Genomic DNA, 56,772 nt, shown 5'->3' on the forward strand with positions numbered 1-56,772 from the left:
GGTGAACATGCTGAGCTGCGGGCGGCGGGCGGGGGAGAGCGCGGGGGTGGGGGAGGGGCGGCGTCCGGCGGCGGCGAGGCTGAGAGCGCCGGTTGCGGCGGCGGCCGCGACGGCGAGGGTGCCCTGGGTGGCGTACAGGGTGAAGCCGCCGCCCAGGGTGGTCGACAGTGACCACCAGGTCGCGGTGCGGCGGGCCTTGCGCAGCGCGGCGAGCTGTTCGAGGTCCTTACTGGTGACGCTCTTGCCGGTGCGCAGCAGCGCGTGGTGCTCCTCGGTGGCGGTGACCCATCGCCACCACGCGGCCAGGGAGCGGCCGGTGCCGCGGGCGACGGCGCCGGGGAAGCGGATGGGCACGCGGGCCAGGGCGCGGCCGACGTGGCGGGCGGCCTGGCCGGGGTCGTCGACGAAGACGGGCAGCGCCAGGGGCGCGGTCCAGGGGGTGGGGGCGGGCCGGAAGTTGCGGCGGTAGTCCTCGTCGGTGATGAGTTCGCCGGTGACGATCTCCTCGACGGGGGCCGGGTGGCGGGTCGCGTCGCCCGTGTTGGTGATGCTCACCAGGGGGCTCCTTCCAGGTCCAAGGTGGTGCGGGTGGTACGAGAGGGGCCGGGTTAGCGGTGGTTCCACCGCAGGTCGGTCCGGCGGCGCTGGTCGGGCGGCATGGAGGCCCGGTATCGGGTCTCGGTGCGGCGGATGTGCGAGGCGAGGACGGTCAGGAGGGCGGCGCCGCAGAGCAGCAGTGCGGCGGTGCCGATCAGGGACGCGGTGAAGCTCAGGGCGGGGTGGACGGCGATGACGCCGGCGGCCAGGGTGGCGGCGGTCGCGGTGGAGAGCACGAGGACGCGCATGCGGGGGGTCTCCGTTCCGGGGTCAGGTGAGGGCGGGTAGGCGGGTTCCGGCGATGAGGGCGAGGCGGGAGGCGATCCCGGCGAGCACGGCGGCGGCGATGACAGCGGCGGCCGCGGCGGCGTAGGCGAGGATGCGGGCGTTCTCCCGGACCAGGTAGGCGAGGCCACCGGCGAGGGCGTAGAGGATCAGGCCAGCCGCGACGAGGCGGCCGTAGGGGGTGAGGGCCTTGGCGGTGGCGTAGACCTGGGCGGGGGTCGCCTCGTCGCCGGTGGCGACGCTGGCCGACAGGGGCAGGCCGACGAACACGACCAGCCAGATCATGAACGAAACGCTCATCAGTGCCTCCCTCTTGGCTTCCTACACCCGTCAAGTTAACTTGTTGGGTGTAGATGTTGCAAGGGGAGAAGTTGACCGTGAATGCGCTGATCGATATCCCAGTGGTCCGCTGTGCTGGCACTCTTAGTCCGCACGACGCGCGACGATGGCAGAAAGTGGTGGGCGGCATGAGTGCCGGGCACGAATGGGAGAAGATCGCCCGTGATCTCCTCGGCCGGATCGAGGACGGCACCTACGGGGCCGGCGATCAGCTCCCCTCTGAGAACGAGCTCCAGGCTCGCCACGGGGTCGCGCGCAACACTGCACAGCGGGCCCTGGCCTGGCTGGTCAACCGGGGGTACGCCGAACCGCGGCCCAAGAAGGGCGTGTTCGTCCGCGGCTACGACCGGCAGCTCGTCGACGCGGGTCTGGGCGGTGAGAGTCGGGAGGCCGGCGCGCGGGTCGAGGTCGGCATCGTTGAGCCGCCCGGTTTCGTCGTGGTGCTGATGCCGGACGCCATCGAGGTGGTGCGCCGCCGCGCGATCCGGCCGGGCCGGATCGCTGACGTCTACCTTGCCGCCGAACTGGTCGAGCGGGCCCCGGAGCTGCGTGGGCCGAAGCCGCTGCAGGAGCCGGACGCGGCGTGGCTGGGAAGGGCCGGGCTCGGTGTCGCTCACGAGGCGACGTTCATCGCGCGGATGCCCAGTGAGGAGGAGGAGCGCCTGCTGGGGCTGCTGCCGGCTACGCCGGTGCTGGAGCAGTTCTCCACCTTGGCCGATGAGCAGGAGGGACGGGTCCTGGCGGTGATAGTCGAGCTGTACGCCGGCGATCGGACCGCGCTCCGCGCGACCCTGGCCCGCTGAAACCATGGCGGCCGCCGCGAGCGCTCGGGGATTTACGGCACGCCGCTGCCAGACGAGGCGCAGGGCTGACTCCATCGCCAAGAAGCCCTCGATCTACGGGTTAGGACCATCCCCGCGGGCGCGGGGCCGACACGATGTTGCCGAGCGCGCCCCAGACGAGGAGCGGACCATCCCCGCAGGCGCGGGGCCGACCGGAGAACGATTAGCCGTCGCTTATCCCAACCTGGGCCATCCCCCGCGGGTGCGGGGCCGACACCGGAGCCGTGGCAGCGTGGGGGAGCGGCACGGGACATCCCGCGCCCGCGGGGCCGACATCCTCCGCAGCGCCGGCTACAGCGTGCAGTCCGGACTATCCCCGCGAGCGCGGGGCCAACACCGCGATAGCGGCGTTGGTGGTCGTCTCGCCCGGGCCATCCCCGCAGGCGCGGGGCCGACATCAGGGCGGCCACGTCCACGGGCCCGAACAGCGGACCATCCCCGCAGGCGCGAGGCCGACTGCTGATACTCCTTCGCCGCGAAGCTGCCGTGCGGACCATCCCCGCGGGTGCGGGGTCGACGTCATGGCCTTGTCCGATCCAGCGCCCGACTCCGGACCATCCCCGCGGGCGCGGGGCCAACAACGTAACCGCGGTGAGGGTCACGTCTTCAAGGGGACCATCCCCGCAGGCGCGGGGCCGACGACCGGCCACCCGTCATCCACCACTCGATCGGAGGACCATCCCTGCAGGCGCGGGGCCGACCTACCTGCCACCTGCGACGTGATGTAGTGGTAGGGACCATCCCCGCAGGCGCGGGGCCGACGGCGACCCCGACAACGGGCTCACCCTGGTGGAGGGACCATCCCCGCGGACGCGGGGCCGACAAAGGCCGGGAGCGCCAACTCCCGGACCACAAGGGACCATCCCCGCGGGCGCGGGGCCGACGCGTCCATCTCCTGACGCACCTGCTCCGGAGACGGACTATTCCCGCGGGCGCGGGGCCGACGCTTGGGCGGCGCGAACCCGGGCACGCGCCTCCGGACCATTCCCGCAGGCGCGGGGCCGACCCCTTGATGTCGGCGTACCAGGAGACGATCCGGGGACCATCCCCGCGGGCGCGGGGCCAACACGCCGCCCGACGGCGTGGCCAGCGTGCCGCTGAGACCATCCCCGCGGGCGCGGAGCCGACGGGCTGCCGGAGTCCGTCACGCTCTGGGACTACGGACCATCCCCGCAGGCGCGGGGCCGACGGGCGGGGCTCACAGCGCTACCTCTCATCTGGAGGACCATCCCCGCGAGCGCGGGGCCAATACGGCGCGGGCCTTGAGCATGGCCTCGGGGTAGAGATCATCCCCGCGCCCGCGGGACCGACTTGCGGCGGGCCAGGTGGCGCTCGAAGCGCTCAGGACCATCCCCGCGTCCGCGGGGCCAACCCGGGGCGAGCATCGTCCTGTCCAGGTCGACCGGACCATCCCCGCGAGCGCGGGGCCGACGCCATGATGCGGTCCAACCGGTCGATCTCCAGCGGACCATCCCCGCAGGCGCGGGGCCGACACGGGCTCGTACGTCTCCTCGAAGATGTCCGGCGGACCATCCCCGCAGGCGCGGGGCCGACGCGAGGGCGACGCGGGTCAGGAGCCGCTGGACGGGACCATCCCCGCAGGCGCGGGGCCGACCGGGTCTTGCCGGTTCGGCGGGATCACGACCCCGGACCATCCCCGCAGGCGCGGGGCCGACGAGTGCATGAGGGAGTAAGCACCGAGAAGGGTGGGACCATCCCCGCGGGTGCGGGGCCGACACCGCGTTACCGGTGCGGTTGCGGCCGAAGCGGGGACCATCCCCGCGGGTGCGGGGCCGACGTGGGGATGTACCCCCATCTGTAACGGGAGCATGGACCATCCCCGCGGGTGCGGGGCCGGCCTGATAGGCGGTCAAAGAAGGCGTCATCGCCTGGGACCATCCCCGCAGGCGCGGGGCCGACCCGCCTACTGGAGGGGTGAGGCGGGCCACCCTCAGATCATCCCCGCAGGCGCGGGGCCGACATCGACGGCCAAGCCGGGACGTGACGAACCACGGGACCATCCCCGCGGGCGCGGGGCCGACCACAGTACGCTGCGTCCTTTTTCGTCCGCCCCAGGACCATCCCCGCAGGCGCGGGGCCGACACCCCCGTGTACAGGCGCTTCCACTCGAACTCCGGACCATCCCCGCGGGCGCGGGGCCGACGTGGGGAGCTTCCTCACGATGGTCTCCGTCCAGGGACCAGCTCCGCAGGCGCGGGGCCGACGACGTCCTTACCCAGGCTCAGTGAGACGCGCTGGGACTATCCCCGCAGGCGCGGGGCCGACGCGGGCGGGCCGGCGTCGAGGGTGCCGTTGCCGGGACCATCCCCGCAGGCGCGGGGCCGACAGCCTGCGCGCTCCAGCGTCCATCCTTTGCACCGGACCATCCCCGCAGGCGCGGGGCCGACACGCCGCACGGGGCCGACTCCTCGTCGTCCAGGCGCAGCGCCTTACCCATCGGACCATCCCCGCGGGTGCGGGGCCGATCATGAGTTTCGCTACTCACGACGTTGGTTCCGCGGTCCATCCCCGCGGGCGCGGGGCCGACACGGATAAGCGCGTCAGGCGGTTCGCCGGCGGCGGACCATCCCCGCAGGCGCGGGGCCGACGTGCCATTGGCGGAGGTGGCATCGTGACCGTGGGGACCATCCCCGCGTCCGCGGGGCCGACACGCCGGAGGCCGCGGTCCACATGCTGTGGCAGGGACCATTCCCGCGGGCGCGGGGCCGACCACCCGGGCGACCAGCTCCCGGGCATACACGACGGACCATCCCCGCGGATACGGGGCCGACCGCTCGGCAGCAGCACCCCGCTGGAGTTGCGGGGACCACCATCCTCGCGGGCGCGAGGCCGACGTGCTGAGAACGTCCGTGCCAGACCTGATGACCGGACCATCCCCGCGAGCGCGGGGCCGACCTCGCCACGGGCAGGCTCGGCCACGTCAACGCCGGACCATCCCCGCGGGCGCGGGGCCGACAAGATCGACGTCCACCCGGCCACATCGTTGCCCGGACCATCCCCGCAGGCACGGGGCCGACCTCGACCTGTTCGACGCCGAGTTGGCCGCCCTGGGACCATGGTCACGTCCAGCGAAGTGGTGTATGAGCCGGCCTTCGCGTGATCCTGTTTCTGCAGGTTAAGCGGTGAGTGTCTGCGGGATCAGACTCTGTTCCGGTGTGTCGCCGGCCAGCAGGCGCATACGGCACTTGGCGAGGATGTCCAGGCCCATGTAGCGGCGGGCCTCGGTCCACTCATCGGTCTGCTCGGCCAAAACCGCACCGACGAGACGGACGATCGCGGCGCGGTCAGGGAAGATCCCCACCACGTCGGTGCGGCGCCTGATCTCCTTGTTCAACCGCTCCTGGGGATTGTTGGACCAGATCTGCCGCCAGGTCTCCTTAGGAAACGCCGCGAAGGCCAGGAGTTCCTCGCGGGCGGCGTCCAGATGCTCGGCGGTGGCCGGATACTTCGCCTCCAGGGCGTCGATGACCCAGGCGTGCTGGGCGCGGACCTGTTCGGCGGCGGGCTGGTCGAAGATGGTCCGCACCAGCGTCGCCACCCACGGCTGGGCTGACTTGGGGACCGTGGTCAGCAGGTTGCGCAGGTAGTGGGTGCGGCAGCGCTGCCAGGACGCACCCGGCAAGGTCGCGCCGATCGCCTCGACCAAGCCGCGGTGGGCATCGGAGATCACCAATTGCACCCCGCTCAGACCGCGGGCCACCAGGCCGCGCAGGAAGGCCAGCCAGCCGGCGCCGTCCTCGGCCGCCGACACCTCCAGCCCGAGGATCTCCCGGCGGCCGTCGGCGTTGACGGCGGTGGCGACCAGGACGTGGACGTTGACCGTCCGGCCGCCCTCGCGGACCTTCTGCGTCAGCGCGTCCAGCCACACGAAGGCATACGGGCCGCCGTCCAGCGGCCGGGTGCGGAAGGCGTCCACCTGCCCATCGAGAGTCTTGGTCATCTGGCTGACCTGGCTCTTGGAGATCCCGGTGATGCCGAGCTGCTCGACGAGTTTGTCGATGCGGCGGGTGGAGACCCCGAGCAGGTAGCTGGTGGCCACCACGCTGATCAGGGCTTGCTCGGCCCGCCGACGGCGCTGCAGCAGCCAGTCGGGAAAGTAGCTTCCCGAGCGCAGTTTGGGGATGGCGAGTTCAACGGTGCCCGCGCGGATGTCCCAGTCCCGGGATCGATAACCGTTGCGTCGATTGGTGCGCTCCTCGCTGCGGGTGCCGTAGTCGGCACCGCACAGGCCGTCGGCCTCGGCCGACATCAACGCCTCGGCCATGGTCTTCACCATGGATCGCAACAGATCCGGATCGCCGTGCTCGATCTGCTGAGCCAGCCATGCGGCAGGGTCCACACTGTTGGTCGCGGCCATCGCTTCTCTCCTTCGATCTTGATGTCGCAATCACGAAGGATCACGCGATGGCCGTCCTCATTTCACGACGCCACGCCCGCTAGCTGGGGAAACTCATACACCACCTCCGTGGACGCAACCGGGACCATCCCCGCAGGCGCGGGGCCGACCTCCAGGTGGACATACGCCATGTCCCACGGGGGGGACTATCCCCGCGGGCGCGGGGCCGACGTCATGGCCTTGTCCGATCCAGCGCCCGACTCCGGAGCATCCCCGCAGGTGCGGGGCCGATCCGGGCGCGGGGAGGGACAGGTCGGTGGTGAGCGGACCATCCCCGCAGGCGCGGGACCGATGACGTTGGAGACCTCGCTCTGGCGCGGCTCCGCGGACCATCGCCGCAGGCGCGGGGCCGACGTGGCACAGGTCCCGTGGTTGCTCAGACAGCCGGGACCATCCCCGCGGGCGCAGGGCCGACGCCCCATCGGCGTCCGGGCCGGCCGCGGCGCACGGACCATCCCCGCCGGCGCGGGGCCGACTCCGCAGTCGAAGCAGTGCGCCAGGGGGCGCATGGATCATCCCCGCGGGCGCGGGGCCGACGGGTTGAGCCGCTGGCCCCGGTAGGTGATCTCGGGACCATCCCCGCGCCTGCGGGGCCGACGCCATGATGTGGTCCAACCGGTCGATCTCCAGCGGACCATCCCCGCAGGCGCGGGGCCGACCGCCCCGGATCCAGGCCGGGCTGTCACTAGCCCGGACCATCCCCGCAGGCGCGGGGCCGACTTCCACGGGCCGAAGACCTCGCCCTTCCTTGACGGACCATCCCCGCGGGTGCGGGGCCGACCTCCTGGCCGTCACCGGCAGCGAGCCGGCCAGCGGACCATCCCCGCGGGTGCGGGGCCGACATCTCGGGGGTGCCGAGCACGGCGATGTACAGCGGACCATCCCCGCAGGCGCGGGGCCGACCGTACGGGGTCGGGGCGATCGGCGCCCGTGGCCGGACCATCCGCAGGCGCGAGGCCGACCCGAAACCGTATCCGATGTCTGCCCAGCCGCGGGGACCATCCCCGCGGGTGCGGGGCCGACATCTCGGGGGTGCCGAGCACGGCGATGTACAGCGGACCATCCCCGCAGGCGCGGGGCCGACCGTACGGGGTCGGGGCGATCGGCGCCCGTGGCCGGACCATCCGCAGGCGCGAGGCCGACCCGAAACCGTATCCGATGTCTGCCCAGCCGCGGGGACCATCCCCGCGGGTGCGGGGCCGACTAAGGCGTGTCTGATAATTCGGCGTGGCGGAGCCAGAGCAGCAGGGAAGCGATGGTGACGCCCGCGAGGTAGCGGCCGGCGAGCTTGTCGTAGCGGGTGGCGACGGCTCGCCACTGCTTGAGCTTGGCAAAGCACCGCTCCACCACGTTACGCCCCTTGTAGGCCGCGGCATCGAAGGCGGGCGGGCGGCCTCCGCGGCTGCCCTTGCGCTTGCGGGCGGCGATCTGATCGGACCGCTCAGGGATGACCGCGCCGATGCCGCGCCGCCGCAGATGCAGGCGGATCTTCCGAAAGGAGTAGCCCTTATCCGCCACCAGCCGGTCCGGCCGGGTACGGGGACGGCCGATGCGACGGCGCAGCCGGAAGGTGCCCATCACCGCTTCGAAGGCGGTGCAGTCGTTGATGTTGCCGCCGGTCAGGTGCAGGGCAAGCGGCAGGCCACGGGCTTCGGTGATCAGATGGAGCTTGGTGGTCAGCCCGCCCCGGGATCGGCCGAGGGCTTGTCGTCTTTGGGAGGCTTTCGCGTCGATCGTCCCTCCGCCGTCCCCCTTTTTCGGGCGCCGGCAGCGTGCTGGTGGGCTCGGGCGATGGTGGAGTCGACGCTGACGACCAGCTCCACCGCACCGAGGGAGTCGTCTTTGACCTGCATCTCCTCCAGCAGGCGGGTCCAGGTGCCGTCTTCCTCCCAGCGTTTGAACCGCTCGTAGCAGGTCTGCCAGGGACCGTAGCGCTCCGGTACGTCGCGCCAGGGCGCTCCGGTCCGCAACCTCCACAAGATCCCGTTGATGACCGCGCGGTGATCCCGCCAGGGCCGTCCCCTGCCATCCTTGGCGGGCAGCAGGGGCTCGATCCGCTGCCAGGCCTTGTCGGTCAGCTCACCTCGTCGCACCACGAGGAATCATCTAACCGCACCACCGAGATCATTTATCAGACACGCCTTAGGCAACGGGGGGCGTGGCTACGCGCCGGACGGGACCATCCCCGCGGGTGCGGGGCCGACGACGACCAGCGCAGCAACGTGACCTCGCCCTCCGGACCATCCCCGCGGGTGCGGGGCCGACCCAAATGCGTCCTCCATGAGCTGGCCGAACCCAGGACCATCTCCGCGGGTGCGGGGCCGACAGACCGAGCAACAGCGCCTCGGTGCGGAACAGCGGACCATCCCCGCGGGTGCGGGGCCGACGCGCCCGAGGCCGAGGCCAACCGGACCGAGAAGGGACCATCCCCGCGGGCGCAGGGCCGACCGGTTCCCGTGTCCGGGCCGACCCCGCGCACATGGACCATCCCCGCAGGCGCGGGGCCGACCGGCGCCGGTAACCCCAGTCGTCGTCTCCCCACGGACCATCCCCGCAGGCGCGGGGCCGACCGTGCGACGGCCGCCGCGAGGATCGGGGCCGGGGGACCATCCCCGCAGGCGCGGGGCCGACGGGCTCCCGGCCCACACGGCGCGGTGAATGTCCGGACCATCCCCGCAGGCGCGGGGCCGACCCGGCGCCGCCTACGGAAGGAGCAGAAGAGATGGGACCATCCCCGCAGGCGCGGGGCCGACTCGGTCTGGGCGGTGATGGCGGCGCGGGCGACGGGACCATCCCCGCAGGCGCGGGGCCGACTCCTCAGCGCTCACGGTCAGGTGATCGGCTACCGGACCATCCCCGCAGGCGCGGGGCCGACTCGCCGAGGACCCCGCGGATGATCCAGTCGTCCGGACCATCCCCGCAGGCGCGGGGCCGACGCGCGGTCGGCCGGTGTGGCGATCCGCATCACGGGACCATCCCCGCGAGCGCGGGGCTGACGTCCAGACGTTGGCGGCGTACTCGATCGGTGTGGGAGCATCCCCGCGGGCGCGGGGCCGACCGCCTCAAGATCCGCCGAAGGCGAGTCAGCTCCGGACCATCCCCGCGGGTGCGGGGTCGACGCGAGAAGCCACCAAATAAACCTGCACAATCTGGGACCATCCCCACGGGTGCGGGGCCGACCTGCTGGAGGACCTCGCCAAGGCGGCGGAGGACGGACCATCCCCGCGGGTGCGGGGCCGACCCGAGCATGTGACGTTGGGCTACGCCGGGACGGGGACCATCCCCGCCGGTGCGGGGCCGACGGCCTAGACCGGACACTGGAGGTCCGACCATGGGGACCATCCCCGCGGGTGCGGGGCCGACATCGGTGCCGTGGTGACGACCGCTGCGGTCTGCGGACCATCCCCGCGGGTGCGGGGCCGACGCCGAGGCCAGCATGGCCTTGCCCTCCTCCAGGGGACCATCCCCGCGGGTGCAGGGCCGACGAGGCGGTGTCACCGGTGGCGACGCCGATCCAGGGACCATCCCCGCGGGTGCGGGGCCGACAGGGGCGCCGGGCCGGGCGATCAGACGGCGAGGGGACCATCCCCGCGGGTGCGGGGCCGACGCGGCCGGTACGGCGGGAGCCAGCGCGGCCGGGGGACCATCCCCGCGGGTGCGGGGCCGATCGCCGACGCTGTGCCAGCAGATCGAGGCGCAGCGGACCATCTCCGCAGGCGCGGGGCCGACACGGCGTGGGCCTTGAGCATGGCCTCGGGGTAGAGATCATCCCCGCAGGCGCGGGGCCGATATCACCTGGCCGGTGAGGGGGCCGACGACCGCCTGTACCGGATGGTCCGTGACGGGGTGGAACCATCCCCGCGCCCGCGGGGCCAGCAGGTGGTTATGTGCGATGCGACTTCCCAATCCGGGATCATCCCCGCGTCCGCGGGGCCGACACACCGGAGTACTTCTCAGCGCGTTCGATGGCCGGACCATCCCCGCGGGCGCGGGACCGACCCTGCAGGGCTGGGCGGGGACCAGGTCGAGGAGGGACCATCCCCGCAGGCGCGGAGCCGACGACTCCAGGGACGGGTTGTACGCCTCGCCCCACGGACCATCCCCGCAGGCGCGGGGCCGACACGGTCGTCGGCACCCTGACCGCCAAGTTCAAGGGACCATCCCCGCGGGCGCGGGGCCGACACGGCCAAGGTGGTTCGTCTCACGCGCCTACCTGGACCATCCCCGCGGATGCGGGGCCGACCCGCACACCGCCCAGTCGTTCCACGCTCCCTGGGGACCATCCCCGCGGACGCGGAGCCGTCCAGGCCATCGAGGAGCAGTGCAAGCACATCGGCGGACCATCCCCGCGAGCGCGGGGCCGACCGCTACGCCTGCTACAACCTTGACCTGCACCTGGGACCATCCCCGTGGGCGCGGGGCCGACTAGAAGACATCAGAGCGTGCCGCGATCAAGTCGGGACCATCCCCGCGGGCGCGGGGCCGACAGCATGGCGGCGTTCGGCTGCCTGGCCTACTGGGGACCATCCCCGCAGGCGCGGGGCCGACGGCGGCCACGACCTCCCGCGCGCCGTCGATCCCGGACCATCCCCGCAGGCGCGGGGCCGACACGGTGAACCGGCGGGCGAGCTCTTGGGTGAGCGGACCATCCCCGCAGGCACGGGGCCGACCGGTCCAGGATTTCCCAGACGTAGATGCCCTGGGGACCATCCCCGCGGACGCGGGGCTGACGGTCGTGCGTAAGGAGCGTCATGGGGACCTCACGGACCATCCCCGCGGGTGCGGGGCCGACGGCGGGGCTTCTTGCTGTCTGTGATCAGACACCGGACCATCCCCGCGGGTGCGGGGCCGACATGATCGCCGCGCTGGCGACTCGGCGCGACATGGGACCATCCCCGCAGGGTGAGGCCAACGACCGCTTGACGGACTACGGCGTCGACGTCGCAGGACCATCCCCGCGGGCGCGGGGCCGACCGCCGGTCATGACCAATGAAATGATGTCCATGCGGACCATCTCCCCGGGCGCGGGGCCGACGTCTGGCGCGTCAACGCCACCAGCATCCGCCGCGGACCATCCCCGCAGGCGCGGGGCCGACGCAATCGTGCGCGAGGTCAAGGAAGAAGCGGGAGGACCATCCCTGCGGGCGCGGGGCCGACGCGAGGGAGGCGGGCCGGGCGAGGAGGAATCGGGGCTCATCCCCGCGGGCGCGGGGCCGACTGGACGTACATGCCGACCCGCACCGCCGACTGCGGACCATCCCCGCGGGCGCGGGGCCGACCTGGAGAGCGCATACGCGCTGATCCGGTACATGGGGCCATCCCCCACAGATGCGGGTCCAACTACAGCCAGATCGAGCTGGTGCTGCTGGCCCACGGGCCATCCCCGCAGACGCGGGGCCGACGGGATGAGGCCGGGCACCTGGCGGGACAGGCTGGGACCATCCCCGCGGGCGGGGCCGACAAACTCCAACGCTGCCCAGAGCGGCGGTTCTACGGACCATCCCCGCAGGCGCGGGGTCGGCTCCCATAAGGCGTACAAGGCCGCCAAGAAGCGCGGATCATCCCCGTAGGCGCGGGGCGACCGATGCCAGTCCATGAGGGTGCTGCGCAGGACGGGACCATCCCGCAGGCGCGGGGCCGACACCCCGGCCAGGGTCTTGGCCAGTACACCCCGGGGACCATCCCCGCGGGTGCGAGGCCGATGACCACGACTCCGGCCAGGAACAGGCGCCGCGGGGACCATCCCCGTGGGTGCGGGGCCGACTCCATCACCGCGCCGCCGTAGCGGTCCACCAGGGGACCATCCCCGCGGGCACGGGGCCGACGAGCGGCGCCTGCACCAGGCCACGTCAGGCTAGGACCATCCCCGCGGGTGCGGGGCCAACCCGGAGCCGACGTAGGAAGTCCAGTAGTGGTAGGGGCCATTCCCGCGGGTGCGGGGCCGACCGGCGGCGTGGTCATCCCCGTCCAGCCGGAAGAGGACTATCCCTGCGGGCGCGGGGCCGACACTCACGCCCTCCGGGGTGCATTCCGGGGGCCGGGACCATCCCCGCGTCCGCGGGGCCGACGGGCTGCCGGAGTCCGTCACGCTCTGGGACTACGGACCATCCCCGTGGGCGCGGGGCCGACGAGCGCCGGCCGATCGCCGAGGGAAGGATGTGCGGACCATCCCCGCGGGCGCGGGGCCGACTGCGCGAACCTCGACGGGGTCGACGACACCGTGGGACCATCCCCGCGGGTGCGGGGCCGACACTTGCTGACCTGCGGAATTATAGGCGGGAGGCCGCCAGATCCTTTAGTTGACCGCGGCATCCATACTTCATTGTCAGCCGCGCCTCTCTCAAAATGATCTACGTAACGGATCCGTTCAGAAGATGAACGATATTCAGGATAGCTTGGGCAGTATTTTGTCGGTCGCAACCTATACGGTCCGCCCTGAAGCAGGAGGGGTGGATGTCTGCGGACTGGCACGAAAACTTTGGAATCGAACCGGATCTTGCCCTCAAGATAGGGGCTCTGTGGGGTAAGTCTCGAAAGAAAGCAGGCGGTAGGACAAACCTTCTCTTATCGCACTTATTGGACACCGCAGCCGTAGCTGAGGAGATCTGGGATCACTATCTTCCACCGTCGACCAAGAAGTGGTTGGACGACACCTCCGGAGGCCGGGGACGGTTGTTCTTCGCTTGGCTGTGCGGGATACATGACTGCGGCAAGGCCACACCCGCGTTTCAGAGCGTGGACGACGAGGGCGCCGAGGCGGTCCGTCGGGTGGGGCTGACCTGGAACGCGCATGCGGTGAAGCGCAATCCATGGCGACACGACAAAGCCGGTGCGATGATCCTGCGCACCCTTCTCCGGGAAGCCGGCTGGGACGCACAGCAGGTCGCCTGGCTCTGGCCGCTGGTGGCAGGTCATCACGGGTCATTTCCTTCAGTGGGCGTGTTCTCGGGACGCATCACAGCGCGGGGCGAGCCGCAGGGCAAGGGCCCTGCATGGTCAGAGGTTCAGCGTGCGCTCGTGGAGACGTTCACCCGCCTGCTCGGCTATGAAGGCCTCGCCGAGGTTCAGCCCACAGCGGTCCCCAGCAGGGCAGTGCAGCTGCAGCTCAGTGGCCTTGTGGTCATGGCCGACTGGATTGCCAGCGACGAGCGTCATTTCTGGGGGATCGACAATCTGGCCGACGTGAGCCTGGACAAGGCCAGGTCCCGCGCCGCCGACGCCTGGGAGAGCCTCGGGTTGAGAAGGGGCTGGGGCGTCCTCGGCCTCCCCGCCTCCGACGCCTTCCGTGAACGGTTCGGGCAGCCGGCCCGCCCGTCACAGGATCTCGTCATACGAACCGCCCGACACATGCCGGCGCCTGGGTTGCTGATCGCCGAGGCCCCGATGGGCGACGGGAAGTCGAAGGCGGCTCTGCTGGGGGCCGAGGTGCTGGCGGCGCGGTTCGGAGCCGATGGGGTGTACGTCGGGATGCCGACGCAGGCAACGAGCGATCCGATGTTCAGCCAGGTGCGCGCATGGCTTGCAAAGTTGGGTGACGGCTTGGCTGAGCAGGTGACTCTGCTGCACGGCAAGCGGAGGTTCAACAAGGAATGGTGCGCCCTCCTTAGGGAGTTCGATGGTGACGCGGACGGTCGTTTCGGCAGCGTCGCTGAGGACGAGCGCAGTAGGAGTGAACGGTCGCTCTGTGAGGACGACGAGCCGGAGAGGAAAGGGCCGGCGGCGTGGTTCCTTGGGCCGATGCGTGGCCTGCTGAGCCCGTTCGTCGTTGGCACGATCGATCAGTTGCTCTACGCCGCCACCCGGACCAAGCACGTGATGCTGCGCGCGGCCGGGCTCATGGGCAAGGTCGTCATTCTCGATGAGGTCCATGCGGCTGATGTGTACATGTCGCAGTTCCTCAAGGAGGGGCTGCGCTGGCTCGGCCAGGCCCAGGTGCCGGTGATCATGCTGTCGGCCACGCTGCCTCCTGCGCAACGTCAGGAGCTTGTCGCGGCCTACCTGGCGGGTGCCGCGTCCCAGGAGGAGTTCGACGTGCGGGACCTGCCGGAGCCACAGGGATATCCCAACGTCACCGCTGCGTGCCTGGTCGACGGCCGGGCCGTCTACGACGTCGCCCATGTTGGGCAGTGGCGTGAGGACCTGAAGGTGGCGGTCACGGTTCTGCCGGAAACGCCGTCCTCAGGCACATCAAACAAGTCGGCCGCCGGCGGCTTGGTCGCCGATCTCATCGAGGAGCGGCTGGCGCAGGGCGGGTGCGCGCTGGTGATCCGTAACACGGTGCCGCGCGCACAGGAGACGTACCGGGAGCTGCGCGGACGTTTCGGCGATGAGGTGCGGCTTCTGCACGGGCGGATGACCGCGCATGACCGGGCGGAGAAGACCGAGGCGTGCCTGAAGCTGCTCGGCCCGCCCGCTGAGGACGGGCCAGGGCGTCCCCGCCGCCTCATCCTGGTGGCGACCCAGCTCGCCGAGCAGTCCTTCGATGTGGACGCCGATCTGCTGGTCACCGATCTGACGACCATCGACCTGCTTCTTCAACGTCTGGGGCGTGTGCATCGCCATGACGGCGTCGAGCGGCCGGAGCGGCTTCGCAAGCCGGAGGTTGTGGTCACGGGATTCGCCCCGCAGCGCGGGCAGGTGCCTTGGATCCTGCCGGCGAGCGAGGGAATCTACGGGCGTTACCTGCTGCTGCGCACCGCCGCCGTGGTCTGCCAGGCCGAGGGCGGCCGGTGGCTCGTGCCGAGGGACGTGCCGCACCTGGTGAGGAAGGTCTACGACGGCGAGCCCGGTCTCGTGCCGCCGGATTGGGTTGGCGCTGAGCAGGAGGCGTACGCCGAATGGCAGTCCAAGCAGGGGAAACGCGCCCGGAGCGCGGAGGATTACCTGCTTACCCGGCGCAATGAGCACACCAGTCCGACGCTGGACGGCTTGCACTACGGTGCGGCATACGGCCGCGTGACCGACGAGACGTTGCAGGCGGTCGTCCGGGACGGCGATCCCAGCATGGAGGTCGTCCTGATCCGCGGTGACGACCGTGGTTACCGCACGCTGGGCGGCAGGTGGCTCGGGGTGAACGGTGAGGCGCTTTCGCAGGAGCTGCTGGAGGAAGTGCTGGGGGCGACCGTACGGCTTCCGCCGAAGCTCACCCAGGCCGCGGAACGCGACCTGGCACCCCTCGACGGGTGGCGCGATCACCCCTGGCTCAAGCACACCCGCGTTGTCATCCTGGACGAAACCGGGGCGGCTGCACTCGACGCGTACACGCTGCGGTACGACGAGGAGCTAGGCCTGATCGTGGAGGGCGGCCCGCAGTGGCACGGCAGGCGGCGAAGATGAGATTCTCCTAAAGGCGCCTCTTTCCGGCAATCCTTACGATGTGGCACAAAAGGGAAAAGGCCGACCGGGTTGTGGCATCCCCGCGGATGCGGGGCCGACGGTCGCCCAAGACACGGCTACGGGCCATCTCCGGCAGACTGGGCCTTCCGGACCTGAAGTACGGAGCAGGGTCACTCTAAGCATTTTCCCCTCACGGATGCGTGACTTATGACACGCTTGTTTCAGCAAACTCTCTAGACACGGCTAATTCGAGGACTTCTCATGCCCGTGTACGACTTGGTCGACTCGCAGTGGCTGCCTTTACGCCCAAAAGGCGCAAAACGCCCCGAAGAGTTCTCTCTGCGTGAGGCATTGCTGCGCGCCCACGAATTCGACGGCCTGGTAGTCGACCTTCCCACCCACACCCCGGCCCTGCTTCGACAGGTCCTGCTGCCCGTTGTGCTGCACGCGCTGGGACGACCCCGAGACCGCGCGGAGTGGGCGCGCAGGTTCCATGCCGGCCACTTCACCCGCGAGGAGCAGGACAAGCTCTGCGCCTACCTGGAAAAGCGCCGGGCGCGCTTCGACCTGTTCGATGCGGAGGCCCCTTTCGCCCAGGTGGGCGGCCTACACACGGCCAAGCAGGAAACCAAGGGCTCCGCCCTGCTGGTGGCCACAGCGGCCTCCGGCAACAACGTCCCGCTCTTCGCCAGCCGTACCGAAGGGGATCCGCTGCCGCTGACACCGGCCCAGGCGGCCCGGTGGCTGTTGCACGCCCACTGCTGGGACACAGCGGCGATCAAGTCCGGCGCCGCCGACGACCCGCAGGCCAAGGCGGGCAAGACGACCGGAAACCCGACCGGCCCGCTGGGAGCACTGGGAGTGATCGTCCCGGTCGGCTGCAACCTGTACGAGACGCTGATGCTCAACCTCCCCATCGGCGCCCAACCTGGTGACGATCTTCCCCAATGGGCGCGTGAGCCGCTCAAACCAGCGTGGAAGGTCAGAGCCGCCACCGGCCTGCTCGACCTGTGGACCTGGCAGGCCCGGCGCATCCGGTTGATCCCTGAAGAGACCGACGACGGTACGAGGGTCTCTCGGGTCGTCCTGTGCGCCGGGGATCGTCTGGAGGCCATCCCCGAGTGGGAACCCCATACGGCGTGGGCCTTCGCGAAAGCACCTAAGAGCGCGACTGGAACGCTCCGAAGGCCCCAACGACACGCCCCCGGTAAAGCCGCTTGGCGCGGGCTGCAGGCTCTGCTGGCGTCGGAACGACAGGACCGCGACGGCGCCTTCGAGACCTCGGTGCTGCTGCGCCAACTGGCCGGCCTCCAGGCCGAGGACCTGATCGGCTTCGACTACCCGCTCCAGGTGGAGACGATCGGCATCACCTACGGCAACCAGTCCGCCGTCGTCGAGGACATCCTGTTCGACTCGATCCCCTTGCCGGTGTCGGCCCTGCGCGCCGAGGAGGACGCCTACACCGTCTTGCTGGAGGTCACCGAGCAGGCGGAGGACCTGGCCAAGGCCGTGAACAACCTCTCCGCCGATCTTCGCCGGGCCGCCGGAGCCGACCCCATCCCCTGGGACAAGGGGCAGCGTCCCGGGGAGTTCGTCCTGCACGCTCTCGACCCGCTCGTCCGCCGCTTCCTGATAGGCGTCCGGGCGAGCGCCGATGACGCGGACCTGCTGGAGCGGGGCCGTATCGCCTGGGAGAAAGCCGCCCGGGACCGAACCTGGGAGGTCGCGGAGAGGCTCTTGGCCACCGCCACCCGGGGTGAGTTCGGGGGCCGCACGATCGAGAAGGACGGCCGCCAGCTCACCTACCGGCTGGCCACAGCCGAGCAGAACTTCCGCCGGCGGCTCAAAGCCACCCTGCCCCGCTGCGCGCCCGCCGCCGGCAACTTCGTCGAGGACATGTCCGCGGCCACCGCCCCCGTGGCCTGAACCCCTTGAAGGTGAGGATTCGCATGCCCGTTCCGAACCGCCGGACCGCACGCTACTGGTCCCGGTACATCGCCCCGGACGGCACATGGCGGAGAAAAGACGAGCGGCCTCCGGGTGAGGACCTGGCCGCGCTGCGCGCGGGGCTCGGCCGCGAAGCCGGGACCGTGCCGGCCCTGTGGCCGCACTACCGCTCCCTGACCGATGACCGGCTCGCTCGCAGGGGCGAGATCTCCGAGGAGCAAAGGGCCGAGCACGCCGCGCTCGCGCTGTACGGGCTGCACCAGCAGGCCCGCCCCGAGCCCATGCACCGGCCCGGCGTCCGCTTGGGCCAGGCCCTGCGCCGGCTGCACCAGAGCGGCAAGTTCACCCAGGAGGCCGTGGACCGCCGGGTAAACGCCGCGGCTTCCGCCACCCGGGTCTCCGCCTTGCTCAACCACCTGCGTGGTCTGATCACTCAGCTGCGCGTCATCGGCCAGCCGATCGACTACGACCTGCTGCTCAACGACATTCGCGATTGGCAGCGGCCCGAAGCCCGGCAGCGGGCCCGCCGCCGCTGGGGCCTGGACTACTACGGCTGGTCCCCCGCCGATGAAACGGCACCCGACTCTGACCCAGTACGTCCTTGATCCACCCCGTACGACAACAGCAATCTCTTTCCCTCTTTGGAGTCCTCCATGGACAAGCGTCTCTACATCGACGTCCACATCGTGCAGACCGTCCCGCCCGCCAACCTCAACCGCGACGACCAGGGCAACCCCAAGGAGGCGTACTTCGGCGGCGTGCGCCGAGCCCGGGTCTCCTCCCAGGCGTGGAAGCGCGCCACCCGTACCGCCTTCGCCCGGCACGCACCCGAGCAGGACCACGCCACCCGCACCAAGCGGATCGTCGCCGAACTCGCCAAGCGCCTGGCCGTCCGCACCGGATTGGACACCGAGCAGTCCGGCCGGCTGGCGGCCAAACTCCTGGAACCGTTGGGCATCAAGGAGGGCAAGAAGGCCGGCGACACCGCTTACCTGCTGTTCTTCGGCTACCGGCAGCTGGAGGACATCATCGACCTGGTCGCCGACCAGGCCACCGAGCTGGCGGCCCTGGACGACGACCGGCTGTCCGCCGCGGTGAAGGAGCTGCCGGTGGCCAAGAAACTGCAGAGCGGGCACCCGATGGATGTGGCCCTGTTCGGCCGCATGGTCGCCGACATCCCCTCCCTCAACGTCGACGCTGCCGCCCAGGTCGCCCACGCGCTGTCGACGCACGCCGTGGAGCTGGAGTTCGACTACTACACGGCCGTCGACGACGAGAACCTCAAGGAGGAGACCGGCGCCGGCATGATCGGCACGATCGGATTCAACTCCGCCACCCTGTACCGATACGCCACGGTCGGCCTGCACCAGCTGGCCGCCAACCTCGGTGACATCGACGCCGCACTCGACGCGGTTGAGGTCTTCGTCCAGCACTTCGCCCGGTCCATCCCCTCGGGCCACCAGAACTCCTTCGCCCACCGCACGCTGCCCAGCCTGGTTGCGGTCGTGGTGCGCGACGACCAGCCGGTCAACCTCGTCTCCGCCTACGAAAGACCAGTCGTCCACCGCGAAGGCCAGGAGGAAGGCATCGCTGAGCTGTCGGCCCTGCGTCTCGCCTCCGAGTACGAGCGCGCCACCCGGCAGTGGGGGGATGCGCCCGTCCACACCGCCGTCTGCCACACCTTCGATTCCGAGGGCGCCACGGCTGCACGGCTCGCCTCGACCTTCGGCACGGAGCAGACCTTCCCCGAGCTGGCCGCCGGCCTGCGCGGCGCGCTCGTCGAGTCCATCAAGAAGGCCGGATGAGCGCCGCTGAAGCCACGCTGGTGCTGCGCCTGGGCGGTCCGCTGCAGTCCTGGGGCGACCGCAGCGTGTTCAACCGCCGTGACACCCGGCCCGAGCCGACCAAATCGGGGATCCTCGGCCTGCTCGCGGCCGCGGCCGGCAGGGAACGCGAGGAGCCTGTGGGTGAGCTGCTCGACCTCCGGATGGGAGTGCGGGTGGATCAGCCCGGCACCCTGCTGCGTGATTACCACACCGTCAGTGACTACCGCGGACGACCGCTACCGCAGGCCGGAGTGTCGGCCAAGGGCGTGCAGAAGCCCACCTCACCGGCCAAGTTCACCCACGTCACCCAGCGGTTCTACCTCCAGGACGCGGTCTTCCTCGCTGCACTCCAGGGCCCCGATGCGCTCGTGCGGCCACTCGCCGACGCCGTGAGGCACCCGGTCTTCCCGCTCGCCCTCGGCCGCCGTTCCTGCGTCCCCACGCACCCGCTCTTCCTTGCCGTCCGCGAGGCCCCGCTGGAGGAGGTCCTGCGCACCGAGCCCTGGCAGGCCAGCGAGGCAGCCAAACAGCAGCTCTACGCCCGCCGCCGAGCACGCTCGGCCACCATCGACCTACCCGCGACCCTGGACGACCCCGAGGGTGACGATTCCCTCAACGACGTACCGGAGTCCTTCGCGCCGCGCGACCGTCGATTCATCAGCCGCCGCGTCCGCCACATCTGGGTGACCCTGCCGACCGGTTTTCCTGAATCCGACACCGCCGCCGACGGCCACGACCCGTTCGCCCTTTTGGGCTGGTGACCGCATATGACCTACCTGTCGCGAATCCGTATCAACCCTCACCGCGAGAAGGGCCGGCTGCTCCTGTCCAACCCGCGCACCATGCATGGCGCCGTCATGCACGCCATCCCTGACGACCCCGCCGGCGAACGCATCCTGTGGCGGCTGGACGCCGACAACCCTCATCGCCCCTTCCTCTTCGTGCTCACCAAGTCCAAGCCCGACTGGTCTCACCTCGTCGAGCAGGCCGGCTGGCCCGAGGCGGACGGCGAGCACGCCGCGGTGCGGGACTACGCGCCGCTGCTCGCCCAGATCGCCGCCGGCCGGGAGTTCGCCTTCCGGCTCACCGCCAACCCGGTGCAGAACACTTCCAACCCGATCAAGCCCAGCGAGATCCAGGCCAAGCAGACGGCTGACGGCAGGCAGCGCTCCTACCGCATCGGCCACCGCACCGCGGCCCAGCAGCTCACCTGGTTCCTCACCCGGACCGAGCGTTGGGGGTTCGACGTTCCCGAGGCCCGCACCGACCCCCCAGCGCGTGGCCTGGAGCCCGAAGAGGGTCCTGACGTCCCGTCGGCACGCGAGGTTCGGATCACTGCCCGCAACCGCCTTTCCTTCAAGAAGAGAGGCGACGATAAGAAGCCCGTCATTCTGCACACCGCGACCTTCGAGGGGCGGCTCCGCATCACCGATCCGGTGGTGTTCACTGAACGACTGCTGGGCGGTATCGGCCCGGCCAAGTCCTACGGTTGCGGCCTGCTCACCCTCGCCCCGCTCCAGGCTCACACTCTGAACGGGCACAGGGCCACGGGGAACAGGTGATGGTCCGAGGAGGAGAGCACCCCGCGCCGCGGGTGCCGCGTCGGCCCCGCACCCGCGGGGATGGTCCGTTTGCCGAGGATATGGAGGGTGGCTACCCCGAGTCGGCCCCGCACCCGCGGGGATGGTCCGCCGTGCTCCGCCTCGTGCAGAGCGGCAGCCCTGTCGGCCCCGCACCCGCGGAGATGGTCCTCGCCCCCCGTGCAGTGCTCTTACCGGCGCCTGGTCGGCCCCGCACCCGCGGGGATAGTCCTCTTCTCCTATCTTGACTACCCGTATGCCCGATGTCGGCCCCGCACTCGCGGGGATGGTCCCCTGGGGGAGCTCCCGGAGCCCCTGCACGACGAGTCGGCCCCGCGCCCGCGGAGATGGTCCCTCGTCAGCGGCCACGCTGACGGAGGTGTAGGCGTCGGCCCCGCGCCGGCGGGGATGGCCCTGTGCGGTCGCTGGACGGACAGGCGCTGTTCAAGTCGGCCCCGCGCCCGCGGGGATGGTCCGCTATCACGGCCCGGGGCCGGGTCTCTACCAACGTCGGCCCCGCGCTCGCGGGGATGGTCCGGAGCACAGGACCCATGACCATGTCCCCCGAGTGTCGGCCCCGCGCCCGCGGGGATGGTCCGGAGCTGGGCCGCACCGGCAGGTCGGTGGGCATCATCGGCCCCGCGCCGCGGGGATGGTCCTGCGGCCCTGGCGGTCATCCAGTGGAGGTCCTCGTCGGCCCCGCGCCCGCGGAGATGATCCCGCGACAAGGCGATCGGCTGTCTCCACCGGGTCGTCGGCCCCGCGCCCGCGGGGATGGCCGGTGTTCAGGCGGGTGGCGAGGCGGACTATCTCCTGCTGGTCGCCGCGGCAGCCGGGGTGTAGTGCCGCGGAGTGGCGGACGGGTGTGCGGGTGCAGGCGTGGCCATGGGTGGCGTCTCCTCACGTCCAGCGGGTCACGGTCGCGGGCAAGGATGCAGGGGACCGATAGTTAGTGCCTGGTCTCGCTCGAGGTGGGGCTTCAAAATATGGGGCACCGACGAAGGAGTGCCCTTGCCCGGTCCCCGTGATTACACGAGAGGCACCAGGGCCGCCCTGGTCTATCTGAGCGGCGGCCTGTGTTACTGGCCTGGATGCCCTGAGCCTGTCCTACGGAAGGTGGAGGGCGGGTGGAAGTTGATCGTCGACTACGCGCATATCCGGGCCGCGGAGATCGGAGGACCTCGCTATGACGCGCGCATGACTGATGACGAGCGGCGGGACGTCTCCAACATCATGCTGTTCTGTCCTCCGCATCACGACATGGTCGACGATCGACCTGACTGGTACTCCGTGGAGATGCTGCTTCGGTGGAAGACGCAGCGGGAAGCCGCCCCGCATGAGGCTCTGGAGCGGCTCCGGGAGGTCACGCCGGCAGGTCTGCGGAGCATCGTTGCCGAGAGCCTCGAAGATCACGATGAGCGGATGTTGGAGGTTCTGGATCGCCTTCAAAGGAGCGACAAGGAGGCCGCAGCGTTGATGCGCGGCCTGGTTGATGAGCTCACCGAGGCCTACAGCCTGCTGAAGCGCAGGGCGTTGGACCCGGTGGTGGTCGAGGAGTTCAGCCGGGCGACGAAGACCTTGCGGGAGATCGCGGGCAAGGGGCAGTTATCGGAGTTCGCTCAGGCTGTTCGGACGCTCGCGAGGCGGTTCCCGAACGGCCTTCAGTGACCTACCCGCCGGGCTACGGCAGGCGTTCGATGACGAGCGGTGCGAGGGCCAGCAGCGAGTACGGCTCGGCGGTGAGGACCGGCCAGCCGCGGGAGGTCGCTTCTGCTGAGACGAATCAGCCGTAGCGGAAGGCCGCGGTCCCCAGGCTGGCGAGCGAGGCAGGGCGGCTGGGTCGGGTGCGGGCCATCGCAGAGTCAGCGTGATGGGCGGAAGAGTAACCGCCTAACCAAGCAGAGCGGGCCTGAACCGCGTACGCTGAGGAGAACAGCCACATGGGCGGTGACCTATTCGGATGGTCAACCCAGCCGCCCCGTCCTACTAGGAGGGACCATGGCCCTGAGACGTCTTGCGCATGAATTCGCCGCGGAGATCGCGAACCACGACTGGAGCGACGCCACCGAGCGGTTGGACCGCGCCGGCCATAGGCGGGAGTTCGACTCGAAGGTCAGCGGTGAGCCGCCCCTCACTCCGCAGGAGACGATGCGGGTGAAGACGAACGTCATGTGGGTGACCGCTCAGGTCCTCGCGCATGAGGACCCCAACTTCGACATCCACGAGTTTGCCCGCCTGTGCGGAGTCACTGGGTTGTCGCCGCTGTCGCTGGAGAATGGCTTGCGGCGGGACCGGGACGGCAGCTACATGCAGGCGCCCGCGGTGCAGTAGTTGCCACTGGTGGCACAGAACGGCCCCGTCCTCTACGGAGGGCGGGGCCGCTCTCATGCTGTCAGAGGTCAGGCGCGCTTCCACCGCCACCGGGTGTCGCCGCTGACTTTCAGGCACTTGTAGCGGCGGTTGGTGACCTTGGCGTAGCCGTACCGGTTGCGGGCGGCAGACGGGCAGAAGGCGCCGGGCGTGATGCACCGCCACACGTTGCCGTCGCGCCGGTAGGTGCACGCGCTGAGGCTGGCAGCGGCGGCCGGCGCTTGGGCCGCGGTGGCGGAGGCGGGCAGTGCCGCGGCCGGGACGACTAGGACCGACCCGGCCAGGGCGGCGGACACGAGCAGACGTCTGAGCACGAAGACTCCCGGGGTGGAGCGGATGCGTCGCATGTGAGACGACCAACGGGCGGGGCTGGTTGGCCGCGAGCCAGGGGAGGTTGGCGTCCCAGGCTGTCAGGCGGTTCGGCGGGATCAGCCCTGGCCTCCCCGAAATAGAAGACACATGCAACAGAACGGGCCTGTCCTCTGCAGAGGACAGGCCCGTTTCCGCTGTCTGGGGTCAGGCTGGTTGCCGTACGGCTCGCAGATCAGGGAACTGGAACAGCTCGCCAGCGTGCTCGGCCAGCAGTTGAGCGATGGAGACGGGTACAAGGTTGATCCTGGCGAGGCCCGCCGCGGTGAGCGGTACCTCCTCGATGATGTATTCGCCGCGCGCCGGGTCGGTGAACTCCGGACCGCTGCGACGGGCCGGATCCCAGGAGTGGAGGCGGGCCAGGAAGACGTGTTGGCGGTCGTCCCCCTCGGCGATGTGGATCAGAGAGTGGATGGTGGCCTCACCGGCCAGTTCCTCGTGGATCTCGCGGTGCAGCGCCGCCTCCAGGCTCGCGTCGCCGTCCTCGACGCCGCCGCCGGGCAGCACCCAGTACGGCGCCATGCCGGCGCGGACGCGTTTGATGGTCAGCAGATGGGCGGTCGGCGTGATGAGGACGCCACGGACCCGTGCAGGCTGCGCCGTCATGTCCAGACGCGCATCTCGTTGACCTGTTCCTTGGCTCGCAACGCATCGGACAGGTCGACTCCCGCGCGGTTGGCGATCGCCGCGACGTAGATGAGGACATCGGCGAGCTCGGCGCCGACGCTTCCCGTCGAGCTGGTGGGGTCGATCGACAAGGCGGTGTGCTTGCGTACCGCCTTGCACACCTCCCCGGTTTCCTCGCTGAGTTTCAGGCACTGCTCGATGATCGTGCTGTCGGAGAAACCGCGTTCTTTCTCCATCTCCGCGACATACCGCTGGAGCGCCTCCAGCGACGGAGAATGCGTACTGGGAAGAGGCTGCATGATGGTCCCGGGTGTGACGGGTGGGAAGGCCGCCACGCTAGCAGCACCACCTGCGACGCTTCGCGAAAATCAGGCTTCCGCATGCCGCGGTGGCGCCTTAGTCAGGTCAGGTGAGGTAGGTGGCGAGGCGATCGGCGAGCTCAACGGGCGTGATGGTCTCGATGCCCAGGGTCCGGGCCTTGTCGAGCTTGCTGCCTGCGTTCTCACCTGCGACGACCAGATGGGTACGCGCGGAGACGCTGGAAGACGCGCGGCCCCCCGCCTGAGCGATCAGCTCGTTCATCTCGGTGCGTGAGTACTCCGACAGGGGTCCGCTCATCGCCCCGGTCACCACCACCGTCATCCCGGCCAACGGCAGCGCCTCCCCTGCTCCTCCGGACTCTGCTTCCCCGCCCGGCACACCAGCAGGTGAGACGCCGGGCTGGGTCATGTTCACTCCTGCGGCCACGAGCTTGTCGATCACCGGGGCGAGGTCGGCCAGTTCTGCCACGATGACCGGAGCCTTTTCCCCGCCGATTCCCTCGACCTGCTCCAGCGCCACGGCGTCAGCGTCCCGCACCGCCTGCATCGAGCCGAAGTGCGTGGCGATGCGCAGCGACATGGAGCGTCCAGTGCCCAGGATCCCGAGGGCGCAGAAGACCCGGTTCAGCGGCTTGCTCCGGGCCGCGTCAATGGAGGCTAGGAGGTTGTCGGCGCTTTTCGTGCCCATGCGCTCCAAGCTCAGCAGTTGGTCACGGGTGAGGGCGAACAGGTCGGCGAAATCCTCGATCAGGCCCTTGTTCACCAACTGCACGATGATCTTCTCGCCGAGGCCATCGATGTCCAGGGCGTCGCGGGCGACCGCGTAACGGATGGCTTCGACCTGGCCGCAGGCGCGGCCCCGCACGCAGCGCCAGCGTTCTTGGGTGCGGTCGATCTCGGCCCCGCAGCGCGGGCAGACCTCGGGGAAGACGATGGGCTGCTCATCGCCGGTGCGCAGGGTGGCCACGGCACCCTCGACGCGGGGGATGACCTCGCCGGCGCGGTAGACGATGACGTGATCGCCGAGCATCAGGCCCCGCCGGGTGATGTCGGCGGGGTTGTGCAGGGTGGCGTAGGTGATGGTCGTGCCTGCGACGTTGACCGGTTCGAGGACGGCGCGGGGAGCGATGACGCCGGTCCGGCCGACGCCCCATTCCACCTCGCGCAGCACGGTGATCTTCTGCGCGGCGGGGAACTTGAACGCGGTGGCCCAGTGCGGGGTGCGTGACCCGATGCCGGCCTGGGCCTGGTCGGCGGGCTCGTCGGCCTTGATGACGGCGCCGTCGAGCTCGAAATCCAGATCCGGGCGCAGGACATTGATCTCCTGCACCCGGGCTATGGCCTGCTCCAGGTTGGTGCAGGAGTAGGTGGCGACCGGCGTGCCGATGGTCGTGCCCAGCCCGAGGCCGGCCAGGCGCGCGATGAGCTGGGTGTGGGACAGATCCTTCAGGATGGGGTCGCTGGTGTGCTCAGGCCCGGTCAGGGCGGCGTAGGCCAGGAACGTCTGCTCGATGTGGTAGGCGCGGTCCTTGGCCCGCAGCGACCCAGAGGAGGCGTTGCGGCGGTTGGCGAACACCGCCGCCCCGTGCGCGGCCCGCAGCTCGTTGGCCGCGGCGAACTGAGCCTCCGTCATCAGGACCTCGCCCCGGACCTCGACCGTGATCGGCTCGGTCAGGGTCGCGGGCAGGCCGATGATGTGCCCGATCGCGTGAGACACGTCCTCGCCGGTCGTCCCGTCTCCCCGGGTGACGAGCTGCACCAGTCGGCCGTTGCGGTAGCGGGCGGCCAGGGCCACACCGTCGAACTTGGGCTCGACGGCCCAGGCGGTCACCGCGCGCCCGCCCAGGCGGCGTTCCAGCGACGCCGCCCAGGCCCTCAGCTCCTGGTCCGAGAAGACGTTGCCCAGGCTCAGCATCCGCACCGGGTGCTCGACGTCGCCAGTGGTCACCCCGGCTGCGATCTGCTGGGAGGGTGAGTCCGCCGCGACGAGGTCGGGGTGCTCACCCTCCCAGGCGGTGATCACGCGTAGCAGCCGGTCGTAGGTCTCATCGTCCATGCTGGGCTCGCCGGACCCGTAGTACGCCTCGGCAGCGGTACGTGCCTGCGCGACCGCCTCCAGATAGGCGTCTTCATCAGCCAGGACAGCGACCGGCGCCGTCGAGTTCTCCGTCATGCTGATCATTGTGGCGGCTGTCACTGACAAGGATGAGGCTCCAGCTCACATGCGGTGGGAAGCCCCAGCGTGCGGTAGAAGGTGTCGTTCTCGAAGCGTCCGCGCGGGTCGAATCTGCCTACGGCTCGGCGGAACTGCGGGAATCCGCCGGTGCCAGCGGCGCGCACCAGCTCCGGAGTGAAGTATTTGCCCCAGTGCGGCCGGCCGCCGAGGCCGTACAGCAGGCGTTGGATGTCGTCGAACAGCGGGCGGGCGGCGGTGATCCGGCCTTCGGCGTTCATGTACGACACGAAGCCGAAGTAGGTGCTGGGTGCCGCGCTGGTGGGGCTCAGGTGTCCGCGCGCCGGCCCGGTGGTCCGCAGGATGACGGGGTAGTGCAGCTTGTAGGACGAGGCGCTCAGAAGCTCCTTGAGGGAGGCGAACGCTTCGCCGAAGACGTCCAGGGGGACGGCGATCTCCATGTTCAGCTGAGGCGCCGGGATGCCGTTCTTGAATATCTCGTAGAGCGTCCCCTTGGCGTCGGCCGCGCAGAGGAACTTCTCCAGGGTCCGGGTGGCGGGTGTGCGGCCCTGGCCGTCGCCGATGTCGGCCATGAGGTGACGGCGGGTGCGGGCCACGACGTCGTTCAGGTCGGCGGTGTGCCCGTCGCGGGGCGGGCTGTCACCGTCGTGGGTGATCCAGGCGTGTGCGACCTCATGCTCGGTGAACCACCAGCACTTGGCGGCTGTGGAGGCGATGTTCCAGACCGGGTAGAGCTCGGGCAGGCTGTCGGCGGGGACGGTGATGCGGCTACAACGCATCTGGGCGGCGAGGCGGCCGCGAAGCTCCAGGCCGACGACCACGCCGAGGCACCCGAGGTTGAGGATCGCGGACTCGAAGTCGTCGTCGGCCGGGGTGAGCCGGTGCAGGACGCCGGTGCCGTCCATGAGGTCGATGGCCGACACGCAGTCGGAGAGAGTGCCGCCGTACATGCCTTGCGCGTGGGTGCCCGTGGCGAGGGCACCGGCTACGGTCTGAGCGGTGATCACGGGCGGGCAGGCGGCGGGTTCGAGGCCGTGGCGGTCGAACGTCTTCCACACGTCGTCGAGCAGGGTGTCGCCGGTGACGCGCAGGTGTTCACCGCGCAGGTCGCACACTCCGCGGCCGGGGAGGTCGAGGACGATGCCGTGGGTGCGGTCCGGGCAGTGGAGCTGCGTGGGGTAGGTGAATCTCGACCCTAGGACGCGCACCTTGGCGTCCCCGTGCGTCAGCATCGACGCCAGTTGCTCCAGGGAGGTGATTCTCGTCCACTGGCCCTGGCCGGCGATGGCGACGTTGCCACTCCAGTTTGTGAGAGTCATGCGGGTCCAAACATGTGCTGTGTGGGCGGGTGCGGGTGAGGGCAGGACTCGAAGCCGAGGCCGAAGCAGCAGGCGTGGGTCTGCGTCCAGGCCGCCAGGTCGGTGGTGGGGCGGCCTAGGAGCTGCTCAGCGACGCGGGTCGGCGCGGCGTCCCCTTCGGTGCCGATCCGCTCCCATAGGCCGAGCACCTGTTCGGCTGCGGGTCGGCGCATTCCGTACTTGCCGAGGCTCGCGATGAAGTGCTCGTCGTCCTGGCGCTGGAACGTGATCGGTCGCCCGGTCGCCGCGTGGATGGCCGAGGCCCATTCAGCGCAGGTCGCCTGCGCGTGGTGGCTCATCAACGCGTCGCTCAGGTCGATGGACTCGGGGGAGAGGATCTTGCGGCAGAACAGCTCGGCGGCGTCATCGCAGGTGATGTACGAAAACGGGCGGTCGGCCTCGACGGGAAAGGCGAACGACCCGTTTTCGGCGATGGATTTGCACTGGTAGAGGATGTTCTCCAGGAACATGGGCAGCGGGACGAGGTCGTATTCGATCCCGGACTCACACAGCAGGACGTCGAGCGCTGCGACCTCGTCGGCCATGGCGCACTGCCCCGCGGTGAACTGGATGCCCAGGCACACGATGCGCTTGACACCGGCCTCCTGAGCCGCCCGCAGGTACATGTAGCCGATCTCGACACGGCGGTCGATGGGAGGCACCATCAGCATGGTGTCGGTGCCGGACAACGCCTCAGCCAACGACCCGGAGCGGTTCGGCTCCCAGTCGCGGAGCTGCACGTCGATGTCGTGGACGGCGCGGCCGGCGGTTTGAGCCTCGGGAATCGCCAGACGCAACGTCAGCTCCGGCGCGTCAGCAGCGAGACGCCGCAGGGTGTAGTGGCCCACCTTGAAGAAGTTGCGGGTCGCGCCGAGCACCGTGACGGTCGGCATGGAGTCGGTCATCGCGCATCCCAGCTCTGCGTCGTCGTGGTCTCCTTGTAGAGGTCCACCGGGTTGACGTCGTTCGGGTGGTAGCCCAGCAGCAGCCGGCTTTCGGGGAAGAGGTGGTCGGCTGCCGTGGCCAGGTCGCAGGGGTGGTCGTACGGGCGCAGCCATGCCTGCCCGAAGCGGATGATGGCGCTACGCCGCTCCTGGGTCAGGTTGGGCAGGACGGCGTGCCACATGGTGTTGCCGAAGACGACCGCGTCGCCGGGTTCGGCGCGAACGATCAGGCCGCCCTCCGGGACGTCGCCCCGGGCGAGAGCGTCGTTCGCCGCCTGCCAGTAGGTGTCGCTCTTGTGGTTCACGGGCCAGCGGTGGGAGCCGGGGATGAGCACGAGGTTGCCGCTGTTGTCCGGCCGCGTGTCGGTGAAGAAGACCTGCGCCTTGAGGTGCAGCGGCCCGTTCACCTCGTCGTACGGACGTTCCAGGAAGGCCCCGGAGTCGCGGTGCCACGGCTCGTGGGCCTGCTGGTAGACCTCCCGGCGCAGCGCTTCGCTGCCCAACACCTGGAGCGACCCGTTGAGAATGCCGTACGGGACGGACATCAGGTCGCGGCACCCGAAAAGCAGTTGGTACTCGGGGATGACGTTCGCGGCGTTGCGGACCTGCGTCAGGGCGCGGTTCGTGTTGAACGAGCTGTGCGTTAGGGCCCGCTCGTTGGTGAGCTGCTGGACGGCGTTGTCCAGCGTTTTGACGATGGCGTCGGGCACGGCCTCCTTGATGAGTACGAATCCCTGCTCGGTGAACTGGGTGAGAACCTGTGAAGTCACGGTGCGCTGCTTTCTGCCGTTCCGGTGGGTGGGAGCTCCTCACGGAGTGCCGCGCGCAGCCGTTGCGCTACCTCGTCCTTCCGGGCGGGGTCGGCTAGCCGGGGGAAAACGACGATCGAATCGCCGTCGTAGCGCGGCACGACATGCATGTGGAAGTGGAAAACGGTCTGGTGGGCGGCCAGGCCGCTGGCGTGGACGAGGTTGACGCCGGCCGCCGAGCAGGACACGCGCAGGGCGTTCGCCACCTGCTTCGCGGTCGCCATGACCGCCTGGAAGGACTCGTCCGAGATGTCGAACAGGTCCTGGCAGTGCTGCTTGGGGATGACCAGCGTGTGTCCGTATGTGGCCGGTAGGTGGTCCAAGAAGCACAAGGTGTCCGGCGTCTCGGCGATGACGTGGCCTTCGACCTCCCCGTTGACGATGGCGCAGAAGACGCAAGGGGACTGCGGGTCCTCGGCCAGGTCTTGCGTCGAGTACCGAGATAGCCAGCGAGGGTCGAAGCTCAGCGCCATCGCGTAACGCACCTTTCGGCTCGGGTTCCGCTTCGTGTGGCACTCCTGCCGAGGAGAGATGTCATCTGGCGGCTGCCTTCCTTGAGTGGTCCGCCGGGGTTCCGCGGGAGGTAGGGACTTGACTGTCCGCCGTAAGCAGGGGGTGTCACCAGTGGCGATTGACGCCCTCATAGGGGGCATCTACGGTCCGACCAGAGGGCACGGCGGGCCCCTTGTCGGATCCGGCCGGCTGAAGGAAGGTGGGGTGCGACCGTTGATGCATGCCTTCGCGGAGATCCCCCATGCCGACTCACGATGCGCGCTGCGCGGGAGAGATCCGCGCCCGCGCGGTGGCCGTCCACGGCGGCGTGCTGCCGCTTGCGGTGCTGCATGACCTCGCCCGGCAGATCGCGGCCTGCTGCGGACATGGTCTTCTCAAGAGCGCTCGCCTGGCGCGGGGCTGGACGGTGGCAGAGGCGGTCGCCCAGCTGCTGCAGGCCGGGAAAGCTGCGGGGTTGCCCGAGCGTGGGGTCGAGGTGCGGGCATGGCGCCGCTGGGAGAACGGCCAGCACATCGGCGCCGACTACCAGGACCGTCTCGCTCGCCTGTTTCAGACCGGACCCGTGCAGCTCGGCTTCGCCGTCGACTACACGCCGCACCCACCGGACGGTGGAGGTGATCGTACGAACCGCCGCGACGCGCTGCGACTAGGCGCTGGTGCTCTCTTGGCTCCGGTGGTGTCCAGCGCCGAAAGCGAGGCGCGGGAGCTGACCCGCCGGAGCGAGGAAACCGATCTGGGGTCGAGCAGCATCGCTTACCTGAAGCAGGTCATCGACGACTACGGCCGTAACTACTCCCGTTACGGCGCCGATGAGCTGTGGCAGGCCGCGCACCGGGATCGCCGCCACATCGCCGAGCTGCTCGGGCTGCGCATGACGTTGTCGCAGCGGCGAGAGCTGTACGTCGCGGTGGCCTGGTTGTCGCTGACCTTGGCGTGGACATCGCATGACCGCGGGGACATCCGGGCGGCGCTGGCTTACGCTGCCGACGCCCGCCACCATGCCGATGAGGCCGGCCACGCTGAGGCGGTGGCGTGGACATGGGATGTAGAGGCCACGACGTGGCTGTATGACGATCAGCCAGAGCGGGCGCTGGACGCCGCGCGGCGCGGCGCTGCTCTCGCGCCGGCCGAAAGTGCCGCGCAGACTCGTCTGGTCGGGCAGCTCGCACGCATCCACGCTCGGCTCGGCCACGTTGATGCGGCTTGCGCCGCATTGCAGGTGCTGGGTGCTCAGGCGGAGCGGCATCCGCTACACCAGCCGGGGCTGTTCGCCGCTGACTCGGTGCGGGCCTGGTCGGTGGCAGCGACCTCCAATCTGTGGTTGGGCCGTTACGAGCAGGCTCGTTCCTACGCCAGCCAAGCGCTGGAGGTGTATGAGCAGGAGCCGCAGATCTCGCCGACTCGGCGGGCGATCACCGCGCTGGACTTGGGCATCGCGTGTGCCCGGCTCGGCGACGCCGATCAGGCTGTCGCTCACGGCCTGGCGGCGATCTCCACCCAGCGGTACGCCGCGGCGATCGTCACCCGTGGCTCGGCTCTGGGCGCAACGCTGGAACGCATCTACCCCAGCGCCGCGGTGGTCGGTGAGTTCCGCGCTTCTCTGGCGGAGAGGAAGAGTGCCGGGTGAAGTGCTGGTCGTTGAACTCTCGACGCGCGATCGTCAGAGTGTGCTGTCTGCCCGTGTGCAGGGAAATTGCCTCACGTACTGACGGATCCGGTCGCGGTCCTCGGGGAACGCGCTCTGCCAATCGTGCTCCAGCGGCATCCAAGCGGCCGCGATCGACCTCGACACCATACGGAGGGTCACCCGGGCGGTCGAGATCCCCGCTGACGTTCTTGGCGCGCTTATTGATATCCCGGTCTGTCCTGTGGCTACGGTGGCCTCGACAGCCACTCCGGTCGAGGAGGACCCGATGCATCGCCGTACCCTCCTGTCCGCCGTAGGGCTGGCGATCCCCGCACACCTGCTGGCCAAACTGGATGACGCCCTGGCCGTGGGGCTGGCGTCGCCCACCCCTCCGGACCTGTCGCGCATCACTGCCCGCCTCACCCAGGCGCGGGCCCGATACGACATGGGTGATCTCACACGGCTGATCGCCGACCTACCTGAACTGCTGACCAACGCACATGAGGCGGCCGACCTCCACCCCAGGCCGGACGCCTACACGCTCGCGGCGTCCTGCTACGACCTGGCGACCCTGGCCCTCAACAAGATCGGCGGCCACCAGGCGAGCCGCATCACTGCGGACCGCGCCACGATGCTGGCCAAACTGTCCGGCTCACCGGTCAGCATGGCCTCCTCGGCGCGGTGCCTGGGCATCGTGCTGCGACAGGAGGGCCGCGAGGCGGTCGCCGACCAGGTCACACTGCGCGCCATCGCACTCCTGGAGTCCACCGGGCTCACCCAGCCCGCCGAGGCCGCGACCTACGCGCAGATGCTATGCGCCAGCGCCTACAACTCCGCTCGACTCGGCGACCGCGACAGGGCCCTGTCGATGATTCGAGAAGCGTCCCAGGCCGCGGCTCATCTGCCCGCTATCCTGGGCCAGCGCCACGCCTTCAGTTCCGCGCACATCGCGGGGTACACGGTCAGCGTGCATTGGCGGTTGGGCGACGCGGGCGCGGCACTCCACGCCGGCCACGACCTGCATCCGAGCCAATTGCCTACGCCCGAACGGCGGGGGCGGCTGCACACGGACCTGGCGCGGGCGTGGTGGCAGTGGGGCAAACCAGAGCAGACGGCATCCGCCCTGCTGGCCGCGTACCGGCATGCGCCGAGCGAGGTCCGCGACCGGCCCGCGATCCGGCAGATAGCGGTGGAGCTGGCCGAGCGGCACCCCCGGGTGGCAGGCGTTCCCGAGCTCACCTTGGCTGTCAGCCACCGCCACAGATCGCGTCCCAGCGCGTAGTTCGGTGGTGTACCGCTCAAGCCGTCATAACCAGTGTGCAGGGAAATTGCCTCACGTACCGACGGATCCGGTCGCGGTCCTCAGGGAACGCGCCCTGCCAATCGTGCTTCAGCGGCACCCAGGCGGCCGGCTGATGGCTTTCCTCTGACAGGGGGTGTCCGCGGTCGATGATCGCCGCGTACGCCAGCCCGAGCGTCGGTGACCAGTCTGATCGATAGGAGCGTAGGAAGACGGCTGCCGGCGCGGCCGACAGTTCCCCCGAGACGCCCGTCTCCTCCAGGAGTTCCCTGGCTGCGGCTTCGCGTGGTGTCTCGTCCGGCTCGACTTTGCCGCCGGGCGGGACCCAGCCGCGCCACCGGTGTCGGACGAGCAGGATGTGGCTGAAGGTGGGATCGATGGCCCAGACCTCGGCGGCGAGAGGCTCCATCGGCCCTGTGCGGGCTTCTTCGAGCCAGGTGCGAGCGTCGTCGAATTCCTGTACGGCGCGGCGGGCGTCAGCGGCCGCCGCGTCCAGGGTCCTCTGCGTCACGTGGATCACCCGCGCTACCTTATGCAGTCGCTATAGGGGCTGTGGGGCGTTCGGGATGTGCTTCAGCGCTCAGCGCCGGCCCTCCTCGCCGGAGCCGGGACCGTCTTGGATGAGCCGCTCAGCCTCATCGTGGAGGGCGGCGATGAGGAGCAGAGGCAGGCGCATATCGTCTCCGACGATCTCGTCGAGCACGTCCACGGGCGCCTCCTCAGTATCGGACGCCCCATATGCCCCATGCGTTCACATTTACGGGGCTTGGGGTGCGCCCGCTTTGGGAGCACTTTGGGGATGGTGTTGCTGTGAAGGGCGCCCTCAAACGCGTGGAGCCCCCGCCCATGCTCGGGCGGGGGCTCCTTGCGGCGTACCGCTACCCCTCGCCCCGCCGGATCGCCTCCATCTCCTCCACCGGAGCACCCGCCGCCTCGGCGAGCCGTGCCCGCGCGGCGTCCAAGTCGAGCTGAGCGAGGACGGAGAAGAGAGCACGCGCGTCAGGATCCATACCGCTCATGTTCCCCGCCCGGGTGATCGTCCGCAGACAGACAGCACGACACCCCCCCGCGCGCAAGAGGCCGAGACTGTCGTTACGCCTGAGACGCGGTTCCTCCCAGCGGACCTAGTCTCGATCGATAGCGCGCTGGAGCTGGATGTCGCTGGCCGCGACATCTGCTACCCCTACGGTGCGCTCGTAGCTACAGACGATGCAGTGCCCGATGATGGTCTCGTCATACTGCTCGTCGTCGCAGTGGGACCCGACGAGGGATCTGTTGCCGCATACGGGGCACTCCCCGACAGCAAGGTGTTCTTTCCGCTCTGCCCACGAACGCGGCGTTAGTGAGTACTGCTCGACGTAGTTGATTTGCTCTCGGCGCGCGCGTTCCTCGGCGCCCAGCGCCTCCAGATACCTAGAAGCGCGACTCTGCTCGGCGGCATCTTCGGCCTCGTGACCACTCCTTGGGTCGCGCTCGTCCATCTGCGCCTGGTCGTGCTCGCCGATCGGGAAGTCCATGTCAAAGGGATCCGTGGTCATCAAGTCAGCATGACACGGCGTTCAGCGGTTCTCTGGGGATCGTCCGTAGCCGGACAGCGCGATGCCCCTACCCCGAGGGGCAGGGGCGTCAGAGGGTTGTCACTCCACGATCTCGCCCAGTGCCGTGTCGAACGCCTTCGCCTGGTCCGGGGGCAGCTCCTTCGATACCCGCACCAGCACCGGCCCCGCGACATAGTCGTACTCGCCGAGCGCGGGCATCTTCTTGCCGATCTGCTGGATGTAGTCGGCACGCTGCTCCGCCTGGTCGGCGTCGTCGAACACCTCGACGCTGCCGCCGAGTTGGACGTCGCCCTTGTCGACGCCGACGAGCTTGGAGGCGTCGACCCGTTGGTCGGTGAACGATGCCTTGGAGGTGTAGCCGTTGGGGCGACCGAGGAGCTTGTTCGGGTCGTCGTTGGCTGTGTAGGTCACGGTGAGCGAGACCGGCAGGCCCTTATCGGTGAGTGCCTTGATGACGCCGGCAGCGTCCAAGTCGGTGCTCGCTCCGCCGCACGAGGTGATGGCGGCGACCAGTGCTCCGGCGGTGAGAGCCGTTCTCAGGCGGAGGGAGAGGGGGGTGGGCATGGGAGTCTCCGTTGGCTGTGGGGTGGGCTCGATGTCTTGGTGATCTTCAGACGCCTGGGTGGGGTGTGGCGGTTACACGTGTGTGTGACATTCCTGGCCGACTGCGCTATTGGATGAGGTTGCGGCGCCGGCGGTGCGCTGCTGTTCGCCGTACGGCATCGTTAGGGCAGACCGGCTCCCGGCCCTCGGCAGCAGAGCCTTCCACCTTGATCGACATCACGACACCATGAGACGGTGCCAATCTCCATCTCACCGGTCATTCCGGCCGGTCATCTCAGCAGGCACGCCCAGCCCGTTCTCCGTACCGACGAACTGATCCTGAGGCCCTGGCTTCCCGAGGATGCCCCAGCCGTACTTCAAGCGTTCACTGACCCTGCCATCCGCTACTGGCACCGGCAGACCAAGGCCTCGCAGGAGGAGGCGCTGGCCTGGATCGGTCAATGGCCCGACCGCTGGCAGGCCGAAAAGGACGCCTGCTGGGCTGTCACCCGTGCCGCCGACGTGGTCAGACGTGTTTCCCTATGCGCCATCAACCTCTTCGAAGGGGCTGCGCAGATCACCTATTGGAGCCTGCCGGCCGCCCGCGGCCAGGGTGTCGCCACCCGCGGCGGTGCACAGGTGGCGCGGTGGGCTTTCGAGATGGGATTTCATTGCCTGGAACTGAAGCATTCAGTCGCCAATCCCGCCTCGTGCCGGGTGGCGGACAAACTTGGCTTCCCGCTGGAAGGCACCATGCGCGGTGCGCTTCGTCATGAGGACGGATGGCATGACATGCACCTGCACGCACGGATCGTAGACGGCGAGTCAGTACCGGCTGACCTCAGCAATTAGCGTGCCGTACATCACGACTGCCCTCCGTCGAGAAGCACGAGCTTGGCGACCCGCAGCCGCATGGGCCTGCGGGCGGCATTCTCCCAGAACACCCGGTCGTCGTCGGCCTGCTCGAGGGTGGCGCGCATACGCGGCGTCATCCACCCGGAGCGGTCACCGACCTGGTCGGCGTCGACCACGACGTAGCCGACCACCTGCTCGGGCTGCTCGGGGACGGTGGTCGTCATCGCGTGACCTCCTGGTGCTCGATGATGAGGGCCTTGCAGGACAGGAGCCGGATCGGCACGTCGCCGCGGCCGGCCTCCTCGCACGAGCGGCAGACCGAGATGCCGTTGGTGCCCTTCGTGGTCTCGATGGCGCCGTCTCGGTGCATGGCGCAGACCCGTTGCGGGGGTCGCTCGCACCCCTGCCCGCAGGTGAACGCGATGATGGCCACGCCGGCGGCGTGGCACTGACCGAGGTCGACGCCGAAGATGCTGGTCTTGGTCTCGCACCGGATCGCTTCGGCGGCGGCCTCGCGGGCGGCGCGCTCGGCGTCGGTACAGATGTGGCAGCCGATCAGCGCGGCCCGGAACGCCCCTTCGGCGCCGTCCGGGGCGGCCGCGTAGTGGACGCCGTCGCCGCACCACTGGCACAGCGGCCCGCACCACGGCAGGGCGCGCACCGACCGCACGCGGACGTCGGCGGGGGAGTCATCCACGGTGACGTCGTCGCCGGCCGCGAACTCGACGGCCCGGCGGTGGAGATCGGCGGGGTCGTCGCCGCACACGAGCAGGGCGAGCCCTTCGGTGCCCGCGAGCAGTTCGATGCGGGCGGGGGCCCCCGCGCCCTCGATGGGGCGCGGGGCGGCGGCGGTGGTGGTGGGGTTCATGCGACCTTCCCGGGGTCGGCCTGGGCGGCGGTGCGGACGCTGACGACGCGGACGGAGTGGATCAGGCCGGGCGTCTCGTGGCCGTCGCTGTTGACGCACCAGTTGCCCTCATCGGCGCCGCACCGCTCGCAGTAGCGCCGCTTCGCGGCCTGGAGTTCCTTCTCGCGGGCTGTGAGCTTCCGGGGGCCCAAGGACGCGCGGAGGGCGTTGATCGCGTTCTGAGCGGCTTCTCCGCGCCCCGTGGGGGCCTTCACGGGGCGGGGGCGGGGCTCATCGTGGCCGTCGTCGATGACGGGGGTGAGGGCTTCGGCGACCGTCACGGAGTCCGGCCGATTCGACACCGGCACCGGAGCCGGTGCGACGGCCGCCGGACCCGGGGCGGTGGGGGGCTGCTCGGTGCGGTGGCCGCGGCCGCCGCGGCAGGCCGGGCAGTCCACGCCGGTGTCCAGGTCCTGGCCGTCCTCGCACCGCTGGTTGGCGCAGTGCCGGGCCTGGACGACGGTGATGGCGGCGGCGACGGGGTCGTTGACGCGCTCGCCCTTGTGCTGCCACCACGTCCAGCGGCGTTCGATCCGCTCGACCAGCTCGGCGGGACTGCGGGTGGCCAGCTCCCGCTGGATCACGGCCAGCACCTTGCCGGACGCTCCGCGGCTGATGCGGCGGCGCAGCTCCTCGGGCAGTTGCTCGTACACGGCGGCGGCCGGGGCCACCGAGGGGCGGGGCTGGTCGGGGTCGTTCGTCGTCGCTGGCTTGTCGGCTCCGGCCGGAACGGCCGCACGGCCCGGCCCTTCACCTACCTGTAGCCCGCCTACGGCGGGAGGAAGGTCTTCTTTCTCTTCCCCTTCGTTTCTCTTGAGTTCCTTTCCCTTGTGGTGCGCAGATTTCTGCGCGGGGCCCGTGCAATCTGTTGCGCTCCCCCCGGCGCAATTTTTTGCGCCCCCCTCCCCGGGCTCCGCCGCGCTGCTAGACCCCCGTGCAATTTTTTGCACCGGGGGGCTGACCTGCGCCTTTAGGGTGCGAGTGTCGACGGCGGGGGTGATCTCCCGCTGCTGCCGCTGCTCGGGCGGCAGCGGGTGGAAGTGCAGCCGGTAGCGGTTGCGGTCCTGGCCGCCGGTCTCGTCCCACTGCGGCGTGATGGTCAGGTAGCCCTGCTCCTGCAGCCGGTCGAACGATGAGTCGATGGTGCGGACGCTGGACTTGCCGAGCTCCAGAGCGAGGAGCTTGCGGCCGGGGAAGATGCCGTTGCCGGAGCGGCCGTGCCAGAGCAGCACGCCGTACAGGCGCACGTCGAGGTCCTTGATGACGGAGTTGAAGATCAGGGTGTCCGGGATCATCCGGAACCCGTCCGGGCCGTCGATCTCGATCCGGCCGCCATCGGAGTAGGTGTCACTCACCGGGCACCGCCAGCCTGGCCAATGCCGGTCACGGTCATGGGCTTCGCCTCCGTGGAGACGTTGAGTACGCTCATGGAAAGCCTCCTCAGTGCTGTTGAGGTGGCGCGGCCGGGGGTGTTCGCAGCACCCGACCGGTCGCGGCGGCGGCCCTCACCGGGGCCGCCGTTTTCGTTGATGGGGGTCAGCGCCGCGGCCGCCGCACCTGGGGCGGGCCGGGCCGGCGCGGGGTCCGGCTCCCGGGCAGAGACGCCGAGCATGGTCAGCCAGTCGTCCAGCTCCTCGGTGGAGGGCGGCGCCAGGTTCAGCTCGGCGGACGCCGCAGCGGTGCGGCGCCGGTTCCGGAAGTCGAACACGATGGTGGTCTTTCTAGGCGGGGGCCGGTGCGCCCGGCAGGGTGCCGGGTGCGGGCGGACCAAAACAGATCCGAATGTTTACGTCCAACGGGGAAGATCAAACCCGCATCACTGCTGATCAGACGGGGTGGATTCGTGCATCCCGGGCGTGTCGCGCCCCCAGGGGCGGAGGGTGGTTGCAGGGGTGGCGGCCGGGCGGCCGCCACCCCCGGCCGGGGTGAGCTGGTCGGCTACCGGGCCGCCGCCGCCCGGCGCACCCGGCGGCGGCTCTCCGCCCGCAGCTCATCGCTGTTGAGGCCGCCCCGGGTCAGGTGGAAGTCACGGCGGTCGAGCGCGTCCTTCAGGCACCGCTCACGCACCGGGCACCGCCGGCAATACCTCTTGGCTTCCTCGTCGTCGTACGGCGGCCGCGGCCGACCGTCCGGCAGCGGCTCGGTGTCGTTGGCGAACACGTAGTGGTCGATGCCGCGGCACTCCGCATCGTCGTGCCACGTCCTGATCGCCGCCGCGATGGCCATCACCGCTCACCGTCCTCGGCGGCCGGGAGCGCGAGCATCGACGCCAGATCCGTACCGCGCAGCAGCCCGGCACGGTAGGCGTTTTCGATCACCTGGTCGGCGTCCTTGGTGAAGTTCACCGTGGGGGAGGGGTTGGTCGGCACGATCGTCACGCCGGGGATGTCCACGAACTCCCCCGAGCGGGGATCGACGGTCACGCCGTGCTTGGCGGCGGCCTCGGCGAGCAGGTCCGCGAACGCGGGCCGCACCTGCACGGCCAACGTCGCGCGGCCAGGGCCGATCAGCTCACCGAGAGCGTCCATCACCCGGCCGGCCTCCTTCGCCGTCACCTCCACGGTGATGGTGCGGGTGACCTCGGTCGGCGCGTTGCGCTCCACCCACGCCTGGAAGGCGGGTGAGTCGCTGACTCGGAACTGGTAGCCGATCTTCGGCTGCGTCACGGTGGCGAAGATCTGGCCCGCGATGTGGGCGATCTCTGTGCCGCCCGGGGCGAGCAGCGGCATCCCGTCGTCGGTGGTCGTCTTCAAGGTGGTGATGCGGTTCCTGATGACACCGCCGATCTTGTGCTTCTCCAGGTAGCGGGCCATGGCCAGCTCGGTGGCGACAGACCGCGCGGACGGGGCCGCCAGGGCGGCGGGCGCGGAGCCCGCCGCCGTGGTGTGCTGGGTGCTCACGCGCCCACCTCCGCCTGCTGAGCCGCCCGGCGGGCGGCGGCGCGCTCGGCGAGCAGCCGCTCCCGCTTCGGCATGAACACCCCGCCGATCGCGTCGTTGTCGGCCTGGCTGACCCGCCCAGCGGCGATCTCAGCGTCGATGTTGTTGCCGATCTCGCTCAGCTTCTCCAGGGTCTCGGCCGCGCTGATCTCGCGGATGACCCGCGCCAGCCACGCCCCATCGGTTCCCCCCTCGCCGCCGTCGAGCGGCCGGTCGCCCTCATCGTGGCCAAGGGACACCTGCTGAGGCACGTTCGCCTGGATGTCCTCCGGTTCCTCCGATGCACCACCGGCCGCCTGCGCGGCCTCCCGGGCGGCGATCTCCTCCGGCGTCGGGTCCGGCCACACGTGCGTGCCGCCCACCAGCGGCGCAAGCTGACCCTTGTTGTAGAGCGACAGGCCGAACTGGTCACCGAGCGGGATGGACGCCCGCTTGGTGGCGACCGAGATGGCCGACTTCATCGCCAGCTCGTGGGCGTCACCGCGGGTCTGGTTCTGCGCCGTCTCGGCGGTGCCGTTCTCGTAGTGGCACAGCACGTTGCCGTACGGGTCCTTGATCGTGAGCCGGACCACCGCCCGGTAGCAGACGTCCCACCGGCCAGGCTTGTCGGCCCGCTCGGTCTCGAACACCAATTCGAGGCGAAGAAGATCGGTGTCCCAGTTGCCGAACCCGAACACCCGGTTGAGGTGGGCAAGGTTGTCCTGCTGGGTGATGTGGGAGTGGCCCTTGCCGTCGCGCAGGACACGCTCAGGGGCGATCGGCTTGAGGAGCTGCCGGACCTGCTTGCGCAGGAGGCCGCGGCGCCGGGGGCGCAGCTTCGTGCTGAGCATGGTGTTCTCCGTTCCTGGGGCTACGCCAGGGCGTTGGGAACCGCTCCCACCGCCGATGGCGTACATCGAGCCGGTGTCGAGGGGCGCGGCGCACGGTAGGCCGTTCCCCCCCTTACCGCTAGAAGTGTAGGGGATATTTACTGAGATCAGCTTAGCGGCCCCCACCGAATCCGGTCAACACGCTTACCCGATCGTTTTGAACCCAAATTCAGCGAAATGCCCGATTACCCAGTCAGAAGCACAAGGGACTTACGAATCCAGCTAAAGATCTCTACGCTTCCCCTATGCGCGGCCCCATCCCAGCCGCACGCCACACCACCACGCCACCACACCGCCACAGCCCCAGGAGCCCACCCATGCCACTGCGCTCCGCCGACGACATGACCGGAACCCAGGTCGCCCGATTAGGACTGTCCAACGCCGCCGCCGCCACCATCGACCGACTACTCCTCATCGTCTCCACCATCGACGACGACCGCCGGCCCCCCGCCGGCCTGGCCCGCGACGCGCTCGACGCCCTGCGCACCATGAACAAGGTCGTGGCCCGCGCCGTCATGACCGAGATGATGCGCGGCACCGCCGACGAGGACCTGGCCGACGTCTTCGACATGGACCCCTTCACCTTCGTCCGCCAGTACGGCCACCTCAACGCTGGCCACCTCGCCGACGACCCCCGCGCCATGTGGGAGCAACTCCGCCCCACCTGCCCCGCCGCGATCCACGACACCTGCCCCGACGACCCGGCCGCGGCCGCGCACCACCTCGACGAGTGGATGCACCGCCACCTCGACCCCCGCGAAGCAGCACCCCCACCACCCCACCCCGTCTCCGCCGGCCTCTAACCCCCGGAGACAGCAAAACGCGTAGGGCCCTCCCCAGCACGGGAAGGGCCCTACGCGTATCAAGGCGTTGTGTGCGCGCCCGGACCCCGGCCCAGCAGTCAACCCCGAAAGGTTGCCAGTCGGTTTCTAGACCGGCGGACGCGCACTCGCACTTGCCCCAGGAAGGACCAGCGCGCCGCCATCATAAGCCGGGAATCCCCGACTCACATAGCCGGAGCCTCACCGGCCGGCGCGAGCGGCCGCGCCACGTTGTACACCGCCGAGATCACCGCGGCCGCCGCCGCCTGACCCACCGCCAGCAGGATCGTCCTCAGATCCCCCGACGCCGCCCCCGCCGCGGCCGCACCGCCGGCGACGATCGCACCCGCCAGCACGTTCTGCAGCAGCGACCGGCCCGCACGAAGCCGCACCTCCCCGACCCCCGGAGCCCCAGCCGGCTTGATGCGGTTGTAGACGTAGGCGAGCACCGCCGCGACCGCGGCCTGCCCACCGACCACGCCGAGCGTGCCCGCGTCCGTCGCCTCCCCAGCGGTCACCACCGCGGCGCCGCCGGCGACGACCGCGACCGACAGGAGGTTCTGCAGCAGGGACCGGCCCGCACGCAGCAGCGCCTCAGAGATCCCCGGAATCCGGTGAACCATATTCCGCTCCTTCACATGGGTGGACTGTCCGGCCCGGCATGCTGCACGAGCCGGGCGTTAACGTCGCCCACACCAGGTCAGGCGGTCAGGCCCATGTCTTCAACGCGATCCCGGCCACGCCGAACAGGATGGACACCACGATCGGCACCCACGTGGCGAACCGCCGCGCGTTGTCGGCCATCGTCTGGATCCGCGCGCGCTCCCCGGCGCGCTCCTCCGCCGCGGCCTGGATGCTCCGGGCGTGCTCGTCCAACCGCTCCGACAGCAACCTGTAGTTGTCGGCCACCGTGTCGGCCAACGCGGCGTGCTGCCGCTCGCCATGCACGACCTGCTGCAAGATCAGCGCGAGTTGCCCGCGGACGTCGGTGAACCCCACCTCGGCGATCCGCCGCACCTCGGCCACCTGCCCGGCCAGCATCGCCGCCTGCTCCGTCGCCTCCTCAGCCACCCCGCACCCCCACACCTTCGGTTGGCTTGTCCGCAATGTCGGGGCGGCACGATAGGCCCCCAGGCCGTTTACGTCGCTCAATCCCGCGATTCCAGTTGCGGCCCCACCGTCGCCCACGATGAAGTTCCCATATGGAAACCTCCGACCAGGAGACACGGCCGCCCCTGGCTCATTACTCCACCGGCCGCCTCACCGCCGCCCAGGCCGCGACCGTGGCCGCCTGGCGGAACCGCCTCCGCGAGGACACCCCCTGCCCGGGATCCGGCCGAAACCGGAGGCGCTGCGCCTGATCGGCCTCGATGACCGGCCCGCCGCGTCCTGCTCCGACGTGATCGCCGCCGCCGTCGCCGACCTCCTCGATCACGCCCCGCCCGCCGAGCTCGACCTCGCCCGCTACGCCCACCGCGCCACCGAAGCCCAAAAGCAGGCCGGCCAGGGCCACCCCAGTAAGCACGCGCCTGTCCACCAGCCCGTGAGTTTCTACCTGCCGCAGCCCCTGGCCGCCCGGTATGAGCAGCTGCGCCACGCCGCACTCGACCACGTCCACGAACTGCTGCGCAGCCTGCGTAAGCAGGCCCATGACCTCTACCCCGGCGCCGACCAGAAACCCGACCGAACCCTGTGGGTCATAGGCCACTTCACCCGTCTCGGCCTGCCCACCATGCCGGCCCGGGCGCCGCGGATCACCGGCGGCGTCATCGCCCGCATGGCCATCGACCGCGCCGGCCGCCGCAGCGTGGACCGCGTCATCCGCGCGGCCGTCGACTACGCCGCCGCAACACACGACCAACCGCACCGGGCCCGCCGCGACATGCACCGCCTCACACCATGATCGGGTCTTCCCATATGGGAAGACCCGACCACGGCGACTCTCAGGGCTGGATCACAGCGCGGGAGGAGGCAGCCAGCGCCGGGACGGCCTGCTGCACCGTGAACGGCACCGCGTCACCGTCGAAGATGCCCGGCAGTTCGGTCGCGCCCTGCACGACGACACTGCGGTACGTGGAGCTGTTCACCATGTTCGGCCCGCGAAGCTGCGCCGCGCACAGCAGGCCCGGCATCGCGACGGAGAAGTACGGCAGTTGCGCCACCAGCCACACCACCCGGTCCTCCTCGGCCGCGGCGACCGGCGTCTCCAGGTTGCCCCACCGCCACCCCGCCACGGTGAACAGCCGCGGCACCTCGGCGCTCGCGCCGCCCAACTCGGCGATGCTGCTGCCGATGTAGACCGCCACCCGTGACGGCTGGAACGCCTCACCCTGCGCCGGATCGGCCACCGCGACGCCAACCGACGCGATCGACTTACCCGCCGGGAGGATCGCGGTCGCCGCGACCAGCGCCGGCCCGCTCGGGCTGGTCGTGGTGTTGCACAGGTGCGGCAGAACCGTCGCGGCGGTGAAGCCGTGCAGCGCCGCCTCCCGCAGCCCACCGCCCGGCACCGGCTCCGGCTCCGGAGTCGGCTCCGGGGTGCAGCAGCAGTTCACGGTGACTGCCACCGGGTCGTCGCTGCCGGAGTTGATCGTGATGTTCGCCATGGTGCCTCCCATGAAGTGGTGCGCTGGCTGACCCCGGGCTTATACCGGGACCCGGGGGTAAGGGCCAGGCCGCTCAGCGGTGCCAGCCGCCTACCACGGCAACCGTCGCCGACCCCGAACCGACTTTCGCCTGCACGTCCACCACCTTGCGCGCGCCGAACGCCCACCCCTCCGGCAGGAACCCCGACACCGTCACCACCCCCGACGCCGTCACGGTCTGAGAGTCGATCTGCGTACCGTCCGCCCGCAGTTGCACCTCGCACGAGGAGGCACCCGACAGGGTGACCGACACATCCACCGTCACCGAGCTGCCTGAGCGGGGAAACGTTGTCCACGCCATCCTCGTCAGCGTCGTCGACGACGTGCTGGAGGCCGCCGACACGAACGTCACCGACCGCACCCCGGCCTGCAACTCCAAAGCTTTTACCCGGGCCTGCAAGTCGGAGATGATCCGCACGAGGTCAGCCTGCTGCAGATCACCCGCCGCGATCTTCGTCATACCCCCACCCTTCCTAGTCGACGGCGACGGTGTGCTCGCCCGTCGTCACGGTCACCAGCTCACCCTCAGTCGAGTCGGGCTGCACCTTCAGGCTGACGATCTTCATGACCCGGTCCAGGCCCGGGGAGCCGTCCGGCAACGCCGGATACAGGTGATCGGTCACCACGACCCGCGCGGCGCCGCCGAGCTCCCACTGCCACCACCGCACATCCGAGGTGATCGCCAGATCGAACTCGAACAACTGCTTGGCACCCGCGGACGCGTCCGATGCCCGCCGCGTCTCGGCGTCCAGCGCCGCCTGCGAGGTGAGTCCGTCGAACTGCCATGCCTCCTCGATCAGGGGCCACCCGTCCGCCAGCAGATCGTCTCGGGTGACTGACGACAGCATCACTCCGCCGTCCGGCCGGCGAAGCTGCCCCCACGTCCGCGTCACCAGCCCTCGCCGCGTGGACCGCTTGAAGCGGCGCACGTTGCCGGGGAACTCCAGGGTCAGGCCGGTGTCGGGTGGGGTGTCTCGGTTGATGCGGCGCAGCACGAACCGGGGCCGGTCGGCGGTGGCGTCCCATGACGGCTTCACCCACCAGTCGAACCCGCCCGGCGCGGCCGCGACCTCCGCCGCCTTGTCCAGAATCCGCTCGAAGTCCTCCGCCCGATATTCGCGGTCCACCGGCGTCCCGGACCCGGCGACGCCCTCGAAGGTCAGCCACCGCCGATCCGCGGCCGCCGAAGCGTGCTCCAGCAGCCACGTCACTTCCGTATCCGCCACGGTCGCTATGCGGGGCCCGGTGAACGCGACGTAGCGGTGCCCGTAGATGCCCACGACTTCCTCCGCGGTGACCTTCAGCACCCCGGTCTCAGAGTCGTAATCCTGCGGGTCGATGATCCGCCCGCCCCACACGAGCTGTTCACCCCGATACACCATGATCATGGTCCGCTCAGGCCTTGTCGCCGCGGCGACCCGGCCGATGGTGTACGCGGCGTCATACAGCGGGATGTCGGCCGACAGGGTGCCGCCGCCGCCCAACGTGACCTCGAACGAGACGTTCTGCAACGGCAGAGAATCGAGCGGCAGGTGGGAGTCCCAGTCGTACAGGACGTACTCGTACGGCGGCGCCGCCCCGCTCAGGTCGGCCAGCGTGGTGGCCTGGAGCATGACCCGGTTGGAGCGGTTGCCGAGCTCGTCGGTCGCATCGACGCCGACCGTGTACGCCACCCCGGGGGTGAGGCCGGTGAAGGTGTAGACCCGCGACGGCACTTCCGCGATGCGCAGCCCGCCCAGGTACAGGCCGTACCCGGTGACGCCGACGTTGTCGTCGGTCGAGGCGTTCCACGCCAGCGTGATCGCGGTCTTCGACGTCGCGACGACCTGCACGCTGCCCGGCAGCGTCGGCGGCGTGGTGTCGGCCTGGGCCCGCACCGTTCGCGTGCCCTTCGCCGACCGGTTGCCCAGCAGGTCGAGCGCATCGACGCCGATCGTGTAGACCGCGCCGGCCGTCAGCCCGCTGAAGGTGTACGTCCGCCCGGCCTGCTCAGCCCTCTTCGCCCCGTTCAGGTACACCCCGTACGACACGACCACGGATTGGTCGTACGGGGTGTCCCACCCGACCGTGATCCTGCCCGCGGCCAGCGCGGTCACCTTGATGACGGGGGTGAGCGGCGGCGTGGTGTCGTTGATCGGCGTGACGACGAGCTCGGCCTTCTCCGACCGGTTGCCCAGACTGTCGTAGGCGTCGACCTGCACCGTGACCGACACTCCCGGCGTCAGCCCCGAGAACGTCGCCGTGCGGCCGCTCGTGGAGGTCTTCTCCACCCCGTTCAGGTACGTCGTGTACCCGGCGACCCCGGAGTTGTCGGAGGAGGCATCCCACGCCACCGTCACCGACGTCGGTGTCATGCCCGTCAACCGCAGGTTCGCCGGCACCGTGGGCGGCTCAGTGTCCTCCGGCGGCCCGAACAGGCCGAACGCCCACGCGTAGGAGACGCCGGCGTTGCCCGACACCAGCGCCTGGGAGATCGACACCGACGAGCCGACGTACTCGTTGGCCGAGGTCGAGGACCACACCCGCCGGGCGACGCCGCTTTCGGTCCAGTCGCGCCACGCGGTGCCCCGGCTGGAGAACCCGCTGGGCCAGTTCGCTGACCCGTTATCGACGTTCGTCACGTACTGGGAGAAGCCGCCCAGCATGACGCAGCCGTCCGGGATGTTCGTCACCGACAGCGACATCGATCCCGTCGAGACGCCGCTGCGGGACCCGTGGTAGACCGGCGCGCCCTCCAGCACGTAGATCCAGATGAACAGCCGGTCGGAGGCGTTGCCCAAGGACACGGTGAAAGATGAGTCACCGCCGCTGGAGACCTTGCTGTAGAGGCGGACGCCGATCGTGTTGGACGCCCATTCGTGCGACTCGTATCCCGCCGAGACGCTATTCACGCCGGCGTAGGAGAACACGAACGCCACGATCCGTTGTCCGTTCGACGTCGGACTGAACGACACGGTGTGGCTGCTGGATTGTGTTTGTGTCGCGTACACCTTCTCCTGGACGATGCCCATGATCAGCCCCCTCGGCCGCGCAGCGAAAGCGGCGCTGATCATGGCGAAACGCCCGGCTAACGTCCCCCAGAAGGACAGACAAGATAAACGCTAAAAGGGCAACGGCCAGTGCCACACGGTCCATTGTGCCGCTTGGTACCGCTAACCGCTGTCCCGCTGCTCCCCAACCCCGGGGGTCTCAGCGTCGTCGCCGCACTCGGTGCAGGTCTCGATGTGGGCGACCATGGCGCGGATCTGGGGGGCGGTGTAGGTCACCGGAGCAGTCTGGCCGGCGCGGCCGGCAACCCGCCGAACCCGGCTCGTTTGAGGTGTCCGATCCGCTCCGGTAACGATCGGATACCAGCCGCCTAGGGGCAGGCGGCGGGCGGATGGAATGGGGGGATGCCGTTACTTCCGTGGCGCCGTGTCCACCGCTCCACCGCCGTGGTCACCGCTTTGCCGGTGATGCGTGTGCCGCGCTCGGCGGCTTGGTGGATCATTCCAGTGGTCGTGCTGATCGGTGCGGCGGTGGGCGGCACCCTGTGGTGGCTGCTGAACGATCCGGCCTTGACCGTCCTAGCTCCGGGGTCGCCCGGATCAGCCGGGGCCGGCGCCACGCGGGGGGAGATCCTGCGCACCGCGCTGGCCGCCGGCGCCGGGGTCGGGGCCACCGTCACGCTGATGCTGGCGTTCCGGCGGCAGCGGCAGCAGGAGATCGCCGCCGCACACGCCACGCACGACGCCACCGAGCGGCGGGTGACCGACCTGTACACCAAGGCCGCTGAGCAGCTCGGCCACGACAAGGCCGCCGTCCGCCTGGCCGGCCTGTACGCGCTGGAACGACTGGCCCAGGACAACCCCGGCCATCGGCAGACCATCGTCAACGTGATCTGCGCCTACCTGCGCATGCCGTACACCCCTCCTGAGCCCGCGCCCGCCGTTGATCCCGAGCGGGACCGCGGGGAGGCGTTGCGGGCGGCCCGGCGCCGCTACCGGGCCGCCCGCGCTGGCGTCGTCCTGCCCGCCGACCCCGCGCCGCAGCAGGAGGACGGCGATCGGGAGGGCGAGTTGCAGGTGCGGCTGACCGCCCAGCGCATCCTGACCACCCACCTCCGCGACGACCGTCCCGCCGGCCGGCGCTCCACCCTCCCGACCCCGCCGATCTTCTGGGAGGGGATGAGCCTGGACCTGACCGGCGCCACCCTCATCGACTTCAACCTGAACAGCGGCCATGCCACCGAGACCGTCTTCAAGGAGGCGACCTTCATCGGGGACGCCTGGTTCGACGAGGCGACCTTCACCGAGGACGCCACGTTCACCAGGGCGACCTTCACCGGGGACGCTCGGTTTGACGAGGCGACCTTCATCGGGGACGCCTGGTTCCGCGGGGTGACCTTCACCAGGGACGCCGCGTTCGACAGGGCGACCTTCACCGGGGACACCCTGTTCGACGAGGTGACCTTCCCCAAGGACGCCACGTTCACTATGGCGACCTTCACCGGGAACGCCACGTTCTACAGGGCGACCTTCGCCAGGAACGCCACGTTCAACCGGGCGACCTTCACCGGGGACGCCACGTTCACGATGGCGCGCTTCATCTTGAACGCCTGGTTCGGCGGGGCGACCTTCCCCGGGGACGCCTGGTTCGACGGAGCGACCTTCACCAGGGACGCCCTGTTCGACGAGGTGACCTTCACCGGGGACGCCACGTTCGACAGGGCGACCTTCACCAGGGACGCCCTGTTCGACGAGGTGACCTTCACCGGGGACGCCACGTTCAACTGGGCGACCTTCACCGGGAACGCCACGTTCACCAGGGCGACCTTCACCAGGAACGCCCGGTTTGACGAGGCTGTGGTGGTCGATCCGACGGCCAATCATGTGTGGCCGAAGGGGTGGCGGCTGGAGACGATACCGGAAGGCGCGGCCCGCCTGGTCCGAGAGGAGACAGACGGCGACCCGGCCCCGGGGCCGACGGGCTGGCGGCACCCCTGAGCGGAATACCGGACAGTGTGCAGATACCGTCCGATCCACTCCGGTAACGATCAGATGCCGTCCCGGCGAGGGCGGGCCGCGGGCGGCTGGAATGGGAGGCATGCCGTTACTACCGTTCCCCCGCTCCACCCCAGTCGATGTGCCTGTCGCCGCGGCGGAGGTGGTTCCGCCGCAGTTGCGTACTCCCCGGCCGGCCGCGTGGTGGATCGTGCCGGTCACGCTGCTGGTGGGCGGTGTGGTCGGCGGGGTGGCCTGGCTGCTGCTGGGGGCCGGGTGGAGCGCGGCTGAGGCCACCGCCCGCCAGGGTGCGATTCAGACCGCGTTGGCGGCCGGCGCCGGGGTCGGTGCGGCGGTCACGCTGATGCTGGCCTTCCGCCGTCAGCGCCACCAGGAGCACGCCGCGCACGTCACTGCCTACCTCGCCGAACGCAACGCCGCGCTGGCCGAGCAGGTGGCTGAGAACACCAAGCACGACGCCACCGAGCGCCGGGTGACCGACCTGTACACCAAGGCCGTCGAGCAGCTCGGCAGCGACAAGGCCGCGGTGCGGCTGGGCGGGCTGTACGCCCTGGAGCGCCTGGCCCAGGACAACCCCGGCCACCGGCAGACCATCGTCAACGTGATCTGCGCCTACCTGCGCATGCCGTACTCCCCGCCCGAACCCGTACCCACCTCCGATCCCGAGCGGGACCGCAAGGAGGCGTTGCGGGCGGCCCGGCGCCGTTACCAGGCCGCCCGCGCCGGCGTCGCCCTGCCCGCCGAACCCGTGCCGCGGCAGGAGAACGGCGACCGGGAGGGCGAGCTGCAGGTGCGGCTGACCGCACAGCGCGTCCTGACCGATCACCTGCGCGACTACCGCCCCGCCGACCAGCGCTCCACCCTCCCAGCCGCGCCGGCCTTCTGGGAGGGGATGCGACTGGACCTGACCGGCGCCATCCTCATCGACTTCGGCCTGACCAGCGGCCACGTCGCCACAGCCGTCTTCAGCAAGGCGACCTTCACCGGGACCGCCTGGTTCAGCACGGTGACCTTCACCGGGATCGCCTGGTTCAACGGGGCGACCTTCACCGGGGACACCCGGTTCACCGGGGCGACCTTCACCGGGGACACCCGGTTCATCGGGGCGACCTTCACCAGGGACGCCTCGTTCGACGGGGCGACCTTCGCCAGGGACGCCTCGTTCGACGAAGCGACCTTCACCGGGGACGCCCGGTTCACCGGGGCGACCTTCACCGGGGACGCCTCGTTCGACGAGGCGACCTTCACCGAGGTCGCCCGGTTCGACAGGGTGACCTTCTCTGGGGACACCCGGTTCGACGGGGGCATCTGGTTCCGCGGGGCGACCTTCACCAAGGACGCCTGGTTCAATGGGGCTACGGTGCTCAACCCCGCGAAGCGTCATTCATGGCCGGATGGGTGGCTCGTGAAGATGACGTCGGAGGGAAGGGGCCGCTTGATCCGGAGGGAAGCAGTCAATGGCCCGGCCGGGGAGGCCTGACCGGGGGCGGCGGGCCGGCGGTGCCGCCTCTCAGCCGGATACCGGACAGTGCGTTGGTTCTGTCGCATGTGCCGACTATCGTTGCCCCCTCTGACGTTTATCTTGTCTGCCCCCGGGCCAGGAGGGGGCGGGAGAGGGCTACACCCAGGCGTCGTACGCTTCGACGACCAGCCGCGGCCCACCGGAAGCGCCCGCGACGGGCTGCCCAGCCACGGTGAGCGTGTTTACCCCGGGCAGCAGCATGAACCACGCCGGCAGGTGCGCCACCGCTGAGCGGCCCGGCCGGGGCGCAGGGTAGATCTCCGGCGGCACGTACGCCCACACCTGCCGCGTCGCCAGGTCAAATGACAGGCTGTATCGGGGGTCGGCGGGCAGCGACGAGCCGGTCATGGCCCGCATCACTGTCCCCGACTCCTGGTGGGTGATCGTCCAGTCCCGCACCGGCCCGTACAACCTGAGCCGCGCGGGAATCTGCGGGTAGGTGCCCGCCATCGTCAACGTCAGCGACGCCTCCCCCGGCAGGTCCGGCACGACCGCCGATGCCGACACCGGCGCGACGGCGTACCGCCGCGGATCCGGCGCCTTCAACGTCAGCGCCCACCGGAACGCCACCGTCCCCTCATCGGTGACGCTGACCTGATCGGCCAGGCGGACCCGCGCCTGCCGAGTCCGTAACGCATCCTCCACCCGTAGCGTGCCGACCTCCCGCGGCTCCAACACACTCGAGATGCGCCGCTTGGCCGCGAGCATCGCGGCCCGGGACGGTGCGACCGCCACCCCCTCCAACGTGATCATCCGCGAACCGTACTGGCCGGCGCCCGCCCACGCCCCATCCACGCCGCCCAGCGACGCCGAGCGGGGCCGAACCGGCGGCGTCGACGCCCACCCGGAGGCTTTCTCCACCACCCAGTCCACGCCGTAGGCGTCCCGCACGTTTCCCGCCCACGCCCCCACCCGGTAGACGGGCGTGTCGATCGGCGCGAACGGCGTCGGCGTCGTCGCCACCATGACCGTGTTGTCGGCCGACTCCTGGCCCAGCGCGTCCACCGCGGCGACCCGCACCGCGTACTCCGCGCCGGCCACCAGGCCCGTGATGGTGTGCCGCCTCGTCACCGGCCCGTCCACCGTGTGGTCCACGCCCGGCGTGGAATGCACCGCCACCCCGTCGACGTCGATCCGGTAGCCGACCACCCCGAAGTCATCTGTCGAGGCTGTCCAGGCGACGGTGATGGTTTCCTCTCCGGCCGCCGCTGTCACCTCCGGCGTGGTGGGCGGGGTGTCATCGAGCGTCCGCACCACCAGCTCCGCTGGCGACATGGTGCGCTGCCCGAGCTGGTCAACGGCCGACACCCGCACGGTGTAGGTCGTGTTCTCCACCAGGCCGGGAAACGACGCGATCCGGGCGGCCTGGTTGGTCGCCACGAGCGTGCCGTCGAACTCGACGTCGTAGCCGGTGACGGGATCCTCATCAGCAGCTTCGTCCCACGCCACGGCGAACGAGGTGTACGTCAGGTCGGTGATGCGGAGGTTCGGCGGCGCTCCGGGGGGAAGGTCGGGTGCGGTGCCCGCCTCCAGCAGGGCGGCCGCGGACCGGTTGCCGGAGGTGTCGACCGCGTCCACCTCGACCCGGTACGTCCGGCCGGCGGCCAGCCCGGTGAACGTCCGCGTCGTCCCGGGTTGGTCGCCGTACGAAACGCCGTCCAGCCGTATGCCGTACCCGGCGACGGCGACGTTGTCGGAGGACGGCGACCACGACACCGTCAGCGTGGTTCTGGTCCTGCCCGTCACGGCCAGGCCCTCCGGCACGGCGGGGGAGGTCACATCCGGTGTGGTCACCGTGAGCGGCACCCGGTCGGAGCGGCCCTGCTCGGCGGCGGCGTCCACCTCGACCAGGTAGGTGCGGCCCTCCACCAGCCCCGAGAAGACGAACGTTGTCCCCGTCTGGTCGCCGCCCTGGCGGACGCCGTCCAACCACACCCCGAACCCGAGTACACCCGCATCCGGGGGCGGGTCCCATGCCACCGTCACCTGCGTCGGCGCGGCCGCGGTCACGCGCAGGTTCACCGGGCCCGGCGGCAGCGTCGACAGCGGCGGCGCTACGAGCCGCAGCGGGGCGGGGAAAGCCCGGCCGAAACGAGCCATGTCACCTCACCAGCGGGACGCGCGGATGAGCGCCGCCGCGGTGTTGATCCGCGGTGCCAGCGGCGCGTCGGGGATGGTGAACGTCAACTCGTCGATGTAGGCCGCATCCTCCCCCGCCTTGGAGGTGGTGTCCTTGGAGTAGCGGAACAGCAGCGTGTTGCCCGCTGAGACGGGGAACACCGGCGACTGCGTCCACTCCACCTCACCGGACGCCTTCACCTCGGTTTTCTCGACGCCGTTGATGAAGAACTGGAAGGTGTCGTAGGTCGCTTCCGATGACACCCGGTACCAGAACTGCACCGCGGTCGCCGTGGCGGGCACGGTCACCGTCGCTTCGCTCTTGTCACCGTCAGTGATGGTTTTGCTCCGAAGGCACCCGGCGCCCTGGTAGGGGGTGATGGTGCTGCGCGCCCAGGTGCCGGTCACGCTCACCACGTAAGTGGTGTCGTCGAAGTCCTCGACCAGCGCGCCCATCAGTGGCCCTCACGCCAGTACAGCTGCGCGGTCACATCCACCGTGGCGGCCGCGACGACCACGACGGCCAGCCAACCGCCCGGCGCGACGATCACCTCATCGCCCAGCGGAATGAACTCGCCCATCCCGGACTGCGGGTGGAGCCGCTGTGCCGACCAGATGTCACCCAACGTCGGCTCTGTCGCCCAGGCCGCGGCCGGACCCTTCACCGCGGTCATCGCCGAGTCCGGGCTGGACGGGTCGAGCTTGGCGACCGGCACGTTGACGCCGCCGGCGCCGGCGGTGCTCTGCCGGGCGATGAGCGTCCGCACCGGCTGCGCCGTACTGGCGGTGCCCCGGTACGACACCCGGTAGCCATAGATCGCGATCCGGTGCGACGCGGGATTCGTCGCAGGGTTGGTGATCTGCAGGATCGTCTTCGACGCGGTGCCGGATGCGACATCGTCGGCGCTCGCGGTGTATCTGGCCATACCCCCACCCACTTCCTCAGCTCAGCGGGGCGGAGTATGCCGCCCGCCGCCGCTAACGTCGCCGCCCCGTCACCGCCAGGCGTCCCACGCCTGGATCACCATCCGCGGGTGGCCGACCTCCCCAGCCACCGCCTCCCCGGCCAACGTGATCGTGTTGGGCCCGTTCTGCAGTGCGAACCGCGCCGGGAAACTCCCCAGCACTCCCCGGCCGGGCCGCGGCTCGGGGTAGACGTCCGGCGGCACGTACGCCAACACCATCCGCGTCGCCAGATCGATGTCGAGGCTGTAGCGGGAGTCAGCCGGCAGCACCGTGCCGGGCTTGGACCGGATGACCAGCCCGGTCTCCTCATGGGTGAGAGTGAAGTTCCGGATGGGCCCCCACAGGCGGATCCGCGCAGGAATCCACCGGTAGTCGCCGCTCATGAACACCTGTGCTGACACCGACCCCGGCAGCGTCTCGATCGCCGCCTCGGTGTAGAGGGGCCGCACCGCCGTACGCCGCGGATCCGGCGCCAGCAGCGGCACCGCCCACCCGAACGCCGTCGAACCCTGGTCGGTGATCTCCACCTGCCCGGCCAGGCGGACCCGCACCTGCCGGGTCAGCCCCACCTCCTGCACCCGCAGCGTGCCGAGCTGCCGCGGGTACAGCGCCGCGGTGATCCGCTCCTGCGCCGCGAGCATCGCGGCCCGGGACGGCGCGACCGCCACCCCCTCCAACGTGATCATCCGCGCGCCGAACGTGCCCGGCCCGGAAAACCCGCCGTCCGCCGAATCGGACTCCGCGTCCAACGGCAGCACCCCCGCGGTGGACGACCACCCCTCCTCAGACTCCACGACCCAGTCGACGCCGTGGGCATCGCGGGCGTTGCCCGTCCACCCCTCCAGCCGGTACACCGGCGTCGCGATCGCCACCCAGTCCGCCGGCCGCGTCGTCACCTCCACCTCGACGGTGGGGCCGCGGCCGCCGCCGTCGTCGACGGCCCGCACCCCCACCAGGTAGGTGCTCTCGGGGTCCAACCCCTCAACGACGTAGCCCAGCGTCGCCGTGGCGCCGGTCACCTCCCCATCGAGCAGCACCTCATAGCGGGCGATGCCCAGATCGTCGGTGGCCGGCCGCCACGCCAGCGTCACCTCCTCCACCCCCGGGGTGGCGGTCACCCCGGGCGGCGCGCCGGGCAGGTTGTCGGCCAGCGTGGTGAACGGCAGCGTGACGACGGGGGAGCGGTTGCCCGAGGTGTCCACCGCATCCACCCCGGCGACGTACGCGCGGCCACGCCCGAGCCCGTCGAACACATACGTCAGCTCCGGCTGCTCAGCCTTCTTCACCCCGTCGAGGTACAGGCCGTACCCGGCCAGCGCCACGTCGTCGGATGCGGCGTCCCATGCGATCGTGGCGCTGGTGTGCGCCACCTCGACCAGCCGCAGCCCCTCCGGCGTGGTGGGCGCCGCGAGGTCGGTGACGGCGAGCACGGTGATCGTTGACCGTGGCGACCGGTTGCCCGCCGCGTCCCGCGCGTCGACCCCGATCTCGTAGGTCTGACCCTTCGTCAGGCCGGTGAAGGTGTACGCCCGCCCGGCCTGCTCTGCCTTGCGCACCCCGTCGAGGTACAGGCCGTAGCCGGTGACGCCGACGTTGTCGGATGCGGCGTCCCACGCGATGGCCGCGGAGGTGTCGGTCACCGCCGTGGTGTGCAGGCCGGGCGGCATGCTCGGAGCCTCAGGGTCCACGACGCCGAACCCCGCCAGTGCAACCCCGGTGAAGCCGCTGCTGAAGTAGGTGCCCTTGTAGGTGCGCTGCCCGGCCGCGCCGAGCGCCGCCCCGTAGAACTGGGCTCGTACCTGCGTGGTCGAAAACCCGCCGACGTCCATGGCTTTGCCCAGCGTCGGCGTCCAAGAGCCGTTCGCGTCGGCCGGGGGGATCCGCCCCTCGGCGGCGAAGATGTAGCCCTGCGCGGCGGGCACCGTGACCCTGGCCAGGCTGATGCTGGAGCCGTTGACGTAGCCCGACGTCGAAAACAGCACATCCGGGCAGTCGTCACGTTCCTCGGCGTAGAGGATGACCGCGCCGAGCCCATTGGTGTCGGCCACCTCGATCGAGGTCTCCGAACCGTCTGCGATCTTGCTGTAGACCGACACCTGCGCGTACCCGAAGTCTTCGGCCACCAGCGCATACCCCGAAGGGTCCGCCACCCCGAACAGGGACACCACGCCGACGATCAGCCGGTTGCCCGGCTTCGGCGCCTGCGGGAACACCACCTCATAGGAGTCCTCATACTCCCCGAGCGTGTAGCGCTGCCAGATACGCCCCATACCCGCCCCCTCCTCAGCGGATCAGCGCACCGAGCCGCCGCGCGGCCGTGGTGCCGATCGTGTATTCGTCCTGGCCCGGCTGCGGGTAGACGTTCACCGTCGCCGACCCCCCACCGCCGGAGTTCTCCCGCGAGACGGTGGGACGGGGCCGCGCC

At 70.2% G+C, this 56,772-nt stretch carries 51 protein-coding genes, 1 pseudogene and 1 CRISPR repeat array (1 of these 53 only partly in view); of the genes and pseudogenes, 16 read left to right on the top strand and 36 right to left on the bottom strand.

The window, feature by feature from the left end; genetic code table 11:
* The 3 genes from HDA43_RS33460 to HDA43_RS33470 form a co-directional block, all read right to left on the bottom strand.
* On the bottom strand, window positions 1-555 hold a 555-nt coding region (locus tag HDA43_RS33460), incomplete at its 3' end, for a hypothetical protein (protein WP_218912943.1).
* A gap of 53 nt (window positions 556-608) precedes the next feature.
* Window positions 609-845 (bottom strand): hypothetical protein, encoded by a 237-nt coding sequence (locus HDA43_RS33465; RefSeq protein ID WP_179828964.1) that lies wholly within the window; start codon window positions 843-845, stop codon window positions 609-611.
* 22 nt (window positions 846-867) lie between these two features.
* Window positions 868-1,182 (bottom strand): hypothetical protein, encoded by a 315-nt coding sequence (locus tag HDA43_RS33470; RefSeq protein WP_179828966.1) that lies wholly within the window; start codon window positions 1,180-1,182, stop codon window positions 868-870.
* A 167-nt stretch (window positions 1,183-1,349) separates the two neighbouring features.
* On the opposite strand from HDA43_RS33470, the gene HDA43_RS33475 reads away from it, so the two are divergent.
* The gene (locus tag HDA43_RS33475; RefSeq protein ID WP_179828967.1) at window positions 1,350-2,024 is read left to right on the top strand and encodes a GntR family transcriptional regulator; all 675 of its coding nucleotides are present in this window, start codon (window positions 1,350-1,352) and stop codon (window positions 2,022-2,024) included.
* 3,175 nt (window positions 2,025-5,199) lie between these two features.
* On the opposite strand, the gene HDA43_RS33480 is transcribed toward HDA43_RS33475, so the two are convergent.
* A complete protein-coding gene (locus tag HDA43_RS33480; RefSeq protein WP_179829228.1) occupies window positions 5,200-6,441 on the bottom strand; it encodes an IS256 family transposase in 1,242 nt (413 codons plus the stop codon).
* A gap of 1,242 nt (window positions 6,442-7,683) precedes the next feature.
* Window positions 7,684-8,573 (bottom strand): annotated as a pseudogene (locus tag HDA43_RS33485) (IS5 family transposase).
* Between the two features lie 2,853 nt (window positions 8,574-11,426).
* A CRISPR array of direct repeats spans window positions 11,427-11,760; the repeat unit is 28 nt; unit sequence GGACCATCCCCGCAGGCGCGGGGCCGAC.
* A gap of 1,173 nt (window positions 11,761-12,933) precedes the next feature.
* Between HDA43_RS33485 and cas3 the strand changes: the two are divergent.
* The 8 genes from cas3 to HDA43_RS33525 all read left to right on the top strand — a co-directional run bounded on the left by cas3 (window position 12,934) and on the right by HDA43_RS33525 (window position 23,500).
* On the top strand, window positions 12,934-15,816 hold the full coding sequence (gene cas3, locus HDA43_RS33490; protein ID WP_179828968.1) for a CRISPR-associated helicase Cas3': 2,883 nt from the start codon (window positions 12,934-12,936) through the stop codon (window positions 15,814-15,816).
* 261 nt (window positions 15,817-16,077) lie between these two features.
* Window positions 16,078-17,742 carry a type I-E CRISPR-associated protein Cse1/CasA gene (casA, locus tag HDA43_RS33495; RefSeq protein WP_179828969.1) on the top strand — a complete coding sequence of 555 codons (1,665 nt, stop codon included), beginning with the start codon at window positions 16,078-16,080 and terminating at the stop codon, window positions 17,740-17,742.
* Window positions 17,743-17,765: 23 nt separating this feature from the next.
* Window positions 17,766-18,368 carry a type I-E CRISPR-associated protein Cse2/CasB gene (gene casB / locus HDA43_RS33500; RefSeq protein WP_179828970.1) on the top strand — a complete coding sequence of 201 codons (603 nt, stop codon included), beginning with the start codon at window positions 17,766-17,768 and terminating at the stop codon, window positions 18,366-18,368.
* Window positions 18,369-18,416: 48 nt separating this feature from the next.
* Window positions 18,417-19,568 (top strand): type I-E CRISPR-associated protein Cas7/Cse4/CasC, encoded by a 1,152-nt coding sequence (gene cas7e / locus HDA43_RS33505; protein WP_179828971.1) that lies wholly within the window; start codon window positions 18,417-18,419, stop codon window positions 19,566-19,568.
* Window positions 19,565-20,350 (top strand): type I-E CRISPR-associated protein Cas5/CasD, encoded by a 786-nt coding sequence (cas5e, locus tag HDA43_RS33510; protein WP_179828972.1) that lies wholly within the window; start codon window positions 19,565-19,567, stop codon window positions 20,348-20,350. Before cas7e ends, cas5e begins: the two co-directional genes overlap by 4 nt.
* Before the next feature lie 6 nt (window positions 20,351-20,356).
* A complete protein-coding gene (gene cas6e / locus HDA43_RS33515; RefSeq protein WP_179828973.1) occupies window positions 20,357-21,151 on the top strand; it encodes a type I-E CRISPR-associated protein Cas6/Cse3/CasE in 795 nt (264 codons plus the stop codon).
* A gap of 1,152 nt (window positions 21,152-22,303) precedes the next feature.
* Window positions 22,304-22,837 carry a hypothetical protein gene (locus HDA43_RS33520; RefSeq protein ID WP_179828975.1) on the top strand — a complete coding sequence of 178 codons (534 nt, stop codon included), beginning with the start codon at window positions 22,304-22,306 and terminating at the stop codon, window positions 22,835-22,837.
* A gap of 330 nt (window positions 22,838-23,167) precedes the next feature.
* Window positions 23,168-23,500 (top strand): hypothetical protein, encoded by a 333-nt coding sequence (locus HDA43_RS33525; protein WP_179828977.1) that lies wholly within the window; start codon window positions 23,168-23,170, stop codon window positions 23,498-23,500.
* Window positions 23,501-23,568: 68 nt separating this feature from the next.
* Here HDA43_RS33525 and HDA43_RS33530 read toward each other — a convergent pair whose 3' ends face one another.
* The 8 genes from HDA43_RS33530 to HDA43_RS33565 all read right to left on the bottom strand — a co-directional run bounded on the left by HDA43_RS33530 (window position 23,569) and on the right by HDA43_RS33565 (window position 30,633).
* Window positions 23,569-23,853 carry a hypothetical protein gene (locus HDA43_RS33530; RefSeq protein WP_179828979.1) on the bottom strand — a complete coding sequence of 95 codons (285 nt, stop codon included), beginning with the start codon at window positions 23,851-23,853 and terminating at the stop codon, window positions 23,569-23,571.
* 202 nt (window positions 23,854-24,055) lie between these two features.
* On the bottom strand, window positions 24,056-24,514 hold the full coding sequence (locus tag HDA43_RS33535) for an NUDIX hydrolase (protein WP_179828981.1): 459 nt from the start codon (window positions 24,512-24,514) through the stop codon (window positions 24,056-24,058).
* On the bottom strand, window positions 24,511-24,771 hold the full coding sequence (locus HDA43_RS33540) for a MazG nucleotide pyrophosphohydrolase domain-containing protein (RefSeq protein ID WP_218912944.1): 261 nt from the start codon (window positions 24,769-24,771) through the stop codon (window positions 24,511-24,513). Before HDA43_RS33540 ends, HDA43_RS33535 begins: the two co-directional genes overlap by 4 nt.
* Window positions 24,772-24,940: 169 nt before the next feature.
* Window positions 24,941-27,028: an NAD-dependent DNA ligase LigA gene (ligA, locus tag HDA43_RS33545; RefSeq protein ID WP_179828985.1), complete on the bottom strand. Its 2,088-nt coding sequence runs from the start codon at window positions 27,026-27,028 to the stop codon at window positions 24,941-24,943.
* Between the two features lie 20 nt (window positions 27,029-27,048).
* A complete protein-coding gene (locus tag HDA43_RS33550) occupies window positions 27,049-28,368 on the bottom strand; it encodes a D-arabinono-1,4-lactone oxidase (RefSeq protein ID WP_179828987.1) in 1,320 nt (439 codons plus the stop codon).
* Window positions 28,365-29,312, bottom strand: a complete 948-nt coding sequence (locus tag HDA43_RS33555) for a Rossmann-fold NAD(P)-binding domain-containing protein (RefSeq protein ID WP_179828989.1) — start codon at window positions 29,310-29,312, stop codon at window positions 28,365-28,367. Before HDA43_RS33555 ends, HDA43_RS33550 begins: the two co-directional genes overlap by 4 nt.
* Window positions 29,309-30,121, bottom strand: a complete 813-nt coding sequence (locus tag HDA43_RS33560; RefSeq protein ID WP_179828991.1) for a phytanoyl-CoA dioxygenase family protein — start codon at window positions 30,119-30,121, stop codon at window positions 29,309-29,311. Before HDA43_RS33560 ends, HDA43_RS33555 begins: the two co-directional genes overlap by 4 nt.
* Complete coding sequence (locus tag HDA43_RS33565; RefSeq protein ID WP_179828993.1) at window positions 30,118-30,633, bottom strand: HIT family protein; 516 nt, start codon at window positions 30,631-30,633, stop codon at window positions 30,118-30,120. The genes HDA43_RS33560 and HDA43_RS33565 overlap by 4 nt, the downstream gene beginning before the upstream one ends.
* Window positions 30,634-30,914: 281 nt before the next feature.
* Here HDA43_RS33565 and HDA43_RS33570 point away from each other — a divergent pair, with 281 nt between their 5' ends.
* Window positions 30,915-32,300, top strand: a complete 1,386-nt coding sequence (locus HDA43_RS33570; RefSeq protein ID WP_179828996.1) for a tetratricopeptide repeat protein — start codon at window positions 30,915-30,917, stop codon at window positions 32,298-32,300.
* A 286-nt stretch (window positions 32,301-32,586) separates the two neighbouring features.
* Window positions 32,587-33,582: a transcriptional regulator gene (locus HDA43_RS33575; protein WP_179828998.1), complete on the top strand. Its 996-nt coding sequence runs from the start codon at window positions 32,587-32,589 to the stop codon at window positions 33,580-33,582.
* Between the two features lie 16 nt (window positions 33,583-33,598).
* On the opposite strand, the gene HDA43_RS33580 is transcribed toward HDA43_RS33575, so the two are convergent.
* The 5 genes from HDA43_RS33580 to HDA43_RS33590 all read right to left on the bottom strand — a co-directional run bounded on the left by HDA43_RS33580 (window position 33,599) and on the right by HDA43_RS33590 (window position 35,723).
* Window positions 33,599-34,120, bottom strand: a complete 522-nt coding sequence (locus tag HDA43_RS33580; protein WP_312873676.1) for an NUDIX hydrolase — start codon at window positions 34,118-34,120, stop codon at window positions 33,599-33,601.
* 60 nt (window positions 34,121-34,180) lie between these two features.
* Window positions 34,181-34,309: a hypothetical protein gene (locus HDA43_RS36200; protein WP_281395816.1), complete on the bottom strand. Its 129-nt coding sequence runs from the start codon at window positions 34,307-34,309 to the stop codon at window positions 34,181-34,183.
* 169 nt (window positions 34,310-34,478) lie between these two features.
* On the bottom strand, window positions 34,479-34,610 hold the full coding sequence (locus HDA43_RS36205) for a hypothetical protein (protein ID WP_281395817.1): 132 nt from the start codon (window positions 34,608-34,610) through the stop codon (window positions 34,479-34,481).
* 114 nt (window positions 34,611-34,724) lie between these two features.
* Window positions 34,725-35,138 (bottom strand): hypothetical protein, encoded by a 414-nt coding sequence (locus HDA43_RS33585; RefSeq protein ID WP_179829000.1) that lies wholly within the window; start codon window positions 35,136-35,138, stop codon window positions 34,725-34,727.
* A gap of 99 nt (window positions 35,139-35,237) precedes the next feature.
* Window positions 35,238-35,723, bottom strand: a complete 486-nt coding sequence (locus tag HDA43_RS33590) for a phospholipase D-like domain-containing protein (protein ID WP_179829001.1) — start codon at window positions 35,721-35,723, stop codon at window positions 35,238-35,240.
* A 234-nt stretch (window positions 35,724-35,957) separates the two neighbouring features.
* Between HDA43_RS33590 and HDA43_RS33595 the strand changes: the two genes are divergently transcribed.
* Complete coding sequence (locus tag HDA43_RS33595) at window positions 35,958-36,554, top strand: GNAT family N-acetyltransferase (RefSeq protein WP_179829003.1); 597 nt, start codon at window positions 35,958-35,960, stop codon at window positions 36,552-36,554.
* Window positions 36,555-36,565: 11 nt separating this feature from the next.
* On the opposite strand, the gene HDA43_RS33600 is transcribed toward HDA43_RS33595, so the two are convergent.
* From HDA43_RS33600 to HDA43_RS33630, 7 genes are all read right to left on the bottom strand, one after another.
* Complete coding sequence (locus HDA43_RS33600; protein ID WP_179829005.1) at window positions 36,566-36,781, bottom strand: hypothetical protein; 216 nt, start codon at window positions 36,779-36,781, stop codon at window positions 36,566-36,568.
* Entirely contained in the window at window positions 36,778-37,425 is a 648-nt protein-coding gene (locus HDA43_RS33605) for a hypothetical protein (protein ID WP_179829006.1), read from the bottom strand. The genes HDA43_RS33600 and HDA43_RS33605 overlap by 4 nt, the downstream gene beginning before the upstream one ends.
* The gene (locus HDA43_RS33610; protein ID WP_179829009.1) at window positions 37,422-38,819 is read right to left on the bottom strand and encodes a helix-turn-helix domain-containing protein; all 1,398 of its coding nucleotides are present in this window, start codon (window positions 38,817-38,819) and stop codon (window positions 37,422-37,424) included. Before HDA43_RS33610 ends, HDA43_RS33605 begins: the two co-directional genes overlap by 4 nt.
* A complete protein-coding gene (locus HDA43_RS33615) occupies window positions 38,816-39,172 on the bottom strand; it encodes a hypothetical protein (RefSeq protein ID WP_179829011.1) in 357 nt (118 codons plus the stop codon). Before HDA43_RS33615 ends, HDA43_RS33610 begins: the two co-directional genes overlap by 4 nt.
* Before the next feature lie 230 nt (window positions 39,173-39,402).
* Window positions 39,403-39,690, bottom strand: coding sequence for a WhiB family transcriptional regulator (locus tag HDA43_RS33620; RefSeq protein WP_179829013.1), 288 nt, complete (start codon window positions 39,688-39,690; stop codon window positions 39,403-39,405).
* The gene (locus tag HDA43_RS33625) at window positions 39,690-40,364 is read right to left on the bottom strand and encodes a hypothetical protein (RefSeq protein ID WP_179829015.1); all 675 of its coding nucleotides are present in this window, start codon (window positions 40,362-40,364) and stop codon (window positions 39,690-39,692) included. Before HDA43_RS33625 ends, HDA43_RS33620 begins: the two co-directional genes overlap by 1 nt.
* A complete protein-coding gene (locus HDA43_RS33630) occupies window positions 40,361-41,233 on the bottom strand; it encodes a Rad52/Rad22 family DNA repair protein (protein ID WP_179829017.1) in 873 nt (290 codons plus the stop codon). Before HDA43_RS33630 ends, HDA43_RS33625 begins: the two co-directional genes overlap by 4 nt.
* 356 nt (window positions 41,234-41,589) lie before the next feature.
* Here HDA43_RS33630 and HDA43_RS33635 point away from each other — a divergent pair, with 356 nt between their 5' ends.
* On the top strand, window positions 41,590-42,075 hold the full coding sequence (locus tag HDA43_RS33635; RefSeq protein ID WP_179829019.1) for a hypothetical protein: 486 nt from the start codon (window positions 41,590-41,592) through the stop codon (window positions 42,073-42,075).
* Window positions 42,076-42,278: 203 nt separating this feature from the next.
* On the opposite strand, the gene HDA43_RS33640 is transcribed toward HDA43_RS33635, so the two are convergent.
* The 3 genes from HDA43_RS33640 to HDA43_RS33650 all read right to left on the bottom strand — a co-directional run bounded on the left by HDA43_RS33640 (window position 42,279) and on the right by HDA43_RS33650 (window position 43,618).
* Window positions 42,279-42,716 carry a hypothetical protein gene (locus tag HDA43_RS33640; protein WP_179829021.1) on the bottom strand — a complete coding sequence of 146 codons (438 nt, stop codon included), beginning with the start codon at window positions 42,714-42,716 and terminating at the stop codon, window positions 42,279-42,281.
* Between the two features lie 85 nt (window positions 42,717-42,801).
* Complete coding sequence (locus HDA43_RS33645) at window positions 42,802-43,164, bottom strand: hypothetical protein (protein ID WP_179829023.1); 363 nt, start codon at window positions 43,162-43,164, stop codon at window positions 42,802-42,804.
* 172 nt (window positions 43,165-43,336) lie between these two features.
* Window positions 43,337-43,618: a hypothetical protein gene (locus HDA43_RS33650; protein WP_179829025.1), complete on the bottom strand. Its 282-nt coding sequence runs from the start codon at window positions 43,616-43,618 to the stop codon at window positions 43,337-43,339.
* 18 nt (window positions 43,619-43,636) lie between these two features.
* Here HDA43_RS33650 and HDA43_RS33655 point away from each other — a divergent pair, with 18 nt between their 5' ends.
* Window positions 43,637-43,996 carry a hypothetical protein gene (locus HDA43_RS33655; RefSeq protein ID WP_179829027.1) on the top strand — a complete coding sequence of 120 codons (360 nt, stop codon included), beginning with the start codon at window positions 43,637-43,639 and terminating at the stop codon, window positions 43,994-43,996.
* Between the two features lie 40 nt (window positions 43,997-44,036).
* On the opposite strand, the gene HDA43_RS33660 is transcribed toward HDA43_RS33655, so the two are convergent.
* The 3 genes from HDA43_RS33660 to HDA43_RS33670 all read right to left on the bottom strand — a co-directional run bounded on the left by HDA43_RS33660 (window position 44,037) and on the right by HDA43_RS33670 (window position 47,749).
* Complete coding sequence (locus HDA43_RS33660) at window positions 44,037-44,699, bottom strand: hypothetical protein (RefSeq protein WP_179829029.1); 663 nt, start codon at window positions 44,697-44,699, stop codon at window positions 44,037-44,039.
* Window positions 44,700-44,772: 73 nt separating this feature from the next.
* Window positions 44,773-45,198 (bottom strand): hypothetical protein, encoded by a 426-nt coding sequence (locus HDA43_RS33665; RefSeq protein ID WP_179829031.1) that lies wholly within the window; start codon window positions 45,196-45,198, stop codon window positions 44,773-44,775.
* Between the two features lie 13 nt (window positions 45,199-45,211).
* Entirely contained in the window at window positions 45,212-47,749 is a 2,538-nt protein-coding gene (locus HDA43_RS33670) for a fibronectin type III domain-containing protein (RefSeq protein ID WP_179829032.1), read from the bottom strand.
* 381 nt (window positions 47,750-48,130) lie between these two features.
* Between HDA43_RS33670 and HDA43_RS33675 the strand changes: the two genes are divergently transcribed.
* On the top strand, window positions 48,131-49,723 hold the full coding sequence (locus HDA43_RS33675) for a pentapeptide repeat-containing protein (protein ID WP_179829033.1): 1,593 nt from the start codon (window positions 48,131-48,133) through the stop codon (window positions 49,721-49,723).
* A 175-nt stretch (window positions 49,724-49,898) separates the two neighbouring features.
* A complete protein-coding gene (locus HDA43_RS34560; RefSeq protein WP_218912945.1) occupies window positions 49,899-51,221 on the top strand; it encodes a pentapeptide repeat-containing protein in 1,323 nt (440 codons plus the stop codon).
* A gap of 138 nt (window positions 51,222-51,359) precedes the next feature.
* Here HDA43_RS34560 and HDA43_RS33685 read toward each other — a convergent pair whose 3' ends face one another.
* The 5 genes from HDA43_RS33685 to HDA43_RS33705 all read right to left on the bottom strand — a co-directional run.
* Complete coding sequence (locus HDA43_RS33685; protein WP_179829034.1) at window positions 51,360-53,363, bottom strand: fibronectin type III domain-containing protein; 2,004 nt, start codon at window positions 53,361-53,363, stop codon at window positions 51,360-51,362.
* A gap of 6 nt (window positions 53,364-53,369) precedes the next feature.
* Entirely contained in the window at window positions 53,370-53,837 is a 468-nt protein-coding gene (locus tag HDA43_RS33690; RefSeq protein ID WP_179829035.1) for a hypothetical protein, read from the bottom strand.
* Entirely contained in the window at window positions 53,837-54,307 is a 471-nt protein-coding gene (locus HDA43_RS33695) for a hypothetical protein (protein ID WP_179829036.1), read from the bottom strand. The genes HDA43_RS33690 and HDA43_RS33695 overlap by 1 nt, the downstream gene beginning before the upstream one ends.
* Window positions 54,308-54,376: 69 nt before the next feature.
* A complete protein-coding gene (locus HDA43_RS33700; RefSeq protein WP_179829037.1) occupies window positions 54,377-56,617 on the bottom strand; it encodes a fibronectin type III domain-containing protein in 2,241 nt (746 codons plus the stop codon).
* Window positions 56,618-56,630: 13 nt separating this feature from the next.
* Window positions 56,631-56,772: the 3' end of a hypothetical protein gene (locus tag HDA43_RS33705; RefSeq protein ID WP_179829038.1), read on the bottom strand. 4,610 nt of this gene lie beyond the right edge of the window; the window shows 142 of its 4,752 coding nt (coding positions 4,611-4,752); its start codon lies off the right edge, out of view; its stop codon occupies window positions 56,631-56,633.

Origin of the sequence: Streptosporangium sandarakinum, assembly GCF_013409935.1 — a bacterium.
GTDB classification, from domain to species: Bacteria; Actinomycetota; Actinomycetes; order Streptosporangiales; family Streptosporangiaceae; genus Streptosporangium; species Streptosporangium nondiastaticum.

Excerpts from the sequence above, each read along its gene's own strand:
- HDA43_RS33465 (WP_179828964.1), bottom strand. The coding sequence starts at position 845 with ATGCGCGTCCTCGTGCTCTCCACCGCGACCGCCGCCACCCTGGCCGCC.
- HDA43_RS33470 (WP_179828966.1), bottom strand. The coding sequence starts at position 1,182 with ATGAGCGTTTCGTTCATGATCTGGCTGGTCGTGTTCGTCGGCCTGCCC.
- HDA43_RS33475 (WP_179828967.1), top strand. The coding sequence starts at position 1,350 with ATGAGTGCCGGGCACGAATGGGAGAAGATCGCCCGTGATCTCCTCGGC.
- HDA43_RS33480 (WP_179829228.1), bottom strand. The coding sequence starts at position 6,441 with ATGGCCGCGACCAACAGTGTGGACCCTGCCGCATGGCTGGCTCAGCAG.
- cas3 (WP_179828968.1), top strand. The coding sequence starts at position 12,934 with ATGTCTGCGGACTGGCACGAAAACTTTGGAATCGAACCGGATCTTGCC.
- casA (WP_179828969.1), top strand. The coding sequence starts at position 16,078 with ATGCCCGTGTACGACTTGGTCGACTCGCAGTGGCTGCCTTTACGCCCA.
- casB (WP_179828970.1), top strand. The coding sequence starts at position 17,766 with ATGCCCGTTCCGAACCGCCGGACCGCACGCTACTGGTCCCGGTACATC.
- cas7e (WP_179828971.1), top strand. The coding sequence starts at position 18,417 with ATGGACAAGCGTCTCTACATCGACGTCCACATCGTGCAGACCGTCCCG.
- cas5e (WP_179828972.1), top strand. The coding sequence starts at position 19,565 with ATGAGCGCCGCTGAAGCCACGCTGGTGCTGCGCCTGGGCGGTCCGCTG.
- cas6e (WP_179828973.1), top strand. The coding sequence starts at position 20,357 with ATGACCTACCTGTCGCGAATCCGTATCAACCCTCACCGCGAGAAGGGC.
- HDA43_RS33525 (WP_179828977.1), top strand. The coding sequence starts at position 23,168 with ATGGCCCTGAGACGTCTTGCGCATGAATTCGCCGCGGAGATCGCGAAC.
- HDA43_RS33535 (WP_179828981.1), bottom strand. The coding sequence starts at position 24,514 with ATGACGGCGCAGCCTGCACGGGTCCGTGGCGTCCTCATCACGCCGACC.
- HDA43_RS33540 (WP_218912944.1), bottom strand. The coding sequence starts at position 24,771 with ATGGAGAAAGAACGCGGTTTCTCCGACAGCACGATCATCGAGCAGTGC.
- ligA (WP_179828985.1), bottom strand. The coding sequence starts at position 27,028 with ATGACGGAGAACTCGACGGCGCCGGTCGCTGTCCTGGCTGATGAAGAC.
- HDA43_RS33550 (WP_179828987.1), bottom strand. The coding sequence starts at position 28,368 with ATGACTCTCACAAACTGGAGTGGCAACGTCGCCATCGCCGGCCAGGGC.
- HDA43_RS33555 (WP_179828989.1), bottom strand. The coding sequence starts at position 29,312 with ATGACCGACTCCATGCCGACCGTCACGGTGCTCGGCGCGACCCGCAAC.
- HDA43_RS33565 (WP_179828993.1), bottom strand. The coding sequence starts at position 30,633 with ATGGCGCTGAGCTTCGACCCTCGCTGGCTATCTCGGTACTCGACGCAA.
- HDA43_RS33570 (WP_179828996.1), top strand. The coding sequence starts at position 30,915 with ATGCCGACTCACGATGCGCGCTGCGCGGGAGAGATCCGCGCCCGCGCG.
- HDA43_RS33575 (WP_179828998.1), top strand. The coding sequence starts at position 32,587 with ATGCATCGCCGTACCCTCCTGTCCGCCGTAGGGCTGGCGATCCCCGCA.
- HDA43_RS36205 (WP_281395817.1), bottom strand. The coding sequence starts at position 34,610 with ATGGATCCTGACGCGCGTGCTCTCTTCTCCGTCCTCGCTCAGCTCGAC.
- HDA43_RS33585 (WP_179829000.1), bottom strand. The coding sequence starts at position 35,138 with ATGACCACGGATCCCTTTGACATGGACTTCCCGATCGGCGAGCACGAC.
- HDA43_RS33590 (WP_179829001.1), bottom strand. The coding sequence starts at position 35,723 with ATGCCCACCCCCCTCTCCCTCCGCCTGAGAACGGCTCTCACCGCCGGA.
- HDA43_RS33600 (WP_179829005.1), bottom strand. The coding sequence starts at position 36,781 with ATGACGACCACCGTCCCCGAGCAGCCCGAGCAGGTGGTCGGCTACGTC.
- HDA43_RS33605 (WP_179829006.1), bottom strand. The coding sequence starts at position 37,425 with ATGAACCCCACCACCACCGCCGCCGCCCCGCGCCCCATCGAGGGCGCG.
- HDA43_RS33620 (WP_179829013.1), bottom strand. The coding sequence starts at position 39,690 with ATGGCCATCGCGGCGGCGATCAGGACGTGGCACGACGATGCGGAGTGC.
- HDA43_RS33630 (WP_179829017.1), bottom strand. The coding sequence starts at position 41,233 with ATGCTCAGCACGAAGCTGCGCCCCCGGCGCCGCGGCCTCCTGCGCAAG.
- HDA43_RS33635 (WP_179829019.1), top strand. The coding sequence starts at position 41,590 with ATGCCACTGCGCTCCGCCGACGACATGACCGGAACCCAGGTCGCCCGA.
- HDA43_RS33640 (WP_179829021.1), bottom strand. The coding sequence starts at position 42,716 with ATGGTTCACCGGATTCCGGGGATCTCTGAGGCGCTGCTGCGTGCGGGC.
- HDA43_RS33660 (WP_179829029.1), bottom strand. The coding sequence starts at position 44,699 with ATGGCGAACATCACGATCAACTCCGGCAGCGACGACCCGGTGGCAGTC.
- HDA43_RS33665 (WP_179829031.1), bottom strand. The coding sequence starts at position 45,198 with ATGACGAAGATCGCGGCGGGTGATCTGCAGCAGGCTGACCTCGTGCGG.
- HDA43_RS33670 (WP_179829032.1), bottom strand. The coding sequence starts at position 47,749 with ATGGGCATCGTCCAGGAGAAGGTGTACGCGACACAAACACAATCCAGC.
- HDA43_RS33675 (WP_179829033.1), top strand. The coding sequence starts at position 48,131 with ATGCCGTTACTTCCGTGGCGCCGTGTCCACCGCTCCACCGCCGTGGTC.
- HDA43_RS33685 (WP_179829034.1), bottom strand. The coding sequence starts at position 53,363 with ATGGCTCGTTTCGGCCGGGCTTTCCCCGCCCCGCTGCGGCTCGTAGCG.
- HDA43_RS33690 (WP_179829035.1), bottom strand. The coding sequence starts at position 53,837 with ATGGGCGCGCTGGTCGAGGACTTCGACGACACCACTTACGTGGTGAGC.
- HDA43_RS33695 (WP_179829036.1), bottom strand. The coding sequence starts at position 54,307 with ATGGCCAGATACACCGCGAGCGCCGACGATGTCGCATCCGGCACCGCG.
- HDA43_RS33700 (WP_179829037.1), bottom strand. The coding sequence starts at position 56,617 with ATGGGGCGTATCTGGCAGCGCTACACGCTCGGGGAGTATGAGGACTCC.